At 54.2% G+C, this 53,469-nt stretch carries 49 protein-coding genes, 1 tRNA gene, 1 other RNA gene and 2 riboswitches; of the genes, 35 read left to right on the plus strand and 16 right to left on the minus strand.

Features of this window, described 5'->3' with window-relative positions:
- Positions 1-299 precede the first annotated feature (299 nt).
- The 11 genes from ACQ4N8_RS19080 (at position 300) to ACQ4N8_RS19130 (ending at position 11,358) form a co-directional block, all read left to right on the plus strand.
- Positions 300-1,127 (plus strand): RNA polymerase sigma factor, encoded by an 828-nt coding sequence (locus ACQ4N8_RS19080; protein ID WP_430705940.1) that lies wholly within the window; start codon positions 300-302, stop codon positions 1,125-1,127.
- 18 nt (positions 1,128-1,145) lie between these two features.
- Positions 1,146-1,736, plus strand: a complete 591-nt coding sequence (gene clpP, locus ACQ4N8_RS19085) for an ATP-dependent Clp endopeptidase proteolytic subunit ClpP (protein WP_430705941.1) — start codon at positions 1,146-1,148, stop codon at positions 1,734-1,736.
- Positions 1,737-2,208: 472 nt separating this feature from the next.
- Complete coding sequence (gene guaB / locus ACQ4N8_RS19090) at positions 2,209-3,666, plus strand: IMP dehydrogenase (protein WP_430705942.1); 1,458 nt, start codon at positions 2,209-2,211, stop codon at positions 3,664-3,666.
- A gap of 292 nt (positions 3,667-3,958) precedes the next feature.
- Positions 3,959-5,383 (plus strand): D-alanyl-D-alanine carboxypeptidase family protein, encoded by a 1,425-nt coding sequence (locus ACQ4N8_RS19095; RefSeq protein ID WP_430705943.1) that lies wholly within the window; start codon positions 3,959-3,961, stop codon positions 5,381-5,383.
- A 90-nt stretch (positions 5,384-5,473) separates the two neighbouring features.
- Positions 5,474-6,355, plus strand: a complete 882-nt coding sequence (pdxS, locus tag ACQ4N8_RS19100) for a pyridoxal 5'-phosphate synthase subunit PdxS (protein WP_430705944.1) — start codon at positions 5,474-5,476, stop codon at positions 6,353-6,355.
- A 247-nt stretch (positions 6,356-6,602) separates the two neighbouring features.
- Positions 6,603-7,181 (plus strand): pyridoxal 5'-phosphate synthase glutaminase subunit PdxT, encoded by a 579-nt coding sequence (pdxT, locus tag ACQ4N8_RS19105; protein ID WP_430705945.1) that lies wholly within the window; start codon positions 6,603-6,605, stop codon positions 7,179-7,181.
- Between the two features lie 143 nt (positions 7,182-7,324).
- Positions 7,325-8,611, plus strand: a complete 1,287-nt coding sequence (gene serS / locus ACQ4N8_RS19110; protein ID WP_430705946.1) for a serine--tRNA ligase — start codon at positions 7,325-7,327, stop codon at positions 8,609-8,611.
- 62 nt (positions 8,612-8,673) lie between these two features.
- Positions 8,674-8,762, plus strand: a tRNA-Ser gene (locus ACQ4N8_RS19115).
- A gap of 129 nt (positions 8,763-8,891) precedes the next feature.
- Complete coding sequence (locus tag ACQ4N8_RS19120; RefSeq protein WP_430705947.1) at positions 8,892-9,047, plus strand: small acid-soluble spore protein P; 156 nt, start codon at positions 8,892-8,894, stop codon at positions 9,045-9,047.
- Positions 9,048-9,353: 306 nt separating this feature from the next.
- Positions 9,354-10,181: a YitT family protein gene (locus ACQ4N8_RS19125; RefSeq protein WP_430705986.1), complete on the plus strand. Its 828-nt coding sequence runs from the start codon at positions 9,354-9,356 to the stop codon at positions 10,179-10,181.
- 103 nt (positions 10,182-10,284) lie between these two features.
- Positions 10,285-11,358, plus strand: a complete 1,074-nt coding sequence (locus ACQ4N8_RS19130) for a hypothetical protein (protein WP_430705948.1) — start codon at positions 10,285-10,287, stop codon at positions 11,356-11,358.
- Between the two features lie 78 nt (positions 11,359-11,436).
- On the opposite strand, the gene tadA is transcribed toward ACQ4N8_RS19130, so the two are convergent.
- Entirely contained in the window at positions 11,437-11,934 is a 498-nt protein-coding gene (tadA, locus tag ACQ4N8_RS19135) for a tRNA adenosine(34) deaminase TadA (protein ID WP_430705949.1), read from the minus strand.
- A 490-nt stretch (positions 11,935-12,424) separates the two neighbouring features.
- On the opposite strand from tadA, the gene ACQ4N8_RS19140 reads away from it, so the two are divergent.
- Positions 12,425-14,200: an ATP-binding protein gene (locus tag ACQ4N8_RS19140; protein WP_430705950.1), complete on the plus strand. Its 1,776-nt coding sequence runs from the start codon at positions 12,425-12,427 to the stop codon at positions 14,198-14,200.
- A 45-nt stretch (positions 14,201-14,245) separates the two neighbouring features.
- Complete coding sequence (rluF, locus tag ACQ4N8_RS19145; RefSeq protein ID WP_430705951.1) at positions 14,246-14,950, plus strand: 23S rRNA pseudouridine(2604) synthase RluF; 705 nt, start codon at positions 14,246-14,248, stop codon at positions 14,948-14,950.
- A gap of 61 nt (positions 14,951-15,011) precedes the next feature.
- Here rluF and motB read toward each other — a convergent pair whose 3' ends face one another.
- Together motB and motA are read right to left on the minus strand one after the other, a co-directional pair.
- Entirely contained in the window at positions 15,012-15,818 is an 807-nt protein-coding gene (gene motB / locus ACQ4N8_RS19150; RefSeq protein ID WP_430705952.1) for a flagellar motor protein MotB, read from the minus strand.
- On the minus strand, positions 15,802-16,605 hold the full coding sequence (gene motA / locus ACQ4N8_RS19155) for a flagellar motor stator protein MotA (protein WP_430705953.1): 804 nt from the start codon (positions 16,603-16,605) through the stop codon (positions 15,802-15,804). The genes motB and motA overlap by 17 nt, the downstream gene beginning before the upstream one ends.
- A 190-nt stretch (positions 16,606-16,795) precedes the next feature.
- Between motA and ACQ4N8_RS19160 the strand changes: the two genes are divergently transcribed.
- Both ACQ4N8_RS19160 and ACQ4N8_RS19165 read left to right on the plus strand, forming a co-directional pair.
- The gene (locus ACQ4N8_RS19160; RefSeq protein ID WP_430705954.1) at positions 16,796-17,089 is read left to right on the plus strand and encodes a hypothetical protein; all 294 of its coding nucleotides are present in this window, start codon (positions 16,796-16,798) and stop codon (positions 17,087-17,089) included.
- Between the two features lie 224 nt (positions 17,090-17,313).
- A complete protein-coding gene (locus ACQ4N8_RS19165) occupies positions 17,314-17,613 on the plus strand; it encodes a 4a-hydroxytetrahydrobiopterin dehydratase (RefSeq protein WP_430705955.1) in 300 nt (99 codons plus the stop codon).
- Between the two features lie 121 nt (positions 17,614-17,734).
- Here ACQ4N8_RS19165 and ACQ4N8_RS19170 read toward each other — a convergent pair whose 3' ends face one another.
- The 6 genes from ACQ4N8_RS19170 to ACQ4N8_RS19195 all read right to left on the minus strand — a co-directional run bounded on the left by ACQ4N8_RS19170 (position 17,735) and on the right by ACQ4N8_RS19195 (position 23,874).
- Positions 17,735-18,094 (minus strand): c-type cytochrome, encoded by a 360-nt coding sequence (locus ACQ4N8_RS19170; protein WP_430705956.1) that lies wholly within the window; start codon positions 18,092-18,094, stop codon positions 17,735-17,737.
- A 158-nt stretch (positions 18,095-18,252) separates the two neighbouring features.
- Positions 18,253-18,756, minus strand: coding sequence for a GNAT family N-acetyltransferase (locus tag ACQ4N8_RS19175; protein WP_430705957.1), 504 nt, complete (start codon positions 18,754-18,756; stop codon positions 18,253-18,255).
- Positions 18,757-19,018: 262 nt separating this feature from the next.
- The gene (locus tag ACQ4N8_RS19180; protein WP_430705958.1) at positions 19,019-19,501 is read right to left on the minus strand and encodes a C40 family peptidase; all 483 of its coding nucleotides are present in this window, start codon (positions 19,499-19,501) and stop codon (positions 19,019-19,021) included.
- A 4-nt stretch (positions 19,502-19,505) separates the two neighbouring features.
- Positions 19,506-19,689: riboswitch (cyclic di-AMP (ydaO/yuaA leader) on the minus strand.
- A gap of 234 nt (positions 19,690-19,923) precedes the next feature.
- Positions 19,924-20,415, minus strand: coding sequence for a C40 family peptidase (locus ACQ4N8_RS19185; RefSeq protein ID WP_430705959.1), 492 nt, complete (start codon positions 20,413-20,415; stop codon positions 19,924-19,926).
- Positions 20,416-20,419: 4 nt separating this feature from the next.
- Positions 20,420-20,556, minus strand: a riboswitch (cyclic di-AMP (ydaO/yuaA leader).
- 221 nt (positions 20,557-20,777) lie between these two features.
- The gene (locus tag ACQ4N8_RS19190; protein ID WP_430705960.1) at positions 20,778-21,605 is read right to left on the minus strand and encodes a hypothetical protein; all 828 of its coding nucleotides are present in this window, start codon (positions 21,603-21,605) and stop codon (positions 20,778-20,780) included.
- A gap of 268 nt (positions 21,606-21,873) precedes the next feature.
- Positions 21,874-23,874: a M1 family metallopeptidase gene (locus ACQ4N8_RS19195; protein WP_430705961.1), complete on the minus strand. Its 2,001-nt coding sequence runs from the start codon at positions 23,872-23,874 to the stop codon at positions 21,874-21,876.
- Positions 23,875-24,204: 330 nt separating this feature from the next.
- On the opposite strand from ACQ4N8_RS19195, the gene ACQ4N8_RS19200 reads away from it, so the two are divergent.
- Positions 24,205-24,717, plus strand: coding sequence for a YwhD family protein (locus ACQ4N8_RS19200; RefSeq protein WP_430705962.1), 513 nt, complete (start codon positions 24,205-24,207; stop codon positions 24,715-24,717).
- Between the two features lie 130 nt (positions 24,718-24,847).
- On the opposite strand, the gene ACQ4N8_RS19205 is transcribed toward ACQ4N8_RS19200, so the two are convergent.
- The 4 genes from ACQ4N8_RS19205 to ACQ4N8_RS19220 all read right to left on the minus strand — a co-directional run bounded on the left by ACQ4N8_RS19205 (position 24,848) and on the right by ACQ4N8_RS19220 (position 30,554).
- Positions 24,848-27,103, minus strand: a complete 2,256-nt coding sequence (locus ACQ4N8_RS19205; protein ID WP_430705963.1) for a heavy metal translocating P-type ATPase — start codon at positions 27,101-27,103, stop codon at positions 24,848-24,850.
- Positions 27,104-27,106: 3 nt separating this feature from the next.
- Complete coding sequence (locus ACQ4N8_RS19210) at positions 27,107-27,484, minus strand: ArsR/SmtB family transcription factor (RefSeq protein ID WP_430705964.1); 378 nt, start codon at positions 27,482-27,484, stop codon at positions 27,107-27,109.
- A 190-nt stretch (positions 27,485-27,674) separates the two neighbouring features.
- The gene (locus tag ACQ4N8_RS19215; RefSeq protein WP_430705987.1) at positions 27,675-28,370 is read right to left on the minus strand and encodes a DNA-3-methyladenine glycosylase; all 696 of its coding nucleotides are present in this window, start codon (positions 28,368-28,370) and stop codon (positions 27,675-27,677) included.
- 111 nt (positions 28,371-28,481) lie between these two features.
- A complete protein-coding gene (locus ACQ4N8_RS19220) occupies positions 28,482-30,554 on the minus strand; it encodes a transglycosylase domain-containing protein (protein WP_430705965.1) in 2,073 nt (690 codons plus the stop codon).
- A 369-nt stretch (positions 30,555-30,923) separates the two neighbouring features.
- Between ACQ4N8_RS19220 and speE the strand changes: the two genes are divergently transcribed.
- The 5 genes from speE to argS all read left to right on the plus strand — a co-directional run bounded on the left by speE (position 30,924) and on the right by argS (position 36,290).
- Positions 30,924-31,751 (plus strand): polyamine aminopropyltransferase, encoded by an 828-nt coding sequence (speE, locus tag ACQ4N8_RS19225; RefSeq protein WP_430705966.1) that lies wholly within the window; start codon positions 30,924-30,926, stop codon positions 31,749-31,751.
- Between the two features lie 10 nt (positions 31,752-31,761).
- The gene (speB, locus tag ACQ4N8_RS19230; protein WP_430705967.1) at positions 31,762-32,631 is read left to right on the plus strand and encodes an agmatinase; all 870 of its coding nucleotides are present in this window, start codon (positions 31,762-31,764) and stop codon (positions 32,629-32,631) included.
- Positions 32,632-32,783: 152 nt separating this feature from the next.
- Positions 32,784-33,797 (plus strand): hypothetical protein, encoded by a 1,014-nt coding sequence (locus ACQ4N8_RS19235; protein ID WP_430705968.1) that lies wholly within the window; start codon positions 32,784-32,786, stop codon positions 33,795-33,797.
- A 392-nt stretch (positions 33,798-34,189) separates the two neighbouring features.
- Entirely contained in the window at positions 34,190-34,609 is a 420-nt protein-coding gene (locus ACQ4N8_RS19240) for a DUF1934 domain-containing protein (protein ID WP_430705969.1), read from the plus strand.
- A 1-nt stretch (position 34,610) separates the two neighbouring features.
- Positions 34,611-36,290, plus strand: coding sequence for an arginine--tRNA ligase (gene argS, locus ACQ4N8_RS19245; protein WP_430705970.1), 1,680 nt, complete (start codon positions 34,611-34,613; stop codon positions 36,288-36,290).
- Between the two features lie 365 nt (positions 36,291-36,655).
- Here argS and ACQ4N8_RS19250 read toward each other — a convergent pair whose 3' ends face one another.
- Positions 36,656-37,804 (minus strand): S8 family peptidase, encoded by a 1,149-nt coding sequence (locus tag ACQ4N8_RS19250; RefSeq protein WP_430705971.1) that lies wholly within the window; start codon positions 37,802-37,804, stop codon positions 36,656-36,658.
- Positions 37,805-38,265: 461 nt separating this feature from the next.
- Here ACQ4N8_RS19250 and rpoE point away from each other — a divergent pair, with 461 nt between their 5' ends.
- The 8 genes from rpoE (at position 38,266) to rpmE (ending at position 47,409) form a co-directional block, all read left to right on the plus strand.
- Positions 38,266-38,838 (plus strand): DNA-directed RNA polymerase subunit delta, encoded by a 573-nt coding sequence (rpoE, locus tag ACQ4N8_RS19255; protein ID WP_430705972.1) that lies wholly within the window; start codon positions 38,266-38,268, stop codon positions 38,836-38,838.
- 307 nt (positions 38,839-39,145) lie between these two features.
- The gene (locus ACQ4N8_RS19260; RefSeq protein ID WP_430705973.1) at positions 39,146-40,747 is read left to right on the plus strand and encodes a CTP synthase; all 1,602 of its coding nucleotides are present in this window, start codon (positions 39,146-39,148) and stop codon (positions 40,745-40,747) included.
- 168 nt (positions 40,748-40,915) lie between these two features.
- Positions 40,916-41,293 carry a response regulator gene (locus ACQ4N8_RS19265; protein WP_430705974.1) on the plus strand — a complete coding sequence of 126 codons (378 nt, stop codon included), beginning with the start codon at positions 40,916-40,918 and terminating at the stop codon, positions 41,291-41,293.
- A 465-nt stretch (positions 41,294-41,758) separates the two neighbouring features.
- Positions 41,759-42,613: a class II fructose-bisphosphate aldolase gene (locus ACQ4N8_RS19270; protein WP_430705975.1), complete on the plus strand. Its 855-nt coding sequence runs from the start codon at positions 41,759-41,761 to the stop codon at positions 42,611-42,613.
- 465 nt (positions 42,614-43,078) lie between these two features.
- Complete coding sequence (locus ACQ4N8_RS19275) at positions 43,079-44,332, plus strand: UDP-N-acetylglucosamine 1-carboxyvinyltransferase (protein WP_430705976.1); 1,254 nt, start codon at positions 43,079-43,081, stop codon at positions 44,330-44,332.
- 112 nt (positions 44,333-44,444) lie between these two features.
- Positions 44,445-45,812: a transcription termination factor Rho gene (rho, locus tag ACQ4N8_RS19280; protein WP_430705977.1), complete on the plus strand. Its 1,368-nt coding sequence runs from the start codon at positions 44,445-44,447 to the stop codon at positions 45,810-45,812.
- A gap of 29 nt (positions 45,813-45,841) precedes the next feature.
- Entirely contained in the window at positions 45,842-47,110 is a 1,269-nt protein-coding gene (locus tag ACQ4N8_RS19285) for a radical SAM protein (protein WP_430705978.1), read from the plus strand.
- 101 nt (positions 47,111-47,211) lie between these two features.
- Positions 47,212-47,409 (plus strand): 50S ribosomal protein L31, encoded by a 198-nt coding sequence (rpmE, locus tag ACQ4N8_RS19290; protein ID WP_430705979.1) that lies wholly within the window; start codon positions 47,212-47,214, stop codon positions 47,407-47,409.
- Between the two features lie 465 nt (positions 47,410-47,874).
- On the opposite strand, the gene ACQ4N8_RS19295 is transcribed toward rpmE, so the two are convergent.
- Entirely contained in the window at positions 47,875-49,131 is a 1,257-nt protein-coding gene (locus tag ACQ4N8_RS19295) for a stalk domain-containing protein (RefSeq protein ID WP_430705980.1), read from the minus strand.
- A 176-nt stretch (positions 49,132-49,307) separates the two neighbouring features.
- Here ACQ4N8_RS19295 and ffs point away from each other — a divergent pair.
- The 6 genes from ffs (at position 49,308) to ACQ4N8_RS19325 (ending at position 53,212) form a co-directional block, all read left to right on the plus strand.
- Positions 49,308-49,574, plus strand: an RNA gene (gene ffs / locus ACQ4N8_RS19300) — signal recognition particle sRNA large type.
- 125 nt (positions 49,575-49,699) lie between these two features.
- Entirely contained in the window at positions 49,700-51,448 is a 1,749-nt protein-coding gene (dnaX, locus tag ACQ4N8_RS19305; protein ID WP_430705981.1) for a DNA polymerase III subunit gamma/tau, read from the plus strand.
- 96 nt (positions 51,449-51,544) lie between these two features.
- Positions 51,545-51,856 carry a YbaB/EbfC family nucleoid-associated protein gene (locus ACQ4N8_RS19310; RefSeq protein WP_430705982.1) on the plus strand — a complete coding sequence of 104 codons (312 nt, stop codon included), beginning with the start codon at positions 51,545-51,547 and terminating at the stop codon, positions 51,854-51,856.
- A gap of 27 nt (positions 51,857-51,883) precedes the next feature.
- On the plus strand, positions 51,884-52,483 hold the full coding sequence (gene recR / locus ACQ4N8_RS19315; protein ID WP_430705983.1) for a recombination mediator RecR: 600 nt from the start codon (positions 51,884-51,886) through the stop codon (positions 52,481-52,483).
- Positions 52,484-52,698: 215 nt separating this feature from the next.
- The gene (locus tag ACQ4N8_RS19320) at positions 52,699-52,926 is read left to right on the plus strand and encodes a DUF2508 domain-containing protein (RefSeq protein WP_430705988.1); all 228 of its coding nucleotides are present in this window, start codon (positions 52,699-52,701) and stop codon (positions 52,924-52,926) included.
- A 22-nt stretch (positions 52,927-52,948) separates the two neighbouring features.
- A complete protein-coding gene (locus ACQ4N8_RS19325) occupies positions 52,949-53,212 on the plus strand; it encodes a pro-sigmaK processing inhibitor BofA family protein (protein ID WP_430705984.1) in 264 nt (87 codons plus the stop codon).
- Here the strand turns inward: ACQ4N8_RS19325 and ACQ4N8_RS19330 are convergent.
- A partial coding sequence (locus tag ACQ4N8_RS19330; RefSeq protein ID WP_430705985.1) for a hypothetical protein occupies positions 53,198-53,469 on the minus strand: 272 nt, incomplete at its 5' end. The two genes, ACQ4N8_RS19325 and ACQ4N8_RS19330, sit on opposite strands and share 15 nt — an antisense overlap.

Raw genomic sequence — 53,469 nt, forward strand, 5'->3', positions numbered from 1 at the left:
GATGGTACTTGGACCGAAGGGTCCTGGGAGAGTAGGACGCCGCCAAGCAAAGAAGAAAGAGCACTGCCGTTTATTCGGCGGTGCTCTTTTTGTTTTTCGAATAAACAATGGGAGTCAAAGTAAGTACACCGTTCATTTGATATAATACAAAGAAATTAAATTTTAATGGTTGGATGCGTATCGATCCGGGCCAATTTCTCGTTTATACCGGTGAGTAAGAAATCATGCTTACTCCAGGCGGTTCAATGCGAGCTATGGCTAGGCGATTTGATACACCAGAGTTAGGAGGTGAGCTTGATATGCGTAATAAGGCGACGGGTTCGGGAACGGGGCGGACGTTGGCGGAGATGGGCGGGCAAGAGATCTTTGCGCAGTGGGTGCAAGCGCATGAGGGTGCTTTGCGGAGCTATTGCCGCTCCTTGGCCGGTTCGGCTTGGGAAGGCGATGATTTGGCACAGGACACGTGGCTCAAGATTTGGTCGGTTATGCGCAATAAGGGACAGGAGTTCCATTTGACGCGTACTTACTTGTACCAAACCGCTCGCCACGCCTGGATCGACCGAGGACGAAAAAAAACGCTCCCGGTACAGCCCGCGCTCGTCGATGAGTTACCGCAGCAGCATATCGATTCGGCTCTGTTATGGACGGCGATGGAGACGCTGGTCGGCCAATTGGCACCGATCCAACGCACGGCGCTGCTGCTGATCGATATTATGCAGTATACGGCGGCGGAAGCCGCTGAGTTGGTCCAATCGACGGAAGGGGCGGTGAAAGCCGCCTTGCATCGGGCTCGCGTCAAATTGCGGGATCTCCTGAAGCAACCGGCCGAGCGCAAAGGCAACGGAAGCTCAAGGCTGCACGATCCGGAATCAGAAGAAGCCGGTCCAAACCGTGCGGAAGGGACTTATGGCTTGAACGAGTCCGTCGTCTACGCCTATTTGGAGGCTTTCCGCCGACAGGATGCTGCAGCTCTCGCCATGCTGCTTAATGACGCCCGGCCTCATGAGGTGGTTCCGGTGCTGACGCTGCAGTCTTATCGCCACGTTCATGTTCAACCAGGTAAGGGAACGCATACTACCTCCGAACCGGTACAAAGCCGCATGATGTCCATGAGCTATGCCGCCTGATACAAAGGAGGGTTAACCATGAGTTCCGTCATTCCTTACGTCATCGAACAAACGGGCCGGGGAGAGCGGTCTTACGATATCTATTCGCGGCTGTTGAAGGATCGCATCGTCTTTCTCGGTTCGGCCATCGACGATCAGGTAGCGAATAGCATTACGGCCCAAATGCTCTTCTTAGCGGCAGAGGATCCGGAGAAGGATATTCACTTCTACATTAACAGTCCGGGAGGCTCGACCTCAGCCGGGTTTGCAATTTACGATACGATGCAGTACGTGAAGCCGGACGTGCAGACGATTTGCTCCGGGATGGCGGCGTCGTTTGCCGCAGTCCTTCTGCTGGCCGGGGCGAAAGGAAAACGCTTTGCCTTGCCCAACAGCGAGATCATGATCCACCAGCCGCATGGCGGTGCACAGGGGCAAGCCAGCGACATCGCGATTAGCGCCAAGCGGATTTTGCAGATCCGGGAGCGGATCAACGCGGTTGCGGCGGAATGCACCGGGCAGCCGCTTGAGCGGATCGAGAAGGATATGGACCGGGATTATTTTATGACCGCGGAAGAAGCGCTTGCTTATGGGATTATCGACCGGGTCATTTACAACGATAAACGTTGACCGAAGCGATTGCACATTTACACAAGGACGGAAGAAGCCGAATGCGGCCTCCGTCCTTTTTCTTTTTGCGGAATCGAAAATGGGGCAATGGGGCAGAAATACCAACAGGAATTCGTTCAAATTGCGGATGTGTACGCCTTGAAAAGACAATCGTATCTCCTGGGAAGCCGCTCATTTTTTTGCCTCCGGTTGTCCTTGACAGCCCATGGGGCCTTTGCTAAGATGGGCATAATATATTTTCGTAAGTGGCTTTCCGGTCTTGATATATAAGGGTTATTGCAAAAGTCGTCTACCCGCTTCGAGGTAACGCCCAGCAAGCATTTCCAAAGGCGTTGCCTCCTTATATCGCAAGAACATGAACCGCGTCAAGCGGTCTTGCTTTTCGTGAGAGTACGTCGCAGACGTTTTTTCTTACCCGGCATTCACAGGGAATAGCCCATCAATCATCATTTCATAAGGAGGATCATTCACGGTGTGGGAAAGTAAATTTAACAAGGAAGGCTTAACGTTTGACGATGTGCTTCTGGTTCCGCGCAAATCGGAGGTATTGCCCAAAGAGGTGGACGTGTCCACCAGACTCAGCTCCACAGTGAAGCTGAACATTCCGCTGATCAGCGCCGGGATGGATACGGTCACGGAAGCGGCATTGGCGATTGCGATCGCACGGGAAGGCGGCATCGGGATTATCCACAAGAATATGCCGATCGAACAGCAGGCCGAGGAAGTGGACCGGGTCAAACGCTCCGAGAGCGGCGTCATTACCAATCCTTTTTCGCTGACCCCGGATCATCTGGTATCCGACGCAGAGGTCGTGATGGGGAAATTCCGCATTTCCGGCGTACCGATCGTGAATGAAGAGCATAAGCTGGTCGGGATTTTGACGAACCGCGACCTCCGCTTCGTGCATGACTACAGCATCAAGATCAGCGAAGTGATGACCCGCGAGAATTTGGTGACCGCACCGGTCGGAACGACGCTGCAAGAGGCCGAAGTGATCCTGCAGAAGCATAAGATCGAGAAGCTTCCGCTCGTGGATGACCAGATTACGCTCAAAGGACTTATTACGATCAAGGACATTGAGAAAGCCATTCAGTTCCCGAATGCCGCCAAAGATGCGCAAGGACGCTTGCTCGTAGGCGCAGCCGTCGGCATATCGAAAGACACGTTTGACCGCACCGACGCGCTCGTGAAAGCCGGCGTGGACGTGATCACGGTCGATTCGGCGCATGGCCATCATATCAACATTATCGAAGCGGTAGCCGAGCTCCGCAAACGGTATCCGGACCTGACGATCATCGCCGGCAACGTGGCGACGGGCGAAGCGACGAGAGCGCTGATCGAAGCCGGCGCATCCGTGGTGAAGGTTGGGATCGGACCGGGTTCGATTTGTACGACGCGCGTTATCGCCGGGATCGGCGTGCCGCAAGTCACGGCCGTTTATGATTGCGCAACGGTTGCCCGCGAATACGGCATTCCGATCATCGCCGACGGCGGTATCAAATACTCCGGCGAAATTACGAAGGCTATCGCGGCAGGTGCGCACGCCGTGATGTTGGGCAGTTTGTTTGCCGGCACGGAAGAAAGCCCCGGCGACTCGGAGATTTACCAAGGCCGCCGCTATAAAGTTTACAGAGGCATGGGTTCGATGGGTGCCATGAAACAAGGAAGCAAGGACCGTTATTTCCAGGACGACGACAAGAAGCTGGTACCGGAAGGCATTGAGGGCCGCGTAGCCTTTAAAGGGCCGCTTTCCGACACGATCCATCAACTGATCGGCGGTTTGCGTTCCGGGATGGGTTATTGCGGAACCCAATCGCTCGACGAGTTGCGGAACGATACCCAATTCATCCGCATCACGGGTGCCGGCCTGCGTGAGAGCCATCCACATGATGTGCAAATCACCAAGGAAGCACCAAACTATTCGCTTTAAGAGGTAGTTCAAAAAGTCATCTTTTGATCACGAAGTAGAATCATGGAGCTTAATCGGCATCGAATCTTGAATTCAGCCGGGCCTTCCGTTGCTCACGTAGCCTCCAGCTACGCTGCGCTACTCAGTCCCTAAGCTTCATCCAACCTTCTCGGTGCTGAAAACTGACTTTTTGAACACGTATTGTAAAATAGGCTTCACCATAATTTTCCACCACTGGCAGGGCGATTTCCGCCCTGCTTGTCTTTTTTTGCGGGTACCCCTGTGATAGAATAGATAAAGCAAATGAAAGAATATGAGGGGAGCTTTAAGGGCATTGAAACTCAAACAACCAAAACGTAAAAAGACACAATCGAAACGGCGTTTCCTGCGCATAAGCGTAGCTTCCGTATTGCTGCTGAACCTGCTTTGTTTCTCTCTGGTTCCAACCATGGCGCTGGCCGAGGGTGAACAGACCGAATCTACTACGTCTACCAAACCTGCGACAGTACAAGCTGCGACCACCTCAATTCCTTCCGTGGATTCCTTAGGTTTGCAAGTGAAATCCGCGATTTTGCTGGAGCCGGAATCAGGACAAATCCTATTGAATTTAAATGGCGATGAGGCGTTGCCTCCGGCAAGCATGACCAAAATGATGACGGAGTATATTGTTGCCGATCTCGTGAAGCAAGGAAAATTCAAGTGGAATGACGTCGTGACGGTCGGGAAGAATGCAGCCAAAACGATCGGTTCGCGGATTTTTCTGGCCGAAGGTGACCAACATACTATTGAAGAGTTGTACATCGCTATGGCGGTGGGATCCGCAAATGATGCTACGGTTGCTTTGGCCGAGCATGTTGCGGGTTCGGAGCAAGCCTTTGTGAAAATGATGAATGATGAAGCCAAGCGAATGGGAATGAAATCAGCACACTTCGCCAACTCGACAGGCCTTGATATTGCGGATATGCCGGAGGAATTCCGGACACCGGGAAATCAGGAAACCGTGATGTCCGCGATGGATGCTGCGATACTGGCTAAATATATTGTGACGGATCACCCGGATTTTACCCGATTTACGACGATTCAATCGTATAAATTTCGTGAACGGGATAGCGATCCGATGATTAACTGGAACTGGATGTTGGAGGCTAATAAAAATGTCACCAACTTTAAGCAATATGCTTATAACGGGTTAGACGGCCTTAAAACAGGACATACGACGAATGCCGGCAACTGCTTTACCGGGACCGCCGTTCGTGACGGGATGCGGTTAATCAGCGTGGTCATGGGGGCGAAAACGGAGGGTTCCCGTTTCGTCGAAACGCGCAAAGTGCTCGATTTCGGCTTCAACAACTTCGAAACGAAACAAATCGTACCGGCAAAAACGACGGTAGCCGGTACGGAAACGGTCACGGTGAAGAAAGCGAAAAACACGGAAGTTCCCGTCGTCACCGATCAGGGGATTAGCTTCGTAGTGCCAAAGGGCGCGGATACGAGCAAGGTAGAGGACAAAGTGACCTTGTCGGAAGCAGCCAGCCTGACGGCGCCGCTGAAGCAAGGAACGAAGGTCGGTACCGTAACGTATTCCTACAAGGTGCCTGGCTTGGAGCAAACGCTGGAGCAGACGGTAAACCTCATTACGGCGGAGGATGCGGAGAAAGCCGGCTGGTTTAAGCTGCTCATGCGGGCCGTCGGCGATTTCTTCAGCGATCTGTTCAACGGAATCAAAAATCTTTTCTAAAGCGGCGTATTCAAATCCGAGTAACCGGGTTGTGTATTTGCACTGAATATTGTAAAATATCAAGTTAGATTATTATCGGGAGGATTGGACATGGAAACAGGAACATCGCGTGTAAAAAGAGGTATGGCTGAGATGCAAAAAGGCGGCGTCATCATGGACGTCATGAATGCGGAACAAGCCAAAATCGCCGAAGCGGCAGGGGCAACCGCCGTTATGGCGCTGGAACGTGTGCCTTCTGATATCCGGGCGGCCGGCGGCGTAGCCCGCATGGCGGATCCGACGATCGTTGAAGAAGTCATGAAGGTAGTCTCCATCCCGGTTATGGCGAAAGCACGGATCGGTCATTATGTAGAAGCGAAAGTTCTGGAATCCCTGGGGGTAGACTATTTGGATGAAAGCGAAGTCCTGACCCCGGCGGATGAAGTGTTCCATATCGATAAACGGGATTTCACCGTGCCGTTCGTGTGCGGGGCGAAGGACCTGGGCGAAGCGCTGCGCCGGATCGGGGAAGGCGCGTCGATGATCCGTACGAAAGGCGAACCGGGAACCGGGAACATCGTGGAAGCGGTACGCCATATGCGCCTGATCAACAGCCAAATCCGCAAAGTGCAGAATATGTCCAAGGATGAGCTGTATGCCGAAGCGAAAAATCTGGGCGTTGCCTACGATTTGCTGCTGGAGGTTCACGAGAACGGCAAGCTGCCGGTCGTTAACTTCGCAGCGGGCGGTGTGGCGACTCCGGCGGATGCGGCTCTAATGATGCATCTGGGTGCGGACGGGGTATTCGTGGGATCCGGGATTTTCAAATCGGATAGCCCGGAGAAATTCGCGCGGGCCATCGTGGAAGCGACCACGCATTATACGGATTACAAATTGATCGCCGAAGTATCCAAGAACCTCGGCACGCCGATGAAGGGCATCGAGATTTCCAAATTGTCCGCTTCGGAACGGATGTCCGATCGCGGCTGGTAATCGGCCGTAGCCGGATTGCCGTAACCCTCATAAGCAGGTCTTTCACCCCGGCCGATCCTTGCGACGGCCGGGGTGCATCATCGTGAACTACCGTTTTAATAAAGGTTCAAAAAGTCGGGTTTTCAGCACCGAGAAGGCCCGGATGAATTCAAGATTCGATGTCGGATCCGCACCATGTTTTTGCTTCGGGATCCAAAGATAACTTTTTGAACTACCTTTTTAGGCTGTGAGAGAAAGAAGGTTTGTCATGAGAGTAGGAGTATTGGCGCTGCAGGGCGCCGTTGCAGAACATATTCGAAGCTTGGAGAAAGCTGGGGTCGAAGGGGTTACGGTCAAACATGCCGAGCAGTTGGCAGATCTGGACGGGCTGGTTATTCCCGGCGGCGAAAGCACGACGATCGGCAAACTGATGCGCAAATACGGTTTTATCGAAGCCATTCAAGCCTTTTCCCGGCAGGGGAAGCCGCTGTTTGGCACCTGCGCCGGCCTGATCGTCATGGCCAAAGATATTGAAGGCGGCGAGGAAGCCCACCTTGGACTGATGGACATCAAAGTGTCGCGCAATGCGTTCGGACGCCAGCGGGAGAGCTTTGAAACCGATCTTGACGTGAAGGGACTTACGGCGCCGCTCCGGGCGGTCTTTATCCGTGCTCCGCTCATTACGGCGGTAGGCGAAGGGGTAGAGGTATTGTCGACCTACAAGGAGGAAATCGTCACGGCTCGCCAGGGGCATTTGCTCGTATCGTCGTTCCATCCGGAGTTGACCGATGATTACTCGCTACATACGTATTTCGTAGAAATGATCAAACAAACCAGGCAGCCGTAGGCAGGACCTTAACTCCTTTAAGGCCTACGGTTTTCTCTGTTTTCCGGCGTTTTCCATATTCCATAGCAGCCTTCCCGTCCGATGCGTCTCCTAGATTAACGGTCGGCAGGTCTGTGCAGGGATGATTCTAGGAGGGACTACTCATGTTAGATGTCAAAATAATGCGAAACGAATACGCACGAGTTGAAGAAGCGCTGAAGAACCGGGGGAAATCGCTGGATCTGATCGCGGGTTTTCCACCGCTGGATGAGAAACGCCGGGAGCTGCTTCAAGAGAGCGAAGCTCTGAAGAACCGCCGCAATACGGTATCGGCCGAAGTGGCGCAGCGCAAGAAAAACAAGGAGAACGCCGACGAGCTGATCGTGGAAATGCGCGAAGTCGGGGACCGCATCAAGGAACTGGACGAGGAAGTCCGGGAACTGGAGGCGAAGATCGACGAGCTGATGCTATCGATCCCGAATATCCCTCATGACAGCGTGCCTGTAGGCGCATCCGAGGAGGAGAACGTCGAGGTTCGCCGCTGGAACGAACCGAGGACGTTCGCATTTGCTCCAAAGGCGCATTGGGATGTAGCCGCCGAGCTGGGCATTCTCGATTTCGAAGCTGCGGCGAAAGTGACCGGATCGCGGTTTACGTTCTACAAAGGCCTGGGAGCCCGTCTTGAGCGTGCGCTGATCAACTTCATGATGGATCTGCACAGCAACGAGCACGGGTACGAGGAAATGCTGCCTCCTTATATCGTCAATCGCGACAGCTTGTACGGGACGGGGCAGCTTCCGAAGTTTGAGGAAGACCTCTTCAAGCTGTCCGGCAGCAGCGATTATTACTTGATCCCGACGGCCGAGGTGCCGGTGACCAACTACCATCGCGATGAAATTTTGAATGCGGAGGATTTGCCTCGCCATTACGTGGCCTACAGCTCCTGCTTCCGGTCCGAAGCCGGCGCAGCGGGCCGCGATACGCGCGGGCTCATCCGTCAGCATCAATTCAACAAAGTGGAAATGATCAAAATCGTCCACCCGGACACTTCCTATGACGAGTTGGAGAAAATGACGGCAAACGCCGAACGCGTGCTGCAGCTGCTGAACCTGCCGTACCGCGTACTGGCTTTGTGCACGGGCGATATGGGCTTTACGGCGGCAAAAACGTACGACCTGGAAGTATGGCTGCCGGAAAGCGGCGTCTACCGCGAGATTTCCTCCTGCTCCAACGTCGAGGATTTCCAGGCGCGCCGGGCGAATATCCGGTTCCGTCCGGAACCGAAGGCGAAGCCGGAATTCGTGCATACGCTGAACGGTTCGGGCCTGGCCGTAGGCCGTACGGTTGCCGCCATCCTGGAGAATTACCAGCAGGAGGACGGCAGCGTGGAAATTCCGGAAGTGCTGCGTCCGTACATGGGCAATCTGCAGAAGATTACCAAGCGCAAATAGCTTGCGCGGAGGGGATCATTTGTGGTAGAATCTGATTTGTTACGCAAATCGGATTCACCTTTGGAGAGGTACCGAAGTGGTCATAACGGGGCGGTCTTGAAAACCGTTAGGGTGCAAGCCCACGTGGGTTCGAATCCCACCCTCTCCGCCATACATAATCAAGCCAAGAGAGCAGGGATGCTCTCTTTTTGTGCATAATGGAGCGGATTTCATCACACATTAACCCTGTTGAGACCAGGCATAGCCATGGTGAAAAATTCAAGGGGAGGCTTTATCCGTTATGACGAAACCGCAAACCTACCAAACATCGGGAGCGGGCAATGGTCCGGATCGCGACCGTCGCCGGGAAGAAGGAAAGGGAGGACAAGAGCCGCTTTCGGGTTCCAAAAAGGTGAAAACCCAAAACCATGTTAGCCACAACAATCCAGAGGGATAATGGATGTTGATCGAACCGGCCAAGGCTGCTCATTCCATGAGCAGCCTTCTTTTATTCGCGTAATCTGATTATTCATATCGTTTAATTTTGAATTGGAGCAAGACATCAAGCGGAGAAAATGTCATAATAAAGATAGGGTGTTCTTAGCGGGAAACGATTATTTTATGAAACGGAGAGATGGGAGAGAAAACATACTATACCGAAAGGATTGTGATGCTTATGAACGCGGTTAATCCAAATAACATGACGACACCGCCTGCTACGGCTCAGGTTCGCCAACATAAACAGCGACCTTTTAAGAATATCATGTTCCGGTCCGTATTTATCGTGATCGGCGCGATTATCGTTTCCGTTGCGCTGGAATTATTTCTGGTCCCCAATCGAATTACCGATGGCGGCATAACCGGTATTTCCGTCATGTCCTCTTATTTGTCGAGCTTGCCCTTAGGGATATTCCTCTTTCTCTTCAACCTTCCTTTTCTCATCATCGGCTACAAGCAAATCGGCAAGACGTTTGCCGTCTCTACGCTGCTGGGCATTACCGTCATGTCGGTCGGCACGGCGCTGCTGCACCCGGTTGAGGCCTTCGTGCACGATACGCTGCTAGCATTTGTATTTGGCGGCATCTTGCTCGGTTTCGGTACCGGCATGGTGATTCGTTTTGGCGGCTCGCTGGACGGCACCGAAATTGTAGCGATTCTGGTTTCCCGCAAGACGCCATTTTCCGTGGGCGAGATCATTATGTTTTTTAACTTCTTCATATTGTTGAGCGCAGGCTTCGTGTTCGGTTGGGAACGGGCTTTGTTCTCGTTGCTTGCTTACTTTATCGCCTACAAGACGATCGATATCGTCGTGGAAGGCTTGAACGAGTCCAAATCCGTTTGGATTATCAGTGATCAGATCGATGAAATCGGCGATGCCATCTTAAGCCGTCTGGGCCGTGGCGTAACGTATCTGTCGGGGGAAGGCGGCTTTTCCGGGGATCCGAAAAAGGTCATCTTTTGCGTCATCACCCGTTTGGAGGAAGCAAAGCTGAAGGAAATCGTAAATCATTACGATGAAAATGCATTTTTGGCAGTCGGAAATATCCATGATGTGAAGGGCGGACGTTTCAAGAAAAAGGCAATCCATTAATTCCAAGAAACGTATTCCGAATCACAGGCAAATGGTTTATGATAGGTGGGGTTAGCCAATATTTGCTTTGTTTACGAAGTGTGGGGGAGAGAGAGGAGTTTATATGTCGAAGAGGATTTGGTCGTCCGTTTTACTTGTCATGCTGTCTGTAGTCCTGGTACTGTCCGGCTGCAGCCGCACGAAGGAACCGAAGGAAGCATTGAGCGGCGCAGCGGTGAAAGCGCTGGAAATGAAATCGTATGTTTTGCAAAACCAAATCAAGATTTTGGATTTGTCCGTGAGTGCGGGCGAAGCCGAGTCGCCGGAAGTCGGCGCGGTGCTATCCATGCTGAAGAATGCCGAAATCAACATCCGGCAAATTTATCAGAAGGATCCGATGCAAGCCGAAGCGACGCTCGAAATCAAGCTGACGGGCGATATGGCCACGACGCTGACGATCCCGTTCGTCATGACGCCGGAGAAGATGTACGTCAAAATCCCGAGCATTCCGTTCCTGCCGATGCCGGAAACGGCGGTGGGAAAATTCCTGGTGCTCGATATGAAGGAACTTGCGGAACAGAGCGGCGGGGAGTTTAATCCGGATATGTTCGATTCGGAAAAGACGCAAAAGCTCAGCGCGGAATTGATGGCGGCCTTGTTCGCCGAATATAATTCGGAAACCTATTTCAAGAACCTGGATCCTAAGGAAGCTGCGCTGCCGGAAGGCTTTAAGGCGAAGCAGGTGGTTCAGTTTGCGATAACGAACGATAACGTGAAGGATGCGGCAACGATCCTGATCAATCAAGCGTTGCCGAAGATGCTGGACATCATCGGGAAGGAAGAGTATCGTTCGATGCTCCAACTGGCGCCGGAAGATATTGAGCAAGTGAAGAAGGATCTGCAATCGGGAAGCCAGGATGATCTGGGGAAGGCGCTGGATGAGCTCAAAAGTCATCTGCAAATCCACCAGTTCACCGTCGACACGGCCATCGATGATAACAATTATCCAGCCTATTACGATATCAACGCAAACGTCGAAATCAATGACCCGGATACGCAGGAGAACGTCAAGCTGGCTGTGCAAATGACCAGCCACTTCAGCCAGATCAATGAGAAGCCGGCGTTCGAGATCGGCATCCCTACGGATACCATGACCCTGGATGAATTGCAGCAGGAAATGAGCAATTTCGGTTATTAATCCAATATACGTTCCGACAAATAGACCTCCAGTCCCATGTTTTTACATGATGCTGGAGGTTTATATGTTTATTAGGCCTTATTTTTTTCGCAGCCGCCGGAAAAAAGCGGTCAGCATTGAAGCGCACTCTTCCTGCAGCACGCCCGATGTAATCTCGGTGCGGTGGTTAAAGCGCGGCTCCTGCAGCAGATTCATCAGCGTGCCGGCACAGCCGGCCTTGGGATCCGAAGCTCCGTAGATCACGTGGGGGACCCGGCATTGCACGATCGCGCCCGCACACATGGGACAAGGCTCCAGCGTGACGTAAAGACGGCAGTGCAGCAGTCTCCAAGCATCAAGGCGGTCGCTCGCTTCGCGGATGGCGATCATCTCCGCATGGGCGGTTCCGTCGCGGGAGCTTTCTCTAAGGTTGTGGCCGCGGCCGACGATTTCGTCTCCCCAAACGACCACCGCGCCGATAGGTACTTCGCCGAGAGCTTCCGCTTTGCGTGCTTCCTGTATGGCTTGTTCCATCCAATATTCATGGGGGAAAGAGGGGGTAGGAGGTTCGGGGATCGGCGGTGATGTGAATGACATGTGTAAAAATCAGCTCCTTTTAAGTGTAATCCACAGGGGTTGTTCGACGAACAAGTATTCGTTGTTAACATGTTGTGGGTAACCTTGTGCATAACCACAGATTTATCCCCATTATTATACACATATTATCCCAAGGCATTGTTGGTATGTTAACAACTTGTGGATAAGTAGTTGGAAAAGTAAATACATAAGCAAGTCCTTTGAGTCGTCCATAAGCACCAAGGATATAGGCATTTTTACTTATTGTAGGAAAAGGATCTGGGAATTTCAACGTCTTTGCAAAACTTGTCGTAACGGGTATGATGGGAGTATAAATTCAAAGATTCCCATATATATCCAAATACTGGGCTAGAGGTGGGATACGCGATTGACCATAAAAACAAAGCTTGCCTTGATTATATCTTGTTTTTCCATGATTATCCTATCTCTTAATATTGTATTAAGCTATTTTTCGACCAGAGACAATTTGCGTAGGGATAGCGAGGCCAACATGCTGTTGACGGCCAACCATATTGCCGGCGCTGTCGAACAAAGTCGTTCCGTTTATGAATATGTCAAGCTGTCGCTAGGCGGCAGGATGAGCAGCGGCATGATTGACGCTATACTGGAAATGACCAGCCCGGACCGCATCTCCCAAAAGTCGCTCGGGACGAACCAGAGTCTCCTGGAGATCACCGGGATTGACCCGATGCATTTTGACGAGGAGCATTTACTGTTCGGCACGTATCGATATAAGAATGACGTGATCGTGAAGCAAGCCGTACAAGAGTCGATTCGCCAAAAGAGCAGCCTGTTGTACGATACCAGCATTGAAGGCCAGCATGTATTGGAGTGTTATGTGCCGGTCACTTCCAACGGGCAGCCGCCCTACGTAATTAGAGTGCTCTCCAGCTACGAACCGATCGCCTCGGCCATCTACAAGCAAATGGTCGGCCAAATTACGGTGTCGCTTGGCCTGTTAACGATCATGATCGTCGCCAGTTATTGGCTGGCCGGCGGCTTGGTCCGGCCGGTACGCCATATTTTGGACCAGGTGAAGGAGCTCGCCGCCGGGCATTTCGAGACCCGGCTTAAGGTAGGGCGTCCTGACGAGCTTGGACTGCTTGCCCACAAAATCAACGCCATGGCGGACAACTTGGGAAAATATACGGCGGAGTTGAAGGGGAAAAACGAAGAAAACCGCTCGGTGAAGGAGTACCTGGAATCGATCATCAGCCAGACGGCGGACGCGATTCACATTACCGACGTTCAGGGTCGGGTGATGCAGGTGAACTCCGCTTTTGAAAGCTTATATGGCTGGCGCAGCGATGAAATCGTCGGCTCCTGCCTGGATTTCATTCCGCCTTCCGAACGGGAAGGAAGAACGACCTGGCGCCGGGAGGCGGAGGTGATCGGCAAATCAGCCTCGGTCTTGGCCGAAACCGTACGCCTTCGTAAAGACGGAAGCCCGGTCGAGGTGAGCATCAGCGTCTCGCCGATTTTTGATCAGGAGGGAAAAATCACCGCGCTGATCAGCATTTCCCGGGACATGACGGAGCACAATAAAATGGAGGAGTTGCTGCGGCGTTCCGAGAAACTGACGACCGTCGGGCAGCTGGCTGCCGGGGTGGCGCATGAAATCCGTAATCCGCTCACGACGCTGCGGGGTTTCCTGCAAATGCAGCAGCGCACCAAGACGGTCAACACGATGCACACCGATGTCATGTTAGCCGAGCTGGATCGGATTAATTTGATCGTGAGCGAATTCCTCATTTTAGCCAAACCGCAAGCTATTCAATTCCAAGTCAAAGACGTCCGCTTTACGTTGGGAGATGTCATCTCCCTGCTGGACAGCGAGGCGCATTTACATAATCTCGAATTCGAGATCCATTTCTCGCCGAGTCCGATTCTGGTACACTGTGAAGAGAACCAATTGAAACAGGTATTCATCAATGTCCTGAAGAACGCCATGGAAGCCATGCCGAAAGGGGGAAGGATCCTCTTGCAGTTGGAGGATTCCGATGACGGACAAGCGGTGGTAAGGGTCATCGATGAGGGCGAGGGGATCGCCAAGGACCGGCTTCAGAAGCTGGGTGAGCCCTTTTATACGAATAAGGAGAAAGGGACCGGGCTTGGCCTCATGATCAGCCAACGGATCATTGAAGGACACCGGGGAACGCTGGTGATCGAAAGCGAGCTGGGACAAGGTACGGTCGTTACGATTACGCTGCCGCGGGTACATAGGCAAACGGAAGAAAATGAAGCGCAAGCGGATATCGCCAATTAACGGGCGACAAGGCTTGCCTAATGCGGAGGGACTAACAGCTACATCATGCGAATCAATAAATTTATTAGCGAGACGGGATTTTGCTCCCGGCGGGAAGCGGACAAGCTGGTTGAGTCGGGACAAGTAACCATTAACGGGGTTACGGCGCTCCTGGGCAGCCAGGCGGAGCCGGGAGACGAAGTGCGGGTCAACGGCAGGCCGATCGAGTCGAAGCGCTCACGGCATGTTTATATCGCCCTGAATAAGCCGGTAGGCATTACGAGTACGACGGAATCGCATGTCAAAGGCAACATCGTCGATTTTGTCGGGCATAAAGAGCGGATCTTTCCGATCGGGCGTTTGGATAAGGACTCGGAGGGCTTGATATTGCTGACCAGCGACGGAGACATCGTCAATAAAATTTTGCGGGCCGAAGGCAAGCACGAAAAGGAGTACGTCGTAACGGTCGATCGGCCGCTCACGCCGGGTTTCCTGAAGGCGATGAGCGAGGGGGTCAAGATCCTGGGCGAAATGACCCTGCCTTGCAAGGTCACCCGGATCTCGGACCGCGTGTTTCGCATCATTCTGACCGAGGGGAAAAACCGCCAGATCCGCCGCATGTGCAGCGCGCTTGGGTATGAAGTACGCAAGCTGCAGCGCATCCGCATCATGAACATTCATCTGGGCCAGCAGAAAATCGGCACTTGGCGCGACCTCACCCCGCAAGAGATGCAGGAATTGGGGCAAGCCCTGAACTATAAGCTTACCTAGAAAGCCGCCATAGATAACAATAAAGGACAGGTTCTCCTTCCCGCAGGAGCCTGTCCTTTGCTTATTCATGGGCCGCGGTTACGCCAAGCTGTTGATTGCTACCGACGTATTTGCGGATGATCGAGACCTCGACCCGGCGGTTCTTGGCACGTCCGGCCGCCGTATCGTTACCGGCGACGGGGTGATATTCGCCGTAACCGATCGCGCTGAATTTTTTCGGATCGAGCTTTTGGTTAAGCAGCAGAATCTTCATGAAATTCAGAGCTCGTACCGAGCTGAGATCCCAGTTGGACGGAAACTCGTAAGTGGAGATCGGCACGTTGTCCGTATGCCCCGATACGATGACCTCGTAGTCAGGGAACTGCTGCAGCATGGCCGAGATCGCCTTGGCCAGCATCCGGGCCTCCGGCTTCACTTCGGCTTCCCCCGAAGGGAACAAGGCATTGTCGCTGATCGTAACCATCAGCTGGGATTGATTGAGCTTCGTTTCCAGCTCGTTGGTCAACCCGTTTTGCTTGATGTAGCTGTCGAGCTGTTTCTTCAACGCCTCCAGGTTTTCCTGCTCCTGTCGCATCAGTTCGTTCTTCTTGGTCATCAGGCCGTCCGACGAAGGCTTGGGCAGCTCGCTGTCGCTATTGGTATTGTTGGTATTGCTGGTCATGGCGTTTTGGTCCAGGATGCCCGAGCCTCCGGTCAGCACGCTTTGAAACGCTTCGCTCATCTCCTGGAATTTCTGGGCATCAACGGTACTCATGCCGAACAGGACGATGAACAAGGCGAGCAGGAGTGTCATCAAATCGGAATAGGGAAGCAGCCAGCTCTCGTCGTTATGTTCTTCGTGATCCTGATGCTTATTCTTTTTGCTCACCTTCACCCGCCCCCTTTTCTAGAATTTCCGCTCGTTCGGCAGGGGTTAAGAACACGGCAAGCTTCTGTTGAATCGCGATCGTGGATACGCCGGATTGAATCGACAGCAGGCCTTCCACCATCATCAATCGGACTTCCATTTCCTTCTTGGACAGTCGTTTTAATTTATTGGAAATCGGATGCCATAATACGTAACCGGTAAAGATACCAAATACGGTGGCGATAAAAGCGCCCGAAATCGCGTGCGACAGCTTCTCGATATCGCTCATATCGGACAGGGCGGCAATCAAGCCGACCACGGCACCGAGTACCCCTAGCGTCGGCGCGTACATCCCTGCTTGGGAAAACATCAGCGCACCGGCTTTATGCCGCTCTTCCGTCGCGGCGATATCTTCAGTCAGCACGTCCTGAACGAACTCCTGGTCGTTGCCGTCGATAATCATCCGCATGCCGCCGCGCAAGAAGTCATCGTTGATTTCTTCGACCTTCGCTTCCAGAGCAAGCAGACCTTCGCGGCGGGTAATCGTAGCCCATTCCATGAACAGGGTGATCAATTCCGCTTTGCTGATCATTTTCGGCTTGGCGACCGTCAATTTGAGCAATGTCGGGAATTTCTTCATTTCCGACATCGGGAAGGCCATGAAGAGCGTGGCCGCCGTCCCGACAAATATAATGACAAAAGCCGCGGGGTTAGAGACCAGACTTTCGATAGGCGCGCCTTTCAGAAACATCCCCAAGATAAGGGAAACGAATCCGAGAATAAGACCAATAATTGTTGAGATTTCCATTGTACACCTCGTCCTTGAGATAAATTGAATCCATTCCTTGCCCTTTCGCATCCTTGCGGAAAGGCGCGTCACACGTTGCTAAAAACGATTTATCTATTTTATCGACAGAATTCCCTTTTTTTTTAAGTGGTTTTTTCCGGTATAATAAGAATACGGCCAGAAATGACGGGCCAAGAGGGAGGATACTGCAGTGGGCGTAAAGCACGGTAGAGATTATGAATATATTTTGGCTGATTTGACGAAAGCGGTTGGCCAGATTTCCGATAGTTACCTTTTCTTTGAAATGGAACCTTCCGAGTGGGAGGTATTGTCCGAGTCGGATCGTGAAGAGGTGCACGAAGCTTTGGCGGAGGATTTGTTCTATGCCTTGGGCACGGAACCGATGATTGGGGTCGGCAGTGCAGTCGTGATCTATGACGCTGAGGGCCATCGGATCAATTTCCTGATCGGGGAAGCGGAATTGACTTCGGTTGCCCTGATATGACCGGTTGGGTTGTACCCCCGCGGCATGGTAAAATAAGAATTTAAGGAGCGCGAACTGTCATCTGCCGCAGGAGGGAGCCAACGGCCCGAACGCATGAAGATGTCGTACAGTGAATAGAATAGATGGAGGACGGGGGCTAGGACAGATCAACTTCAGATCCTGGTGCGTTATAGGGATTGCATACATATACAGGAGTTCTTGAAGAGAACGGGGAGGAAGAAAATATGCCGTTTACACCGCAAGAAGTAGAAGCGCATTTGGAAAAGCTGGAAGGCTGGGAGCTCGAGGAAGGACGATGGATTTTCCGCAAATACACATTCTCCAACTTTATGAAGGGGATCGCGTTCGTCGATGAAGTGGCGGCCATCTCGGAAGCGTTTAACCACCATCCTTTTATCACCATTGACTATAAAACGGTAACGCTCCGTCTAACCTCATGGGAAGATGGCGGCATTACGGCCGTTGACATCAAAGAGGCCCAACAGTACAATGAAGCCTTTGAGAAGATGCGTTCGGCCGGTTAAACCGTAGGGTTGCAGAGAAAGCGGATCGGCCCGAGCAACCTATGAATGACGCCTTGCCGATGCACAAAAACGCCCGCCGGGAACGTGAAGTTTCCCGGCGGGCGTGCTTTTTCGTATGCGTTTATTTTTTCTCCGCAAGCCACAAGGCAACGTTGGCAATTTCCTCTTCCTTCAAACGATCCTTGAAGGAGGGCATCATGCCGCCTTTCCCTTTGGTAATAATGGAGTAAAGCTGCTCTGCCGACAGCTCCGCGCCGATCTTCTGGAGATTAGGACCGGCCCCGCCCTGCAACTGATCGCCATGGCAGCTGATGCAGTTTGCTTTGACGGTGGCATCAGCCTGTTCCGCGTTCATCGTGACTTCAGGCAATTGCGTTTTGGCTTCCTGCTCGGCCTGCTCGCGGCTAGGCAAGGTAAACATGAGTACGATGGCCAAAGCGCATGCCACAACGAACAAACCGCTCATGATCCACTTTTGCATTCCAATCGCCCCTCCTATGTAAGCTACTTATTCATTATAACGGAACACGCCGTCCGATCATAGTCTTTGTGACAAAAATAGGAACAAAATAAGTGATTGCTTCCGTTAAAATGTGTCTTACATCATAGACGGGGCGGACATGGAGCCCGGAGCGTTCTTTAAGAAGAGGCTTCCGGCTCCTTATAAACCATGCAGTAAAACGGCTTGGATACGCCGCCGGGGGTCATCTTCTCGTACAGGTCGGTAATCGTGAAGCCGGCTTTCTGATAAGCCCGGATCGCCCGAGCATTCCAGGTGAGCACCTCCAGGTCGATCTGGTTATCCGGCTTGCGGCGGTTGGCTTCTTCCACGATCGCCATTACAAACAGCTTGCCCAATCCATGGCCGCACAAATCAGGCTTCATGCCGATGCCGAGCCGGGTTACTCCTTCGAGCGGGAAATATTGGGCAAACCCGGCCAGCTCTCCATTCTCGTCCAAGACGGAGACATATTGCTCGGCCCGGAGCGCCGGATTTCCGAACTCCACGTCGAGCGCTTTCATTTGTTCCCAGGGAAGCCAGCTGTAAATATCATAAGGCGAATCGTAGCGCCAGGTACAAATTTCCGCCCCATGACTCTCCTCCATGGCTGCAATGCGAAACTTGAGAATCGGTTTATCCATTTTGCTCCTCCTTTGAAACCGCAGGAATGACATGATGAACCGTTTGCTGATCCTTTTACCCTCACAATAAAGGGATTTACTTGCCTTGTAAAGGCTTTTGCCTGCTGGAGGATCGACCGGGATTCCCGGTACAGTAAAAAAATGGCAGTAACCTTTTTACCGATCGCTTCGTTATATAGTTAGTGGCACGAAAAAAAGAAACCGCAAGCGCCCCTGAAGGATGCCTGCGGTAAGAGAACATGAAACTTCTTAAGCCGGAATATTAGGATTCCGCCGCGTATACGGAATAGCCGTATTTGCTAAGAACTCGCTTCGCGCCAACGTAGCGGTTCTGGTAATAAGAGTTGCTCAGTTTGTCGACCCGGATACCTTTGGAAGAGGAAGCATGGGCGAATTCGCCGTCGCCGACATAAATGCCGACATGCGAGATCTTTCCGTTACCCTGCGTTTTGAAGAAGACGAGATCACCCGGCTGGAGGTTGCTTTTCGGCACCGTCGTACCTTGCTTGTACTGGGCGGTCGAGACGCGGGCCAGCTTGATGCCCATCTTGCTGAACACATAACGGGTAAATCCGGAGCAGTCGAATCCCGACGTGCTGGTACCGCCGAATTTATACGGCGTCCCATAGACGGAATCGACGATGCTGGTTAATGGCGTAGCCTCCGCATCGGCAAAGGCGCTGCCCGTTCCCAGCGTAAACATAAGGGCCAAACTCGTTACCGCTGCTGTTAAAGTCTTTCTCAAGATGTCAAGCTCCTTCCAAGGCCTACGAGGTTAGCTTATGGATTCGGTTGAAGGTTCCCTATGATCCCTTTAAAAGGTAGTTCAAAAAGTCATCTTTAACTTTTTGAACACGTCTTTTTAACGAGATCAATTCACCCTATTGTGGTTCCCCCGTTTCCCGGATGCAGGGAATTCGGCAGTTTTAATGTAGTATGCACCCTAAAAACGATGTTACAGCAATAATTACAAAGTTGTTACTATTTACTTTGATCATTTTACCAAAGCCGTCCAGAGTTGACAAGTTTGTAGATAAAAAGACTTCTTTTGGCCTGTTTTGGCGGCGGTGGATGTGGGTAATGGTTCCTAACGGGGGAAGTCTGTAAATAGGAAAAAACCCGCGGAGACGTTTATACAAACATCCCCACGGGCTTTGGGTTGGTTACTTATTGAACATCGTCATGTTCGGCGACATCACCGGTAACGTCTTCATACTTGTCGGTACTCATGACGCGTTTGGCGCCAACGTAACGTTCAACGTAGTATTTCTCGCTCAATTTGCTGATGACCACGCCTTTGGAAGAGGAAGCATGAGCAAATTTACCGTCGCCGACGTAAATGCCGACGTGAGAAACACCTTTACCGGAAGTATTGAAGAATACCAGGTCGCCGGCAATCAGCTCGCTCTTATCCACGGCAGTCCCCATTTTGTACTGGGAGCCGGATTGGTGCGGAAGCTTGATGCCGATCTTGGAAAATACGTACATGGTAAATCCGGAACAGTCGAACCCCGATGTGGTGGTTCCGCCGGCTACATAGTCGCTGCCAAGAGCCGTGTCGATCACGCCGTCCAATTTAGAATCGGCGAAAACGCTACCAGTTCCAATGGTGAAAAGCAAGGCAAAACTTACTGCTGCTACGGTTAAACGCTTCTTCAAGAAGTTATGCTCCTTCCAATGCCTACGAGGTTAGCTTAAGGATTCGGTTGAAGGTCCCCTATGATCCCTCTATTGCGAGATCAATTCACCCAAAGTGGTTCCCCCGTTTCCCCGGTGAAGGGAATTCGGCTTTGATTTCACACCTGAATTTACATATTCGACATCCAGCGTCATTCTCCTGCTAAAGATGACAAAAATAATTACAAAACTGTTACTGAAATTGTGTTGCTGTTATTGTAACAAAGGCAGGGTTCTTTTGGCAATGGATAATTAACAAGATTAAGAGGAGAAATCACGACACAGGGCCTTCGCAAAGTAGCGAAGGCCCTGTGTTTTCAGGGGTTGGAGAAGGTGAAAAAAAATTAACTTTTTTGTGTCTTCATTTGCCAAAGTTGAAATTGAGAGGTAACCCGCCAAATTTTAAAAGTACTGCGAAAGAGAGGATAGGTTTGCTGCAGAATCAGGGCCAGCATTCCGGTCCATATCCAGGATACGGTTCCGAACAGCAGGAAAATCAGAATCCCGAAAGCGCCAAGGATCAGCGAAATCCCGATCCCTTGCAGCAGATGCCGGAGGCATAGCAGAAGGGAGCTTCCCATGCCGGCTTTAAAAAGATAACCAAATTGGGCGAACAACAGGCATTGGCGGATGAGCCAGCCGTAAACAGACCAGCCGAGCAGAAAGCCAATCCCCGTCAACCAGGCAGTGAGATTGCCTGCTCCCAGCAAGCCGGGCCAAAGCGACAGGAGCTTAGGTACTATCCAGACGGCCGGAACGAGGATCAAGAGCAGCTCCAGCAAATAGAACAGAACGACCGGCTTCCCGAACTCCTTCATTCCCCGGAATATCGGGAGGCCTTGGCCACGGGCGTCTTCCGGGACAAGCCCGTAAAGGATGCCTGCCTGGATCAGCGGGGTGAACGCCATGCGCAGGAGCGTCATGCCGGCCAGCAGCCAGAAATAAAGGCGGATATCCGGGTTGCTCCACAGATTAATTTGGCCTTCCAGCAGGAACAATATCCGCGACAGCTGGGTCGGAGGCGGGTCGGGGTATCTCTCCAGCAATGCCGTCACGGCGGTATCGACGAGCCGGTACAGGAACAGTCCCCAAAGCAACTGGTACAGGAACAGGATGATGACAGAGGGGAATTGGGTTTTTAGGGCCCTCCAGCCCTGACGAACATAACTCATTGCCTTCCCTCCTTTAGAGGTAGATCAAAAAAAGACCTTTGATCACGAGGTTGGTTCTAGGAAGCGGACTCGACATCGAATCTTGAATTCAGCCGGGCCTTCCGTTGCTCACGTAGGCCCCCCTACGCTCCGCTACTCAATCCCTAGCTTCATCCAACCTTCTCGGTGCTGAAATGACTTTTTTTGATCTTGATTGAAATTTTTGAATCGTAAGGGATCTAAAACCTTTGGAACGGACTCGGCTTCGAGACTAGAGTTCGGCCGGGCCTTACCACAGAAACGCGCCGAGAATGGCTTCGAGCAGTTTGGTTACGCTCATGTTGGAACGCGAGAGCGTGGGTTCCGGGACTTCCGTTTTTAAATAATTGTTGATGTGTTTGTTCTCCACCAACAGCGTATAATCCGGATCGATTTGTACCCAGGCCAGCGGTTGCTTATAGTTCAACTTAATCTCTACGCGATTGTCCTCGCCGTTCCATTGTTTGCGTACGGTATGACCGTCCGTAAAGGTGAACAACAGCGGCACTTTGGGGTGGGTGGCCCCTTTTCGGGAGAACACGACGGTGGATTCGTACAGCTTGCCGTCCTTCTGATTGATGGGAGTCACTTGGATGCTGTCCACGGAGAAATCGGCCATTTTTCCATCGTACACATATTGCTTGAAATAAGACTTCCAGCTCCGCCCGGTAACCTGCTCGACAATCCGTTGGAAATCGGCCGTGGTCGGGTGCTTGAAGCGGTATTTATGGCTGTAAACGGTCAGGATCCGCTTCATCGTCTTGCTGCCGACCTGGCGTTCGATATCGAGCAAAATCAACTTGCCGCGGTAATAGACATTTCGGGCATAACCGTCGCCGGCCCCGTATTTCCAGGCGTTTTGGGTTAGCGTGGCCGGGGAGGAAATCAGCGCCGACTGGATCGGCAGATTCGGGGCAATCCCGAACTCCTGCTCCATCAATTTATCCTCCGCGTAGGAAGCGAAAGCTTCATCCAACCAAGCCTCTTCAAATTCATTGTTGGCGACCATGCCATAGAAAAATTGATGGGCAATCTCATGGATTACCGTACGCTCCAGCTCGTCGTAACTCGGCGAATCGCTGCTGGCGCCAAACGCGGTCACCAGGGTCGGATACTCCATGCCCCCCGCGCCGTTGCCGAGGGCGGGCGGGACTACGACCGACAGCGTGGAGTAGGGGTAACGTCCGTACCACTTGCTGTAGTTGGCCAAGGCGACTTTGGCCGCGTAGAAGTATCGTTCCTTCAGATCCTCATGCGCCGGGTCGAGATATAACTTGATGCGCACGCCCGGAACTTCGGCGGATGAGAACGGTTCCTCCGCATAGATGAAATCGGGCGAGGCGGACCAGGCGAAATCGTGAACGTCGTCGGCATAAAACTGCATCGTTTTCCGCCCGTCCTGGACAACGGCCTTTTTCGTTTGGAACCCGGTAGCCGCTACGGTATAGGCTTCCGGGACGTTGATTCTCACGCTATAGATCCCGAAGTCGGAATAAAACTCGGAGTTTCCGTGATACTGATGAAGATTCCAGCCTTCCACCATCCGCCCCCGGGTGCCGACCGGTTCGTATACGCTGATCTTGGGGAACCATTGCCCCGCCATCACAAAATCGCCGGCAATCCCCATCCGGGCGAAAATTTTCGGCAGCTTCACGGTGAACTTTATCCGCAGCGTCAAGCTTTCGCCGCCTTGCACCGAGACGGGCAAGCGCACTTTCGCCAGGGTTTGGTCCTTGGCGTTCCCGTCGTCCGGCTGGACATATTGAATCCGATGCAGAAGGGAGATGCCGTCGGTGGTACGCAGCTCGGTGATCTCCATCGAGCCCCAGCCGTCTTTCGGCATGACATCGCCCCGCAGCTTGCCGCCGGATTCCTTTATAAACGTCGTATCCTCCGAGGAAAAGGCGTTGGGATACAAATGCAAATACACTTCATTGATGGTTTTCTTTCCGGGATGGGTCCAGGTCAGGGTTTCCGAGCCGGTCAGCGTGCCATCCTTTTCGTTAAGCGCGACATCAATGTGATATTCGGCAACCCGGTTGCTGAGCACTTCGGCGGTGGGCTGCTGAATGCTTTCGGCCTGCGGGGCGGCCGGGGATTGAGCCGTCTTCTGGACAGCCTTGGGCTTGCCCTTTTCCGGAGCGAACGAAGCCAGATGGTCCCCGTCCCCAAGCAGGGCAAGTCCGACCGCCCCGAGAGTGAGGCACAAAGCAAGGATGGAAATGCCGTAGATCATAGTACGTCGGGTCATACAATGGATACCTCCCGTTGACAAGCATCTACAGCATGTATATGTTTGCATTTGGAAGATTATTAGCTAAAATTGAGAGGAAGCTCAAAAAGTCGTCTTTTGATCACGAAGCGTATTCTTAAAGCCTATTCGGCATCGAATCTTGGATTCAGCCGGGTCCTTCGCTGCTCTCGTAGGTTTTGCCTACGCTCCGCTGCTCGGCCCCTAGCCTTATCCAACCTTCTCGGTGCTGAAAAGCCGATTTTTTGAACTTATATTTAAGCACAGAGGAAGCTCAAAAAGTCGTCTTTTGATTACAAGGCGGCAGGTTCGCTGGAAACGGAGGGAATTATGGATCAGTCACCGAAAACGGGCAAAAAAATATTTGCCCTGAACATTATCAGCAACGACGAAAAGAGCAAACATAAAGGATTCGGCGCAGGATCGATCGATTTGAACAGCATGTCCCCGGTCATCATCGACGGCGATGAGGCTTATATCGATATCGGGGCGATGCATGCCAAGAGCAAGGTGGAAAAGGGCATCAAGTTCTCCACCAACCGAGAAGACGTGCCTGCCGGACGGCAGGTGTGGATCGTTTGGGTGGCGGTGGACCGCGGACCGGAAGGACAATTTTACGGCGGAATCACAGCCTGCGAGATGTGGATCGATGCGGAAGCCCGCCGCGGCTGGAAAATCCTCGCCGACCATGTGAACAAAATGGATTACGCGCTCAAGCGCAGAGTCATTCTGGAGGGGCTGGGCGCCGAGCAAAAAGCGGCGTTGAGAAAGCTCCTGATCGAAACGAACGCGGAATGGTGGGAACGCACGCCGGAGGAATTGAAGGCAGCGTTGGAAGCGTAAGGGACGAGATTGGAAGAACGGCATACGAACGAATAGGAAAAAAGCGATCATTCGCCGGCATGATGCCGGGATGATCGCTTTTTTTGTCGTCCTACAAGCCGGCGGCGTTATTTGGACGGGGCGCCGGAGCTTACTGATTAGCCGAATGGGTCGGGTTAGGATCCTTGCCCAGCAAGATGGTCAAGCCGAGCAGCGTGACGACGATCGTGGCTCCCATGTCGGACATGACGGCGATCCATAACGTCAGCCAGCCGGGAATGGTCAGCAGCAGGGCGATCAGCTTCAAAGATAACGAGATGCCGATATTCCAGCGGATGATGCGGCTGGCCCGTCTGGCGATGCGAATGGCGCGGGGCAACTGGCCGAGATGGTCTTGCATCAGCACGATATCGGCGGTTTCCACGGCGCTGTCCGTCCCTTGGCCCATGGCGATGCCGAGGTCGGAGGAGGCCAAAGCCGGGGCATCGTTGATGCCGTCGCCGACCATCGCGACCTTCCCGCGGCCCGACATCCCGCGGATAAACGCCGCCTTTTGCTCGGGCAAGAGGCCGGCGTGCCACTCGGTCACGCCGCTGCGGGCGGCGATCCCCCGGGCCGCGTCGGCATGATCGCCCGTCAGCATGACGGTGCGGGCGATACCGGCACGGTGCAGTTCGCGGACGACGTCCGGGGACTCCGGACGGAGCTCGTCGGCGAGGCCGAACAGGCCCAACACGCGCGCGGATTCCGCGGCGAGCACCACGGTGAGGCCTTCCGCCTTCAGGCGCGCGAGGTCGTCCGCGACGCGCGCCAGGGCATCGCCGCCGAGAGAGAGCTGCGCGAGCAGCGCTTCGCTGCCGACGTAGCAGCGGACGCCGTCGATCTCGGCGCTAAGCCCGACGCCGGGCAAGGCGACGAGCCCGGCGGGCTGGGGCCAGCCGGCTGCAGCGGCATCGGCTCGGGCCTCGGCCCCGCCCGGGGCGCCGGCGGTCCGGCCGGCGACGTGGCGCACGACCGCAGCGGCCAGCGGGTGAAGCGAGCCGCTTTCCAGAGCGGCGGCGACCGGGTAGAAGCGCTGCGGATCATACGCGATTTCGCGCAGCACGGCCGGCTGCCCCTGGGTCAGGGTGCCGGTCTTGTCGAACGCGATCGCATCGAGCTTCCCGAGCTGCTCGAGATGAACGCCGCCCTTGACCAGCACGCCGATGCGGGCGCAGCGGGTCATTCCGCTGACCAGCGCGATCGGCGAAGACAACACAAGGGCGCAAGGGCAGCCAACGATGAGGATCGCCAGCCCTTCATACACCCATTTCATCCACGGCTGGCCGAGCAGCAGCGGCGGGATGAGCACGACAAGCGCGGCTAAGGCCATGATCGCCGGCGTATACCATTTCGCGAACCGGTCGATGAACAATTCGGTCGGCGTTTTGGTATCCTGCGCTTCCTGCACGAGGTGCATGATTTTGGCCAAGGAAGAATCCTCGTAGGGCTTATCGATCCTTACCTTCAGCAGCCCTTCGGCATTCACGCTGCCGCCGAATACCGGGTGCCCCGGCCGCTTGGTCACGGGAATCGGCTCGCCGGTAATCGCGGCCTCGTTCACGGCGCTGATTCCTTCGAGCACGGTGCCGTCGGAAGGGATTTTCTCCCCGGCGCGGACCAGCACCGTATCCCCGATCCGCAATCGGGCGATCGGCACGACTGTCTCCCTGCCGCCGCCCTCCAGCAGGACCGCCTGCTTCGGCGCGGCATCCAGCAGGACCGAAAGCGACCGGCGAGCCCGGCTCATGCCGTAGCCCTCCAGCAGTTCGTTCAGGCCAAACAGGATGGCCACCAGCGTAGCTTCCTTCCATTCGCCGATGATCACGGCGCCGGTCAAGGCGACGGTCATCAGCGTATCCATGTTGAATTTGCGGCGGGACAGGTTGCGAAGCCCGCGCAGAAAGGTGGAGTACCCGCTGATTCCGATCGATACGAGGTACATGGCAATCAGTGCGGCATAAGGCCACCCGGGCACAAAGGTTGCCGCATACAGGACGGCGGCCAAGCCCAGCAGCCGGTAGCCGAGCTTGCCCTCGCCGGCCGTCTCCTGCCCGGCTACCGGCGAGGCTTCCATGGAATCGGCGGACTCGCCAGCAGGGGCAGCCTGCCCGGTTTCCGGCGTATCCGGTTTGACCAACGCGGCGCCGTCCCGTTTCAAGATCCGCTCAACCTGCTGCAAATCAACGGCGGGATCGATCAGCAGCCGCCCGCTATTATATAGAAGAGAGGCATCCCGGCCGTGATCCAGCCGCTGGATTTCCTCCTGCATTTCCCGGGTGCAATTGGCGCAGGATAGCCCCTGAACGCGATACTCCAGGCGGCGATCGGGCGTCGCTTCAGAAGGTTTGGACTCGGCAGAAGTCATGGGTCATCGCTCCTTTTGATGCTCCAGCGTCATCGCGATGAGGGCGTGAATGTGGTGGTCGCTTAACGAGTAATACACATTTTTGCCTTCTTTGCGCGATTTCGCGATATGCATGGTTTTCAACTGACGAAGGTGATGGGAGGCCGTCGCCACGGAGGTACCCAGCAAGTCGGCGATATCGCAGACGCAGAGCTCTTGATGCTGCAGGTAATAGGCGATCTTGACCCGGTTCGGATCGGACAACGCTTTGAACATCTGCGCCATCCCGGCTGTTTCGCGTTCCGGAAGGCTCTCCTGCAACCCTTTCGTGCGGGCGTGATCGGTACAGAACGTTTCGCAAACGTCCTCTTCCGGACGCGTAATTTGCCTGATCTCCTCCATCTTGCACCTCCTGCATATTCAAAGCATCGTTTGAATGTTTATATGTCAAAGTATACGTCATTCCACAATATATTCAAAGCTATATTTGAATGTTATCGCAAAGAAAAAAGCGCCTGGACGGCGCTTGGAAACAGGAATCACAAACAACCTTCGGCATTCGAGTTAACCCGGCGCGGCGGGGGCGTGCTTCTCAAAGCGTCCCCGGCCACGCCTCGGCCTGCTTGTCGATCACCGAAACATAAGGGTTTCCCCGAAAATAAAACCGCCACGGCTTCGCGGCATACTCGGCCGCATAAGCGATATTGATTCGCGGGGCCTGCAGAATGACCTCGTCCGCTTCTCCCGATGCCGGTTTCGCAACCTCGACGGCCCCGGCTTCCAGCCATAGCGGCCCCCCGGGCCGGGCGAGCGATTGGCCGTTCAGCGCCTTGCCGATGTCCAGCGCCCGGCACAATTTGCCGGGCCCGCCGGACAGGTCGGCCGGCTTGCGGACGGCGGTGCCGCGGTAGCGGCGCATCCGGGCCTCGTCCGCCGGCGTCAGCGGCTCGACGGCGCGAATCAGCACGGCCTGCGGGTCATCGGCATGGCCGGTAACGACGTTCAAGCAATTGTACATGCCATAGATCAAATATACGTAGGCCACGCCGCCTTCGGCGAACATGACCTCCGTCCGGGCCGTGCGGCGACCGCCGTAGGCGTGGCTGCCTTTATCCTCCACGCCGCCGTAGCTCTCCGTTTCCACGATCCGGCAGCGGATGTCGCCCTCCTCGGTGTGGCGGACGAGCGTCTGCCCGAGCAAACGGGGGGCAGAGGCCAGGGCGGGAAGCCGATAAAAAGCCGGGGGCAGCGGTTCCCCCGGGCGGATTTGCTCCAAGTTCGATTCCATGTCCATGGTCAAGGGAAGTCTCCTTCGCGTATCGAAAGTCCGTATGCTTGCTTAATATAGTAGGAGTTCCGATGCGCGTTGTCCACTCCCGGCCGCAGGCCCGGGCTAAGCCTAGTCCATCCACCAGCGTTTCAAGTCGCTCCACCAGGAATGGCTTTCCTTCTGCTCCTTCTCCGCCGGCAGCGGCAGCGGTTCAGGTTCGCCTTCCCCGTGCTCTTCGCAGAATTCCGTCGGTTCGGTGCCCTGAATGAACACTTCGAGCTTTTTGTCGGGGCAATCTTTGGTGGCGAGCAGTCCCGTTTCCGGGTCGATATATACGCTCACAACCCCGTCGGGAATCGGAAAAATTTTCGGCGGCACCTTTTCCAGCGCCTTTTCCGTGTATTTGGCGAAGATCGGAGCGGCTTTGCGCGACTCCGCCGTGCCCAGCGTTTTTCCTTTGTCATAGCCGACCCAAACCGCGGTGGACAGCTCGGGCGTAAATCCGACCAACCAGGCGTCCGTACTGGTCGTCCCGGTTTTGCCGGCGACCGGACGTTTGATTTCGTTCGATACCCGGTTGCCGGTGCCCCCGGTCTCAAATACGCTTTCCATCAGGTGCGTCAGCACATAGGCCGCGGAAGGCTCGACGATTTGCTCGGGCTTGGCCGGTTTGGCTTCGTAAAGCACTCGTCCGCTGGCATCGGTAATTTTCAGTACCGCCACCGGCTCCACGCTGCGGCCCTGGTTGCTGATGACGCCGAAGGCCGTGGCCATTTCGAAGGGGCTGACCGGCGACGTGCCCAGCGCCAGCGATGGAACGGCCTGCAGCGGGCTGGTGATGCCCATTTTGCGTCCAAGTTCGATGACTTGTTCGGCGCCGACGGTTAATATCGTATTCACGGCGTAGATGTTGTCCGAAGCCGCGATCGCCTGGCGCATATCGATATCGCCCAGATATTTGTCCCCGAAGTTTTTCGGGCTGTAGGTCTTGCGGTTATCGTCGTAGTGGAACAAGGTCGGCTGGCTGTTGAATTTGCTGGCGCTGGTCATTTTTTCGGAGGAGAGCGCCGTCAAATACATGATCGGCTTAAAGCTCGATCCCGGCTGGCGGGTGGAAGCAAACACATGATTATATTGGCTTTGCTTGTAATTGGCACCGCCTACCATAGCCTTGACGTAGCCGTTCCGCGGATCGATGGAAATCAGCGCGGCTTCCAGCTCAGGGACGTTCCCCAGCTCCGCCGCGACTGCCGCTTCGGCCGCCTGCTGCGCACCCGGGTCGAGCGTGGTGTAGATGTTCAGACCGCCGTGCTCCAGCAGCTTTTCGTCGAAGCCGAGCTCGTTCACTACGATCCCCCGGATGTAATCGCGGAAATAGGGAGCCTTATCCACGGGGCTTTGTTGTTTGGGCGATTGGAAATTCAGGATAGCCTCATAAGCCTGGTCGGCTTCCTGCTGCGTAATCTCACCCGTGGTCACAAGCGCCGCCAGCACCGTACGCTGGCGGTCCTTGGCGTTCTTCATATGATTGAACGGCGAGTAATAGGTCGGCCCCTTGGGTACGCCGGCCAGCATGGCGCTTTCGGCCAGGCTGAGGTCCTTGGCGTGCTTGCCGAAATACATCTGCGCCGCGGCTTCGATTCCGTATGCGCCATGGCCGTAATAAATTTCGTTCAGGTACATGCGGAGAATGTCGTCTTTGCCGTATTTCATTTCCAACTGGGCGGTGTACATCGCCTCCTTGATCTTTCTCGACCAGGTGCGTTCATGCGACAGGTACAAGTTCCGCGCGAGTTGCTGCGTCAGCGTGCTTGCGCCCTGCACGGTGCCCATTTCCTTCAGGTTCACCAGGACCGCCCGGGCCATCCCTTTCAAATCAAAACCGAAATGATCGTAAAACTGCCGGTCCTCTGTTGCCAGCGTCGCTTTGACCAGCCAAGGCGAAATGTCCGGGAGCGCTACGCTTTCCCGGTTTTTCCCGCCATCGGAAAAAACGGCAATCGTATCCCCCTGACTGTTGATCAACTGCGAGTTCCGATCCGAATCGGCCAAAGGCAGCTCCGCCTGATACAGGTAGAGCAGCAAAATGCCTGCGGCGCAAATGCCAAGCAGACCGGTGGCGATCGCCGTCTTCAACAACAGCCGCCAGGTCCGGCCCGGTTTGCGTTTATGGTGTCGGTCGCTGCGAGCGAGTTTCTGCACGAAGGGGTCTCTCCTTTCCATCCAAGCCAATACGATCCGATAATGAAAAAAACGCTGAATCGAGTTCCATTTTCCTATAGTATGGGAAAGTTTGGGAGAGATCATTCATGGCACCGGAGGCGGCACGCCAATGGGGAGCCCGGGGCTCTATGGCCGCAGGTCGGAGTTTCCATTAGTATAGACTTGAAACGGGTAAACTGTGTTATTATCTTTTTGTTTGGCACAATATAGGATGTGAGCTTGCGAGAAGAGACACTGAAATATGCCCTGGCTATGATTGCGGAGCGGGTTGAGCCCGTCGGCTTTTCCGCATGGGCAGGGGGTGATATGACGGCTGAACACTATATTGACAGGAAGAAGGTTGGTACGATGGAATTGTGGTTTACGGAGAAACAGACGCCCGTCTTCGGCATTACGGCGAAAATCCGCGAAACGCTGGTTACGGAGAAAACGGAATTTCAAGATCTGGCGATGATCGATACGGAGGAGTTCGGCCGCATGCTCGTGCTGGACGGCATGGTCATGACGACGATCAAAGACGAGTTCGTTTACCATGAGATGGTGGCGCATCCGGCGCTGTATACGCATCCCAATCCGAAGCGCGTGCTGGTGGTCGGCGGCGGGGACGGCGGCGTCATTCGCGAGGTCATTAAACATCCGGAAGTGGAAAAAGCGGTGCTCGTGGAAATCGACGGCAAAGTCATCGAATATTCCAAAAGATATTTGCCGGAAATCGCCGGCGGATTGGACAACCCGCGGGTAGAGGTACAGGTGGCCGACGGGTACATGCATATTATTGAAAGCAAAAATAAATACGACGTCATCATGGTCGATTCCACCGAGCCGGTAGGCCCGGCGGCGCCCCTGTTCGAGCGCGGGTTCTACCAAGGCATCTACGAGGCGCTGAAGGACGACGGCATTTTCGTGGCGCAGACCGACAACCCATGGTTCAAAGCCGATCTGATCCAAAAGGTGAACAAGGACGTCAAAGAGATCTTTCCGATTGTCCGCGTATACGGCGCCAACATTCCTACCTATCCGAGCGGCCTGTGGACGTTTACGATGGGCAGCAAGGTCCATGATCCGCTGCAGGTGGACGAGACGAAAATTCCGGAGATCGATACCAAATACTATACACCGCGGATGCACAAGGCAGCGTTTGTCCTGCCCAAATTCGTGGAAGATCTCGTGAAGTAAGGGACCGCCCATGAAACTGGATCCCGCCTATTCCGGCAACGTGTTCATTTGCAGCTCAGAGGATTATGCCTCCGCCAAAGCGGTGATTTACGGCATGCCGATGGATTTCACGGTCAGCTTCCGTCCCGGTTCGCGGTTCGGCCCTTCCCGGATTCGCCAAGCCTCCGTTGGTCTCGAAGAGTACAGCCCTTATTTGGATAAAAGCATTCTCGACCTGGCTTATTTCGATGCCGGCGATTTGCTGCTTCCGTTCGGCAATGCGGCCCGAAGCCTGGACGTCGTCCACGATTACGTGCGCGGGCTGCTGGCAGACGGTAAATTCCCGTTTGGCCTGGGCGGGGAGCATCTTGTCAGTTGGCCGGTCATTCAGGCCGTTTACGAGAAGTACCCCGATCTCGCGCTGATCCATATCGACGCCCATGCCGATCTGCGCGAGCACTACGAGGGCGAGCCCTTGTCCCATTCGACGCCGATCCGCAAGGCGGCGGGGCTGATGGGCGGCCGGAACATCTACCAGTTCGGCATTCGTTCCGGCTCCAAAGAGGAGTTTCAGTTTGCCCGCGAACAGATCAACTTCTTCCCGTTCGACGTTGCCGCGCCGCTCAAGAGCGCCCTGCCGACCCTGGGCCGCCGCCCGGTCTATGTCACGATCGACATCGACGTGCTGGATCCTTCCTGCGCGCCGGGAACCGGCACGGCCGAAGCCGGGGGCATCACGTCGCGGGAGCTGCTGGAAGCGGTGCATGCGATAGCCGGCTCCGAGGCCCGGGTGGTCGGCTGCGACGTGGTGGAAGTCGCTCCGGTCTACGATCCGACCGAGCAAACGCAGATCGTGGCGGCCAAGCTGATCCGCGAAATGCTGCTCGGGTTCGTGGATTAAGCGTCTAGGACTTTTCGGATGGGGCAAAAGGTTGGAAAAACATGCCATTCGGACCATGAGTCGTAAATTCAAAGTGTGTTAGTATGATTTAAGTCACTATTATGCGGGAGTAAGGCGGGATTCTTATCAAGACGAACAAGGCGACCCGAAGCTTGATTTCGGGAATGACGATGATCGTATTCGTCCTTATTGTAGGATGGCTCTTTTACGGGCCGCCGGCCGACCGGCCGGATACGTCTGCCGGCGGGCCGGGGAAGGAGCAGGGCACCGGGGTCGCAGTGGATGAGCCCAAGTCCGATTTGCCGGCAAGTAAGGAGCTGCCGCAAACGGAACAGGCTACAGGCGACGGTACGGGGAATAGTCCGGCGGCGGCGGAGTCGCCGTATTTGCTGGACCGTCTTCCCTTTACGGAAGAGGAGGTCGTCTCCGTCACGGCCGGCGGGAACGGAGTTAGTCGAACGATTCCTGCGGAACGGCAGTTTGTGCTGCTGCAATCCCTGCGGTTTACGGACATGAAGAGCGCCGCCGCGACCGTCGGCCCGGCGGCATCGCGCAAGCCCGTCATGCTGCAATTTAAGCTGGCGGATCAGGGAAGATTTGAGTTAACTTATGATTTGGCCGCGAACGCGTTCGAGTATCACGGGCAATTTTATTACGCCGACGACGAGGTGCTGCTGCTGATGCAGGGTTTGTTTGGCGAACGCAAGGAGCTTGCCTCGCTGGATGCGTTGCTCGAGCAGGCAAGGGTCGAGCGGGAGGAAGCGGGGGCGGCTGCGGCAGAACCCCGGCCGCTGGATGCGGAGCGCGCCAAGGTGGACGGCTTGGACTTTGCCGGCTGGGAGCAGCGGCTGGAGCAGACCGAGGAGACGGAGATCGTTTGGTCCAGGCCTTTTTACGATGATAGCGCGGGTCAAGTCAAGCAGGCTCGCCTGTATAAGGACGGCGTGCTGATATTGAATCGGAAGTTTGTATTTACGCAGCCGGAACACCAGACCGCGGATGGGGTCAAGGTGGGCATCGGCCCGGACGAGGTCATGGATAAGCTTGGCCCCGAAGCGCTGAAGCTGGTCAGCCGCTGGAGCTACAAGGTCGGCGATTATTACCGGTTTCATGTCTACTTCGAGGACCGCCAAGTCGTATATATCATACTAAGCCAACCGTTATAGGGAAGCCGTTGAAAGAAGCCGCCGGGAGAGCGGCTTCTTCTATTTCCTGCGTGACCTCAGGGTGGAAATGCGGCGCCTGAACAGCTCTTTAGCAACCTATTAACGTATGGAGTTCATTAAATACGAAAATGAACGGAAAAACCAACGATTTCGCCATTACGGTCCGTTACAATTCTACCGGAAGGCATGAGCATCAGAACCCTGCGCACGATCAATTGAAGGCGGACTCTGCCCCTCCGCCTGGCGAACGTATTGAATTGACGGGGCGAACTGGATATAGTAGTACAGTAAGGATCGATGTTTGTGGGTATTTTGATGTAATATAAAGAGTGCGGTGCCGATTTAAGGGTATGCCGATGTTGTACCGCGCGGATGGAATGGGGATTTGCCGTATGCCGGAAACGAAGCCGGTGAACATCGTGCTGACAAGCCGCCAGGGAACGGACGAAACCGTCCAGAAGCTGAAGGGGAATGCTGCCTTGCGGGACGGAGTCGCGTATATCCGTTATGAGGAGCCCGAACCCGGGCCGGATGGCAAGCAGACGCGAACGATGATTAAGATCGCCGGCGATGAGCTGAAAATTATGCGCCACGGGGGCGTGGAGGCGGAGCAGACCTTCCGCAGCGGGCAGCGCCTGCCGGGGTTTTACCGGTCCGCGTTTACCCGTTTTAACTTGTCCACCGATACCGTGAAGTTGGAGTCCCGATTGGATGGCGCGATCGGCGTTGTGACCTGGGAATACGAGTTGTACGTGTACGAGGAACTATCGGGACATTTTGTTATCAGTTTACATATACAGGAGGAAGTTTAACATGCCACACAATCCGTTGGAACAAATGAACCAGGCGCTGAAGGAAGCGATTATTGAGGCGATCGCCGCCGCCGGCCTGGCGCAGCGCGAAGAGATCCCGGCCATCGTGCTGGAGGTGCCGAAGGACAAGGCGCACGGCGATTTCGCCACCAATGCGGCCATGCAGCTGTCGCGGATCGCGAAGAAGAACCCGCGCCAAATCGCCGAGGAAATACTCGGCAAGCTGGATCACGGGAAGGCGGGCATCGAGAAGGCGGAAATCGCCGGTCCCGGATTCATCAACTTTACACTAGGCAAAAGCTATCTGTATCCGATCCTCTTGCAGGTTTATCACGAGGGTGATCGCTACGGCCGTACCGAGCAAGGGAAGGGGCAAAAGGTGCAGGTCGAATTCGTCAGCGCCAACCCGACCGGCAGCCTGCATCTCGGACATGCCCGCGGCGCGGCGGTAGGCGACGCGCTTTGCAATGTGCTGGATTTCGCCGGCTATGAAGTGACGCGCGAATATTATATCAACGATGCGGGGAATCAAATCGTCAATTTGAGCAAATCGATTGAAGCGAGATACCTGCAGGAGCTGGGTCAGGACGCGGAGATGCCGGAAGACGGCTATCACGGCGAGGATATCAAAGGGTTTGCCAAGGAGCTTGTGGCCGAACAGGGGGACAAACTGCTGAATATGCCGCCGGAGGAGCGCACCGCTTTCTTGCGCAAATTCGGTTTGGAGAAGGAACTGGCGAAAATCAAGCGCGATCTTGGACGCTTCCGGGTCGGCTTCGACGTCTGGTTCAGCGAAACTTCCCTGTATGAGGACGGCCAAGTGGAAGCCTCGCTCGCCGAGCTGCGCGAAAAAGGGCAAACTTATGAATTGGATGGGGCGACCTGGCTGAAAACGACGGAATACGGAGACGACAAAGACCGCGTCTTGGTGAAAAATGACGGCACCTATACCTATTTGACGCCTGACATCGCGTACCATCGCAATAAGTACGACCGCGGCTTCGACCGCATCATCAATATTTGGGGCGCCGACCACCATGGCTACATCCCGCGCGTCAAGGCGGCGATGCAGGCGATCGGCAAGGAACCCGAGAAGCTGACCGTGTTGATCGCGCAGATGGTGAGCCTGTTCCAGGACGGCGAGAAGGTGAAAATGTCCAAGCGGACCGGCAAAGCGGTCACGATGGTGGACTTGATGGATGAGGTCGGCGTCGACCCGATCCGCTATTTCTTTACGATGCGAAGCATGGATTCGCATCTGGATTTCGATATGGACCTGGCGATTTCGACATCGAACGAGAACCCGGTGTATTACGTGCAGTACGCGCATGCGCGAATCTGCAGCATCTTCCGCCAGGCGGAAGAGCAGGGCATCGCCATCCCGGCGCCGGAAAGCGTAGAGCTCGCCAAGCTGACCGCCGAGCATGAATATGACCTGCTGCGGAAGCTGGGCGAACTGCCGGAAGAGATCGGCGTGGCCGCGGAGAACTTCGCGCCGCACCGGCTGGTCCGCTATGTGTACGAACTCGCATCGCTGTTCCACAGCTACTACCGGGCGGAGCGCGTCATCACGGAAGACGCGGAGCAAACCGCGGCGCGCCTGGTCCTGCTCGGCGGCGTGCGCACGGCGCTCGCCAACGTGCTCGGTTTGATCGGCGTGTCCGCGCCGGACAAGATGTAACCCAAGGCCAAGCCTCCTGTGGCGATAACTGGCGACAACTTCTGTGTGGCGCCCGAACGAAATTCCTGCGAAAGTGCAGTTTTTTCGCCGAAATGGCCCGAATGCCAGTCCAGTACTATAGAGAGAGGCGAGTAACAGGGACCATGTGACTCGAACTCCTGCACTCGCGCTTTTTAACGTGCAAAACAGGGATTTGAGACTGCCCCAGACGTAGTTGAATAACTACGTCTGGGGCAGCTCCTTTATGTTGGGCGGCCGCATCGCCGGCAGTGCGCTGACGGAGTGCCGCAGCCACGCCGGCACGAGGCCTAACGCGGCTGCGTTACTTGCGTCGCGGACCGTCGCGGACCGTGGCGCCCGTCGCCCTAGCTCCGTCGCCCCTGCTTTGCGCGTAGCAGGCGTGCCGCGCTCACCTCGCCCGCGGCGCCTTTGGCCTTCACTGCTGCGGCGCCGGGCAGCGGACGGGCGGTGCGGCGCAGGCGCCGTTTGATCTCGCCTGGCTTCAGGTCGGGCTTCAGCGCGAGCAGCAGGGCGACGGCGCCGCTCACGTGCGAGGTCGCCATCGAAGTGCCGCTCATCTCGCGGTAGCCGCCGCCCAGCCAGGACGAGGTGATCTTTTCGCCGGGGGCGTAGATGTCGATATAGGGTCCGTGGTTGCTGAAAGAGGCGATTTTGCCGTCTTTGCCCGTAGCCCCGACGGAAATTGTCTGCGGGTAGCGGGCCGGGTAATCGGCACCCCGGCTTTTTTTGTCGTTTCCGGAGGAAGCAACGACAACGATGCCGGCGTTATGGGCCTTGCGGATAATATTTTGCAGCGACGCACTGTTGCTCTTCATGCCGAAGCTCATATTCACAATGTGCATCCGGTTGCGGACGCACCAGTCGATGCCCAAAATAATATCGGAGACATAGGCGGACCCGTTATGGTCAAACGCCTTCACAGGAAAAATCAAAGAACGGGGGGCGACCCCCATCATCCCTTGCGAGCCGCCGGAGGCGGCGATCGTCCCGGCGATATGCGTACCGTGGCCGTTGTCGTCGTAAGGGAGGCTGACGCGATTCAGCAAATTGATCCCGCGGGCCAGGGAATGGCGCAGATCGGGATGGCTGAAATCGGCCCCCGTATCGATGACGCCGATGCGAATCCGGTAACCGGTGGACACGGACCAGGTTTCCGGGGCTCCGATCCGCCGGACCCCCCAAGGGATCGCGGAGTTTTGCCCCTTGTTCGCCGGGGCCGGGCCATGAACGCTGATTTTGCTGTCTTCCTCGACCCAGAGGCCGAAGCGGGAGTGGGCGTTTTCCCCTCGCCAGCCGAGGGGGCAGATGAGCGCCTGCAGCAGCGACGAGGAGCGGATTTGCTGCAATGCGGGATGTCGGCGCTTCAGCTTAAACAACTGACGTACGCATTCGGCAAATTCGGCCGGACGCGAGAAGCGGATAATGGATCTTCCGCTTTTTCCGGAGGTGTCAACGTGATCGTTCAAATACCGAAGGAATCCGGAGTAGTCCATTTATAAGTAGCCCCTCCTGACGAAGCGTGTTGCAGTATATTATGACGTACCTTACCCCCTTGAATGGGGAAGCGGCCCTGTTTTGGAGGAATTGGGCCTTGCCCGAGGTTATAGGCGCAATTACGGCGTGTCAAAGCGGAAATCTGGACATAGGATGAAGGGAAGGCCTTTTGCGGCTTTCACCAACCTTAGGAAGGCGGGCAAAGCCTTCTTTAGGGAAGGATACAGTCAAGGGGCGAAGAACGGGGGTTCTTCGCCCCTTCCCCTTTTTGGCGGGGGCTTCGGAAGACCGCGACGGGCAAGCGGTGCTTTCCGGGCCTATTTTAAAACTTGCAATTTAGTTCCAAATAGGTTTTACTAAGGTGTGATATGGATATGTTAGTGAAGGAAACCTTGGCCCTTTGGGAGAGGTTCCGCCTTTGCTTTATAGTGAACATTGCGTGAGAGGAAGTGTCCGTAACGTGAGTACCCCGATTAATTTGAAAATCGACCCGGAGAAAGTCCAGGAAATCCCCATGGTCGACTTGGCCTTTATGATCTTGAAAGCGGCAAACACGCCGTATTATTACCGCGACCTGATGAATGAGGTGGCCCAGCTTCGCGGCATGACCGAGGGAGAAATCAACGAGGCGATCGCACAGCTGTATACCGAAATAAATATCGACGGCCGTTTCGCCTGCGTCGGAACCAATCTTTGGGGCCTGAAGCGCTGGTATCCGATCGAGCGTTCGGAAGATCCGGTCGGCAACGCCAAGCGTCCGCGCATCATCAACGATGACGACGACGATCTGGAAGACGATGATTTCGTGGAAGAAGAAGATACGTATGCTTCCGATGATGACGAAGACTACGATGCCATTGACGAGGATTCCGAAGACGAACTGTTCCCGGATGACGACGAAGAAGATGTGGAGGACGTGGAAGACGAGGAACTGCTTGGCGACGAGGAACTGGACGAGGAAGAGGACGAGCTCGCCGAGGAAGAAGAAGAACCCGAAGAAGCCGAGGATTTCGACGACAGCGAAGAAGACTAAATCAAACTCCGGACGGCCTTTGCGGGCCGTCTTTGTTTGCCTTATTTTATTCAGATAATGCCGCTTAACCTGACTTGACACGGACAGGGGTAACGGGTAAACTATTGCATGGGCTTATGATTCAAACCTATAACATATGAATTTTTATAAAGTGCCCCGACCTATTCGGGTGTCACTTTTTTGTTTTTTTATAGCCTTTTCGGCTATGTTTTACCGGATAATAGGTTACGCTAAAGATCTAAGTTGCCTGAATTTCTGGAATCCGATTTATTTTTTCGAACACGTACTACTTAGGAGGTTTTTGGCTGTGGCAAAGTACATTTTCGTGACAGGCGGGGTCGTATCCTCCCTGGGGAAAGGCATTACGGCGGCATCGCTTGGCAGGCTGCTTAAGAACAGAGGCTTGAAGGTAACAATCCAGAAATTCGATCCCTATATCAATGTCGACCCGGGCACCATGAGCCCGTATCAGCATGGTGAAGTGTTCGTGACGGACGATGGCGCCGAGACCGACCTGGATCTGGGCCATTATGAACGTTTTATCGATATCAATCTTTCGAAGAACAGCAATGTGACGACCGGGAAAATTTACTCTTCCGTCATTGGCAAAGAACGCCGCGGCGAATATTTGGGCGGTACGGTTCAAGTCATTCCCCACATTACGAACGAAATCAAAGAGCGCGTGTTCCGCGCCGGACGCGAGGCGGGCTCGGACGTCGTCATCACGGAAATCGGCGGAACCGTCGGCGATATCGAAAGCTTGCCGTTCCTGGAAGCGATTCGCCAAATCAAAAGCGATATCGGACGCGAAAACGTCATGTATATCCATGTTACGCTCATTCCTTATATTAAAGCGGCCGGCGAAGTCAAGACGAAGCCGACCCAACACAGCGTCAAGGAGCTTCGCAGCATCGGGATTCAACCGAACGTCATCGTATGCCGGACGGAGCATGAGCTGTCGGATGACATGAAGGCGAAGATCGCCTTGTTCTGCGATATCGATCCGAGCGCCGTGGTGGAGTGCCGCGATGCGGATACGTTGTATGAGGTGCCGCTGAACCTTCGCGACGAGGGCCTGGACGAAATCGTCGTCAATCATCTCAAGCTGACGACCCCGGCGCCGGATATGCGCGAGTGGGAAAATCTCGTGGGGCGGATCAACAAGCTGGAGAAGACGGTGGAGATCGCCATCGTCGGCAAATACGTTGCCCTGCACGACGCTTATTTGAGCGTGGTCGAATCGCTGTCCCACGCCGGGTTTGACGCCAATGCGGACGTGAAGATCCGCTGGGTGAATGCCGAAGAGGTGACCGACGAGAACGTGGCCAAGTATCTGCAAGGGGTCGGAGGGATTCTCGTGCCGGGTGGCTTTGGCGACCGGGGCATCGAAGGGAAAATTTCGACGATCCGTTATGCCCGCGAGAACCGCATTCCGTTCTTCGGCATTTGCTTGGGCATGCAGGTGGCGGTCATTGAATATGCCCGTTCCCTGGCGGGTCTTCAGGGCGCCAACAGTTCGGAAATCAACCCGTCGACCGAATACCCGGTCATCGACCTCCTTCCGGAACAGAAGGACATCGAGGATTTGGGCGGTACGATGCGCCTGGGGTTGTACCCGTGCAAGCTTACGCCGGGCTCCCTAGCGATGCAATGCTATGACGATGAGCTGGTGTACGAACGCCACCGCCATCGGTACGAATTCAACAATGCTTATCGGGAAACGCTGGAGCGCGTAGGCCTGCGCATTTCCGGCACGTCCCCGGACGGACGGCTGGTTGAAATCATCGAACTGCCGGATCATCCTTGGTTCCTGGCGGTGCAGTTCCATCCGGAATTCACCTCGCGACCAAATCGTCCGCAGCCGTTGTTCCGCGAGTTCGTGAAGGCTTCGATCGCGCATTTGTCCTAACGCAATTTCATCCGCGATGATCCATGCGAGGGATTTCCGACCTGTCAATCGCTGCGTCGTTCGATTTTTCCAAGTCTCTTTTTTCCAGTAGAGAAGGGATTTACAAATTGGAGGCGAAGTATTAAGTATTACCAGGATTACAGGGTGGACTTGTAGGAGGGTTTGTCGGTGGAAGAGAAGAAAGTGTTAATTGTCGACGATCAGAACGGTATCCGTATTTTATTGATGGAAGTGTTCAGCAGCGAAGGGTATAAAACGTTTCAGGCCGCCAACGGCAAAATGGCTTTGGAAATCGTCCGCAGCGATTCGCCGGATTTGGTGCTTCTCGATATGAAAATCCCGGGAATGGACGGACTCGAGATCCTTAAGCATATCAAAGAGGTGAATCCGGACATCAAGGTTATTATGATGACGGCTTACGGTGAGCTGGATATGATCAAGGAAGCTACCGACCTTGGGGCCCTGATGCACTTTACCAAACCCTTTGACATTGATGAGATGCGCGTGGCTGTCAACATGCAGCTCAAAGGCGGCGCGCGTCTTTAAAGTGCGTGTTCAAAAAGTCGGCATTTGAGCACCGAGAAGGTTGGATGAAGCTAGGGACTGAGGAGCGGAGCGTACGTTTTGGGTACGTGAGCACCTGAAATGTTTCCGTAGGAAACATGCTTCGGAAGCATACGCTTAGGCCCGGCTGAATTCAAGATTCGATGCCGAGTTACTTCTTGATTCACTTCGTGATCAAAAGACGACTTTTTGAACTACCTCTTAAATGGCATTTTTCGGCTACGAGGAAGACCTCCCTTAGGTGAATGGCGTGAACTTCACTCCATCTCCTAAAGGGGGTCTTTTTTACGGTGTTCGTGGGGCATTTTTGCTGAAAATGCACACATGCCGTTCACAAACCGCAGGGAAAGGTTGAATAGTAATTTTGACAGGTTGTGGTATAATAAGAAAGTGTGTGAATGTCGGCTAAATAAGATAAATCCCATATCCTTAGGAGGATTGAAACCAATGCCATTAGTATCGATGACAGACATGTTGAACAAAGCCCTTGCCGGTAAATATGCCGTGGGCCAATACAACATCAACAACCTGGAATGGACTCAAGCCATTCTTGCCGCAGCCGAAGAAGAGAAATCTCCGGTCATTCTTGGCGTATCCGAGGGTGCTGCCCGCCATATGAGCGGTTTCTTCACCGTTGTTAAAATGGTGGAAGGCTTGCTGCATGACATGAAAATCACTGTACCTGTTGCGATTCATCTCGACCATGGTTCGAGCTTTGATAAATGTAAAGAAGCGATCGACGCCGGGTTTACGTCCGTTATGATTGACGGTTCCCATCATCCGATCGACGAGAACATCGAAATGACCAAAAAAGTGGTTGAATACGCTCATGCCAAAGGCGTTTCCGTTGAAGCCGAAGTAGGTACCGTCGGCGGACAGGAAGACGACGTGATCGGCGGCATCAAATATGCCGACCTGAACGAGTGCGTTCGCATCGTGAAAGAAACAGGCATCGATACTTTGGCTCCGGCGCTTGGCTCCGTGCATGGCCCTTACCATGGCGAACCTAACCTCGGCTTCAAAGAAATGGAAGAAATCCGCGATGCCGTTAAGCTTCCGCTCGTTCTTCATGGCGGGACAGGCATTCCTACGCATGACATTACCAAAGCGATTTCGCTGGGGACTTCCAAAATCAACGTCAACACGGAAAATCAAATCGAGTTCACCAAAGCCGTTCGCGAAGTGCTTGCCGCTAAACCGGATGCCTATGATCCGCGCAAATACATCGTTCCGGGCCGCGACGCGATCAAAGCGACCGTTGTCGGCAAAATCCGTGAATTTGGTTCGAACAACAAAGCCTAAGGGCTATTGCAGGGTTGCGCCGCAAGACGCGGGAGAGCGGTTGCGGCGCGAACGCAAACACAGGACAGGCTTGTATCTATCTATCCTGTCCAGCTGAATAAGGTGACTTGGAGAGTACACCGCTTAGACGGTGTCTTTCCATTTTCACCGCTTTAAGAGGCAGTTCAAAAAGTCGTCGTTAGATCACGAAGCAGGTCACGAAGCGGTTCGACATCGAATCTTGAATTCAGCCGGGTCTAGCGTATGTTTCCGAAGCATGTTTCCTGCGGAAACATTTCAGTTGCTCACGTAGGTTTGCTAAGCCTATGCTTCCGAAGCCGTTTTCTCCGAAAACGTTTAGCTCCGCTACTTTAGCCCCTAGCTTCATCCAACCTTCTCAGTGCTGAAAAACCGACTTTTTTGAACACGCGCTTTAAGAGCCTTAGCTTGTGTACCGACGCAAATACGTAGGGGGATCCTGGACTTATGGAGAAATTAATGATCCGTGGCGGACGACCGCTGCGTGGCAGCGTCTCGATCAGCGGCGCAAAAAACAGTGCTATTGCATTGATTCCTGCTGCGATTTTGGCGGAATCTGAAGTGGTACTCGATAACCTGCCGATTCTAAGCGACGTGGCGGTGTATTCGGAGATTTTGGAGGAGTTGGGTGCACGCGTATTGTGGGATGGCAGTGAGATGCGGATCGATCCTTCCAATATAAGGTCGATACCGATGCCCAACGGCCCGGTCAAGAAGCTGCGGGCTTCCTATTATATGATGGGCGCCATGCTTGGGCGATTCAAAGAAGCTACCATCGGCTTGCCGGGAGGTTGTAATTTCGAGCCTCGTCCGATCGATCAACATATCAAAGGATTTGAGGCGTTGGGCGCTACCGTGACGAATGATCACGGAGCCATTCATTTGCATGCCAAAGAGCTGCACGGAGCCAAGATTTATCTCGACGTCAGCAGCGTCGGGGCAACGATTAATATCATGCTGGCGGCTACAAGGGCCAAAGGCGCCACGATTATTGAAAATGCGGCCAAAGAGCCTGAAATTATAGATGTGGCTACATTGCTAAACTCCATGGGAGCGGTAATTAAAGGCGCCGGAACGGAAACCATTCGGATTGAAGGCGTCACCGAACTGAAAGGCTGCCGACATTCCATTATTCCCGACCGGATTCAAGCGGGTACTTATATGATTGCGGCTGCCGCTACGCGGGGCGATGTACTGATTGACGGCGTAATTCCCAAGCATTTGGAGGCCTTGACCGCCAAACTGCTGGAAATGGGGGCGCACGTCGAAGAGCTGGACGAAAGCATTCGGGTGATCGGACGGTCTAAATACGATCATGTCGATGTCAAGGCTTTAGTCTACCCCGGTTTTCCGACGGACATTCAATCGCCGATGACCAGCTTGCTGACTCAAGCCGACGGGGTAAGCGTGTTAAGCGATTTTGTATATAGCAATCGGTTTAAGCATGTGCCGGAGCTGGTACGGATGGGAGCGAAAATTCGCGTCGAGGGGCGCTCGGCCATTATCGAGGGCGGAATGCTGAACGCAGCCAAGGTCAAAGCGGCGGATCTGCGTGCGGGAGCCGCTTTGGTGGTTGCCGGATTGACCGTTTCCGAGGGAATTACCGAGGTATCGGGAGTGGAACTGATTGACCGGGGTTACGACCATTTGGTCCCGAATCTGCGTGCTTTGGGTGCCGATGTTTGGCGTCAGGCGGAATAACTTTTCGTTTTGGCGCATAAGTTGCCAGGGATAGGAAATACTATGTCAATAAGTCTATCATTATGCTGTACTTCATAGATTCCAAAAAAATTGAATAGGTGGTTATTTTATTATGGATCTGCAAATCGCCGATTTGGAAGGGATGAAGCTGACCGAGCTGTACAAGCTGGCGAAGCAATATCAAATTCCTTATTACGGCCAGTTGAAGAAGAAAGAATTGATTTTTGCTATTTTAAGGGCCCAGGCCGAACAAAGCGGATTGATGTTTATGGAAGGCGTGCTCGAAATATTGCCGGAAGGGTACGGATTCCTGAGACCGATCAATTATTTGCCCAGCACGGAAGATATATATATTTCCGCATCGCAAATCCGCAAGTTTGATCTGCGGACGGGAGATCTCGTCTCCGGGAAGTGTAGAACTCCGAAGGAAAATGAAAGGTATTTCGGCCTCCTTCAAGTCAATGCCGTCAACGGAGAGAATCCTGCCATTGCGGCGGAGCGCTTGCATTTCCCGGCACTTACTCCACTTTATCCGCAAACCAAACTGGCGCTTGAAACATCCCCAAATCACTTATCCACCCGCATTATGGATTTGCTCGCCCCGGTTGGCCTCGGACAGCGCGGTTTGATCGTGGCGCCGCCCAAAGCAGGGAAGACGCTGCTGCTCAAGGAAATCGCCAACAGCATTTCCACCAATAATCCCGAAATCGAGTTATTCGTATTGTTGATCGACGAGCGCCCCGAGGAAGTAACCGATATGCAGCGATCCGTCAAAGGCGAGGTGATCGCATCAACCTTCGACGAGCTTCCGGAGAATCATATCAAGGTGGCGGAGCTTGTGCTGCAGCGTGCTTTGCGTCTGGTCGAGCATAAGAAGGATGTTGTCATTTTGCTGGACAGCATTACTCGGTTGGCCCGGGCGTACAACCTTGTCGTTCCGCCTTCGGGACGGACGTTGAGCGGGGGGATCGATCCTGCGGCTTTCCATCGCCCGAAACGCTTCTTCGGTTCGGCCCGGAACGTGGAGGAAGGCGGCAGCTTGACGATTCTCGCCACGGCGCTGGTGGATACGGGGTCGCGTATGGATGATATCATTTATGAAGAATTTAAAGGTACCGGAAATATGGAGCTTCATTTGGACCGGAAGCTGGCGGAACGCCGGATCTTCCCGGCGATCGATATTCGCCGTTCCGGTACGCGCCGCGAAGAAGTGCTGCTCAGCAAGGATGAACTGGATACCATCTGGGCGATCCGTAAAAATATGAACGATTCCTACGATTTTGTGGAAGGCTTCCTGAAGAAGCTGCGCGATTGCAAAACCAACGCCGAATTCCTGGCTTCCTTCGATACGTCGGGCAACACGCCTTCGGGCGGAGGGAACGGAGGGGCTCGAAGACCGGTTCGCACAGGCTCTTCCGCACCGCGCACGGGCGGTTCCACGTCGACGAATGCCGGAACTACGAACGGAACCCGGGTTTAATCAGGAATGGCGTTAAAGAGGAGAACGACATGTACTTAGTGTATGCAGATGAACAAGGACAGGTCTACGATCATCCGTCGCTGTACGGCTTGGCCCGCAGCGCGGATATGATCGTGGAAATTATGGAGGATGAGCTGATTCCGCTTCCGGATGGGGCTACCTTGGTTGGTTTGCCTTCGACCCGGCCGATCGGCATGGATCCCGCTTCCGGCGAAATGAAGCCGCTCCCCGGCAATGTGCAGGCGGTAGGGGCTCTGCTTCCGCAAGGCTACACCCGTCTTTGTCTGCCGGGGTATGTGAAAACCGACAAGGACTACAAGCTGCCTCTGTTCGGTTATTCGGCGGTAGTCTGGAAGGATGGGCAATTTTATGTGACGGCCCGGTTGTCGGACGATCCCGAGAAGTGGAACCCGCTGAATTGCGATCCTCTTGAGTTGAAAAGTCAAGTGAAGGCGTTCCAGGCCCGTTATCCGGAAAATCGGCTTTACGAGCATTTATCGAACTGCGCGTTGGGTTATGAGTGCCTGACGGCTTCCAATACGTTTCTCAATCGCTGGGAAGGGGCGGTCCCCGTCTCCTATTCCTGCAATGCGGGTTGCTTTGGCTGCATCTCCGAGCAGCCGGACGACAGCGGCTTCGTGTCCCCGCAGACGCGGATGAATTTCCGCCCGCGCGTGGAGGAACTCGTGGAAGTGATGCTGGAGCACCTCAAGACGCCGGAGTCGATCATCAGCTTCGGCCAAGGCTGCGAAGGCGAACCGTCCACGCAGGCCAAGCTGATCATTGAATCGATCCGCGAAGTGCGGCGTCAGACCGATATGGGTTACATCAACATCAATACCAATGCCGGCCTGACCGACCATATTCGCGGCATTGTCGACGCTGGCCTGGATTTGATGCGGGTGAGCACGATCAGCGCCTTGGACGATCATTATAATGCCTACTACAGGCCGCGCGGCTATACGCTGGCGAATGTAGAGAAATCATTGCGGTATGCCGCCGAGAAGGGCGTATATACTTCGATCAACTACTTGATTTTCCCGGGCGTAACCGACCGCGAGGAAGAGGTCGAGGCAATGGTCGAATTCGCTCGGCGCAGCAAACTGAAGCTGATTCAGCTGCGCAACCTCAACATCGATCCCGAGAGCTATCTGGAACTGATACCGAAAGCGCAGAGCGATATCCTCGGCATGAAGCAGGCGATCGAGATTTTCCAGGAGGAGCTGCCCGATGTCGTGATCGGCTCGTATACGCATGTTCCTCCGGCGGAGCTGGCCCGCGTTAAAATTCGCGGATAAAACAGGCAATTGCGCTTGGGGTTGGGCCGTGCTATAATGCGTTTATGTGTCATTATAACTCTGTGCACGATTGAGGCTCAGGGCGGAAAGAGGTGAAAGTGATGAAAGAAGCAGTTCAACCGAAATATCACGTGACTACGGTAACTTGCGCTTGCGGCAATACCTTTGAAACAGGTTCCGTAAAACAAGACCTGCGCGTTGAAATTTGCTCCAACTGCCATCCATTTTTCACAGGGAAACAGAAATTCCTGGATGCTGGTGGACGTGTGGATAAATTCAAAAAGAAATACGGCATCTAATCTAAACGACATGACGAAAAACGTCTTTGGCCATCATTCGATGGGCAAAGGCGTTTTTTTCTTTTTTCGGCAAAGTGGAACGGGAAAGGATTTCAAGTTTGCGTATGTTGGGGGACTTGAACATGGACTTTGATGAGGAGCATAAGCTTTGGTTCGATTCGCATAGGAAACTTCGTTCCGGCGAACGGAAAGGGCGCTTGGAGCGAGGACGCGGGCATGGGGAGCAGCTATTTTTGCGTAATGTGTGGTGGCCGTTGCGGTTGTATTGGCTAAAATCGGCTTTTTTGCTCGATGGGATGTAAAAGGCATTTGCATTTGAATCGGCCAATATCCCGGTTTTGGTTGAAATGAACTGCACTTTTGCATCTCCCGAAGATTTATGGAGGCAAAAAAAACAGGTCGGAACGGTGGGGCAACCCGATCTGCCCTCCAACCAACCTGCCTGCTTTAGACTTTTACAGATCCTTATTTCTTAAACTCCACGCTTTGTTTGAGGCTGGTCCATTCCTCGCTTTTGATCAGGCCCAGCCGCCACAGGGCAATGCCTTTCAAATCGTAGCGTTTGGCGAGACCGGTCAACGTCTTGACGGAGTTCTGGTCTTCGCTGTCCAAGTTCAACCCCAGCAGCAACTTGGTTTTGCCGGTCTCCTTAAGGGCAAGCCGAATGGCTTCGTCGACTTTGTCGGCCGGCTGAGGTTTGCCGCTGTTGTCCCCGGGCAAGTAATCGTAGGCCATAATCACCAGTTCGTCGGCAACCGTGCCCAGAGCCTTATAATCATAACCTTGGTACGACGAATTCAGCGGATGGAGCGCAAGGGCCAGCTTTAATCCGGCCGATTTGGTTTGTTTGGACAGCTCTTTGACGAACGAGGCAAAAGCCTGCCGGGTGGCCGTCTTATCCGTCGTTAACCCCAGCCCCTCGAAATCGAGCATCACGCCTTGAAAAGCTTTTTCCGTCGCCGCGCTTACCATATCGTTGATCGCTTGCTGGCGCAAAGCGGGATCCTCGATGATCTTGGTCAGCTCTCCCTTGGTGTCGCTGGAATACACCATCAGATACGGCAGGGTCCGGGCGCCGGTAGCGTCGGAGATCAAGCTTTCCGCCGTCGTGTCGCCGGACGGCTGCGGCATTCTGAACACGTCGCCGCTTTGCGTGAATTGCCCGTTTTCATCAATTCGGCTCCAGCCGAAGGCAACGGCATCCAGGCCGGGAATCGCCGAGACCTCAGAGAAGGAGGAAATGGCATAGAAGCCTAGCGTATATAATCGTTCCTGCGGAGAGGCGATGGACACCGTCCGCGATGCCTGATCCCAATTTACCTGTGCTCCGAACTGCTGGCTGAAGAAACTAAGCGGAATCAGCGTATTCCCGGCAACAGACCGGGGCGCAACCGCCAGAGAGACGGAGGCGTTGTTCACCTTCGCCGATTTGCTATTTAACGTTAATTGGACATGGGTTGCTTCAGCCCCTGCGCCTTTGACCGCGGTGATGGTTTTGGCCGCCTGGTTCCAGGTGACTTGAATGCCCAGCGCTTCGGATATCGAGCGGAACGGAACCAGCGTCGTACCGTTCACGATCATCGGTTCGCCGGAAAAGGCAAGCGGGTATCCGTCCAGCATGATCTGTACCGGCGATGCCGCATGGGCCTGTGACGGCTGCATCCCGGCTAGACCTCCGGCCAACAAGGCGGCGGTCAGCAAGAGTTTTGCGATTTTTTTCATTTGTTTCTCCTCTCTCAAACTATGACATCTATTCTATTAATATATCAAAATATAACTAGAGCTGCATTTATAAGGAGACGCATAAATCAATGACGATCGAGTCATAAATGTGGCACTCCAGCTAACTTCTTCCCTCCGGTTGCAATTTGGACGGGCATGAGATATACTTAGTCTCACCGTGCTAGATGGGGAGGTAGCGGTGCCCTGTAACTCGCAATCCGCTGTAGCGAGGTTGAAGTCCTGTTAGAGGTCTTGTCGATGTGAGGCCGGTCTTTACGGCAGACGTTGACGGACGGGTCCTCCGCAAGGAGTGCCTGCGAACCTGGTCAGGTCCGGAAGGAAGCAGCCATAAGCAGTATTACTCCTGTGCCGGAGGGCAGCCTGTCCCGAGTCATGCCGTAAAGGTGCCGCTCGGATCGCAACGATCGATAACAGGTGCACGGTGAATAGATCGCAAAGATACATCTTTGTCTGCGGACAGGGGTGTTTTTTTTGTACATAGACCAAATGGCTATAGTATAATAAGGAAACGACATACGTCGTTTAGGAAAGAAAGAGGTGCCGCATTATGGAGCATATTGCGCTGTACCGTGCTTGGCGGCCGCAGTCGTTCCAAGACATGGTGGGGCAGCAGCATATTATCCGCACGCTGCAGAATGCGATCCGCGAAGATCGCTTGTCGCATGCCTATCTGTTCAGCGGACCGCGGGGAACCGGGAAAACCAGTGCTGCAAAAATTTTGGCCAAAGCCGTGAACTGCGAACGAGGACCTGCGGCGGAACCTTGCAACGAATGCGACGCGTGCCGGAGGATCACTGCGGGCGCCGTAATGGATGTGCTTGAGATTGACGCCGCTTCCAATCGGGGGGTTGAAGAAATTCGCGATTTGCGCGATAAAGTCAAATATGCCCCTACGGAAGTTCGGCAGAAGGTTTATATTATCGATGAAGTCCATATGCTGACAACGGAAGCATTTAATGCGTTGCTCAAAACATTGGAGGAGCCTCCTCCTCACGTCATGTTCATCCTGGCGACCACCGAACCGCACCGGTTGCCGGCTACCGTGATTTCGCGGTGTCAACGCTTCGATTTCCGCCGGGTTTCCCTGGAGGAGCAAAGCGAACGGCTGCGGGTCATTTGCGAGCAGGAAGGCATCACGGCCGAGAAAGAGGCCATCGAGTATATCGCCCGTCTGTCCGACGGGGGGATGCGCGACGCGCTTAGTATTTTGGATCAGATCGCCTCTTTCTCGGGCGGGCAGGTTTCTTATCAGCAGGTGCTGGACATGACGGGCGGGATCGCCTCCAGGCAATTCGCGGAGCTGGCCCGGACGCTGCTGGCCGGCGATGTCGGCGGGATGCTGCAAATGATCGAAGGTTTCATGCAGGAAGGCAAAAGCGCGGATAAATGCATGGAGAATCTGCTCTACTATTTCCGTGATTTGCTAATGGTGAAGATGGTACCGAAGGCGGACAAGTTAACGGAGCGCGTGCTGGATCCCCAGGATTTCGGAGAAATCGCCCAGGCCTTCTCGAAACAGCAATTGTTCCGCATCATCGATACGCTAAACCACTACCAGACCGAGATGAAATACGCGCTTCAGCCGCAAACGCTGTTTGAGGTGGCCTTGCTGAAAATCTGTACGATTAACGGCGAGGCCGCCCCTGAGCAACCGGCTCAAGACCGCAGTACGGGCGCAGCGGCCGATGCGTCGGAGGTGAATCAGCTGAGACGACAGCTTTCCGAGCTTGAGGCGAAGCTGGAGCGGGCGCTGCAGGGCGGCGGCCTGGCTGCAGCCGGAGGGGCCGCAGCGGGGGCAGCGAATCATCGTGCTTCGCGGAACTCCGCGCCCCGCGTCGCGTCGAAGGCAAAAATCCCGGCCGGCATGGATCACTATCTAGCTGCCCGGAACAGCCCGGCTTTTACCGAGATCCAGAATAAATGGAATCAGGTTTTGCAGGCGGTCAAAGAGGAGAAGGTTACGATCCACGCCTGGTTTATGAATGGGGAACCCGTATCGGTTACGGAGGATGCCGTCCTAGTCGCCTTTAAGAATGACATCCATCGCGAAACGACGGAGAAGGCTGCGAATAAACAGGTGATCGAAAGCGTGCTGGAACGTCAGCTTGGCCAACCTTACCGATTGGTAACGATGATGCTGAAGGATTGGACGGATGCGATCCAGGGAGCTGCGGAGCAACCGAACGAACCGTTTGAGCTGGAGCCGCTTCCGGAAGACGGCGGGGGAAGCAAAGAGCCCTGGGTCGATGAAGCGCTGAATATTTTCGGGGACGACCTGGTCGTTATCAAGGAATAGCATTTCCGGGCAGGCGCGGGCCGTGGTTAATTTGTTTCGTGTTTCAGTATTCTATGACATAATCATGTAGACCATTTTGAAGGAGATGTGAATGACGTGAACAATATGAACCAAATGATGAAGCAAGTCAAAAAAATGCAGGAGCAGATGCTCAAAGCCCAGGAGGAGCTAGGCAGCAAAACCGTAGAGGGAAGCGCTGGCGGCGGAGTCGTCACGGCGGAGGTCAACGGGCACAAAAAGGTGCTGGCCCTCAACATTAAACCGGAAGCGGTCGACCCGGACGATGTGGAAATGCTGCAGGATTTGATTTTGACGGCGGTCAACGATGCTTTGACTAAAGCGGAAGAACTCGCCAACCAAGACATGGGTAAATTTACGGGCGGAATGAAAATTCCCGGCCTGTTCTAATTTTATTAACTGAAGGAGAAGGCCCCATTGTATTATCCCGAACCGATCGCGAAGCTGATCGATGCATTTACCCACTTGCCCGGCATCGGGCCGAAGACGGCGGCGAGGCTGGCTTTTCACGTACTGCGCATGAAGGAAGACGATGTCATCGACTTTGCCAAAGCTTTGGTCAGCGTGAAGCGCAACCTTCATTACTGCTCTATCTGCTGCAATATTACGGATACGGACCCCTGCCGGATTTGTCAGGATAAGACCCGCGATGCGTCCGTGATTTGCGTGGTGCAGGAATCCAAGGATTTGGTGGCCATGGAGCGGACGAAGGAATTCGACGGTTATTACCATGTGCTGCAGGGGGCTATTTCGCCGATGGAAGGCTTGGGCCCGGATGATATCCGGCTCAAGGAACTGCTGAATCGTTTGAGCGATGAACGCGTGAAAGAGCTGATTTTGGCGACCAACCCGAACATTGAGGGGGAGGCGACCGCCATGTATATTTCCCGGCTCGTTAGGCCCTTTGAAATTCGCGTTACCCGGATTGCTCACGGGCTGCCGGTCGGCGGCGACCTGGAATACGCGGACGAAGTTACGTTATCCAAGGCGTTGGAAGGTCGGCGCGAGCTTCATTAATATGGTTTAGCCAATGGCTGCGTACCAAGAACTTTGAATCCTTAGCGAATGATAAGGGTTTGAAGTTCTTTTTTTATTTTCGGCGGCATTGCGGTTCTAAGTTTGTCCGTTCCCCGATAAAAATGAAATAAACCGGATGGGGAGGCGAGCTTAGCATGAAGATGTGGAAAATGTGGAATGTCGACCGCGCGGACATGCTTCGGAGGGACGATGCAATGGAGTACAAGAGAGAGTTGTACGGAGAGGTCGTCAAGGCGCTCCGCGATTGGGAGCGAGCTTACATCGCCTTTCAAGAGGCGGTGGGTCAAGACGAGGTAGATGTTGCGATTTATACGCTGGAAGCCGCGGAAAGACGGTACCAGATTCATTTGAAGGCGGCCAAGCAGGCCAGAGTAAATTGGGATGCGTTTCGGCATGGATCGTTTTTCGGAGAAAGTTCATAAGCCATGAAGGGAGGAAACGTAGATGAAGCTTGTATTGACAGGCGTTCTCGTAGTGTCGCTGGCGCTGCTCCTGTACATTTTGTTTTCGCGTAAATTGGGGTTTGTCTGGCTGACGCGTTTGGGATTGCATGTGGTTTTGGCGGCACTGGGCCTGTACGTAATCAACTTTTCGGGCTTGTTGACAGAGGTGTATATCCCTTTGAATCCGGTCACCATGAGCACGGTTCTTGTGTTTGGATTGCCGGGAGTCGCTTTGCTGGTGGGCTTGAAATTAACCATGATCTGACGGTTGACTGCGATTTGTTTTCTGTGGTACATTATAAGTCGCTTCTCCGCCGGGACAAGCCAAACCAGGGTTTCCAAAAGATGGATTAAAAAAAGGTTTGACTATTAGGCAGAAAGCGTGATATATTATAAGGGTCGCTGCTGAAACGAATGCGGCGACGAAAAACGATAGTTTGATCTTTGAAAACTGAACAACGAGTGAGTATAAAAATGAGAAGAAATTCTCGTCAGTTTTTCTAAATGAGCAAGTCAAACACC

The sequence above is a fragment of the Paenibacillus macerans genome, from assembly GCF_050565405.1.
GTDB classification, from domain to species: domain Bacteria; phylum Bacillota; class Bacilli; order Paenibacillales; family Paenibacillaceae; genus Fontibacillus; species Fontibacillus macerans_B.

Bases quoted from the DNA above. Each gene is read 5' to 3' on its own strand.
- ACQ4N8_RS19080 (WP_430705940.1), top strand. From the start codon at position 300: ATGCGTAATAAGGCGACGGGTTCGGGAACGGGGCGGACGTTGGCGGAG.
- clpP (WP_430705941.1), top strand. From the start codon at position 1,146: ATGAGTTCCGTCATTCCTTACGTCATCGAACAAACGGGCCGGGGAGAG.
- ACQ4N8_RS19095 (WP_430705943.1), top strand. From the start codon at position 3,959: ATGAGGGGAGCTTTAAGGGCATTGAAACTCAAACAACCAAAACGTAAA.
- pdxS (WP_430705944.1), top strand. From the start codon at position 5,474: ATGGAAACAGGAACATCGCGTGTAAAAAGAGGTATGGCTGAGATGCAA.
- pdxT (WP_430705945.1), top strand. From the start codon at position 6,603: ATGAGAGTAGGAGTATTGGCGCTGCAGGGCGCCGTTGCAGAACATATT.
- serS (WP_430705946.1), top strand. From the start codon at position 7,325: ATGTTAGATGTCAAAATAATGCGAAACGAATACGCACGAGTTGAAGAA.
- ACQ4N8_RS19120 (WP_430705947.1), top strand. From the start codon at position 8,892: ATGACGAAACCGCAAACCTACCAAACATCGGGAGCGGGCAATGGTCCG.
- ACQ4N8_RS19125 (WP_430705986.1), top strand. From the start codon at position 9,354: ATGTTCCGGTCCGTATTTATCGTGATCGGCGCGATTATCGTTTCCGTT.
- ACQ4N8_RS19130 (WP_430705948.1), top strand. From the start codon at position 10,285: ATGTCGAAGAGGATTTGGTCGTCCGTTTTACTTGTCATGCTGTCTGTA.
- tadA (WP_430705949.1), bottom strand. From the start codon at position 11,934: ATGTCATTCACATCACCGCCGATCCCCGAACCTCCTACCCCCTCTTTC.
- ACQ4N8_RS19140 (WP_430705950.1), top strand. From the start codon at position 12,425: ATGCTGTTGACGGCCAACCATATTGCCGGCGCTGTCGAACAAAGTCGT.
- rluF (WP_430705951.1), top strand. From the start codon at position 14,246: ATGCGAATCAATAAATTTATTAGCGAGACGGGATTTTGCTCCCGGCGG.
- motA (WP_430705953.1), bottom strand. From the start codon at position 16,605: ATGGAAATCTCAACAATTATTGGTCTTATTCTCGGATTCGTTTCCCTT.
- ACQ4N8_RS19165 (WP_430705955.1), top strand. From the start codon at position 17,314: ATGCCGTTTACACCGCAAGAAGTAGAAGCGCATTTGGAAAAGCTGGAA.
- ACQ4N8_RS19170 (WP_430705956.1), bottom strand. From the start codon at position 18,094: ATGCAAAAGTGGATCATGAGCGGTTTGTTCGTTGTGGCATGCGCTTTG.
- ACQ4N8_RS19175 (WP_430705957.1), bottom strand. From the start codon at position 18,756: ATGGATAAACCGATTCTCAAGTTTCGCATTGCAGCCATGGAGGAGAGT.
- ACQ4N8_RS19190 (WP_430705960.1), bottom strand. From the start codon at position 21,605: ATGAGTTATGTTCGTCAGGGCTGGAGGGCCCTAAAAACCCAATTCCCC.
- ACQ4N8_RS19195 (WP_430705961.1), bottom strand. From the start codon at position 23,874: ATGACCCGACGTACTATGATCTACGGCATTTCCATCCTTGCTTTGTGC.
- ACQ4N8_RS19200 (WP_430705962.1), top strand. From the start codon at position 24,205: ATGGATCAGTCACCGAAAACGGGCAAAAAAATATTTGCCCTGAACATT.
- ACQ4N8_RS19205 (WP_430705963.1), bottom strand. From the start codon at position 27,103: ATGACTTCTGCCGAGTCCAAACCTTCTGAAGCGACGCCCGATCGCCGC.
- ACQ4N8_RS19210 (WP_430705964.1), bottom strand. From the start codon at position 27,484: ATGGAGGAGATCAGGCAAATTACGCGTCCGGAAGAGGACGTTTGCGAA.
- ACQ4N8_RS19215 (WP_430705987.1), bottom strand. From the start codon at position 28,370: ATGGAATCGAACTTGGAGCAAATCCGCCCGGGGGAACCGCTGCCCCCG.
- speE (WP_430705966.1), top strand. From the start codon at position 30,924: ATGGAATTGTGGTTTACGGAGAAACAGACGCCCGTCTTCGGCATTACG.
- speB (WP_430705967.1), top strand. From the start codon at position 31,762: ATGAAACTGGATCCCGCCTATTCCGGCAACGTGTTCATTTGCAGCTCA.
- ACQ4N8_RS19240 (WP_430705969.1), top strand. From the start codon at position 34,190: ATGCCGGAAACGAAGCCGGTGAACATCGTGCTGACAAGCCGCCAGGGA.
- argS (WP_430705970.1), top strand. From the start codon at position 34,611: ATGCCACACAATCCGTTGGAACAAATGAACCAGGCGCTGAAGGAAGCG.
- ACQ4N8_RS19250 (WP_430705971.1), bottom strand. From the start codon at position 37,804: ATGGACTACTCCGGATTCCTTCGGTATTTGAACGATCACGTTGACACC.
- ACQ4N8_RS19270 (WP_430705975.1), top strand. From the start codon at position 41,759: ATGCCATTAGTATCGATGACAGACATGTTGAACAAAGCCCTTGCCGGT.
- ACQ4N8_RS19275 (WP_430705976.1), top strand. From the start codon at position 43,079: ATGGAGAAATTAATGATCCGTGGCGGACGACCGCTGCGTGGCAGCGTC.
- rho (WP_430705977.1), top strand. From the start codon at position 44,445: ATGGATCTGCAAATCGCCGATTTGGAAGGGATGAAGCTGACCGAGCTG.
- ACQ4N8_RS19285 (WP_430705978.1), top strand. From the start codon at position 45,842: ATGTACTTAGTGTATGCAGATGAACAAGGACAGGTCTACGATCATCCG.
- rpmE (WP_430705979.1), top strand. From the start codon at position 47,212: ATGAAAGAAGCAGTTCAACCGAAATATCACGTGACTACGGTAACTTGC.
- ACQ4N8_RS19295 (WP_430705980.1), bottom strand. From the start codon at position 49,131: ATGAAAAAAATCGCAAAACTCTTGCTGACCGCCGCCTTGTTGGCCGGA.
- dnaX (WP_430705981.1), top strand. From the start codon at position 49,700: ATGGAGCATATTGCGCTGTACCGTGCTTGGCGGCCGCAGTCGTTCCAA.
- ACQ4N8_RS19320 (WP_430705988.1), top strand. From the start codon at position 52,699: ATGGAGTACAAGAGAGAGTTGTACGGAGAGGTCGTCAAGGCGCTCCGC.
- ACQ4N8_RS19325 (WP_430705984.1), top strand. From the start codon at position 52,949: ATGAAGCTTGTATTGACAGGCGTTCTCGTAGTGTCGCTGGCGCTGCTC.